The organism is Mesorhizobium sp. WSM4904 (assembly GCF_029674545.1).
In the GTDB taxonomy this organism is placed as follows: Bacteria; Pseudomonadota; Alphaproteobacteria; order Rhizobiales; family Rhizobiaceae; genus Mesorhizobium.
Window position 1 is genome coordinate 5,412,738 of sequence record NZ_CP121354.1, and the last position, 54,465, is coordinate 5,467,202.

General features: G+C 64.4%; 58 protein-coding genes and 1 pseudogene (2 of these 59 running past the window's edge). 31 read left to right on the forward strand and 28 right to left on the reverse strand.

Going from position 1 to position 54,465, the window contains the following annotated elements:
• On the forward strand, window positions 1-124 hold the 3' portion of the coding sequence (locus tag QAZ47_RS26295; RefSeq protein ID WP_278231291.1) for a 2TM domain-containing protein. 74 nt of this gene lie to the left of the window's left edge; 124 of the gene's 198 nt are visible here — the last part of the coding sequence; its start codon lies beyond the left edge, outside the window; it ends in the stop codon at window positions 122-124.
• Window positions 125-306: 182 nt separating this feature from the next.
• On the opposite strand, the gene QAZ47_RS26300 is transcribed toward QAZ47_RS26295, so the two are convergent.
• Entirely contained in the window at window positions 307-462 is a 156-nt protein-coding gene (locus tag QAZ47_RS26300) for a hypothetical protein (protein ID WP_278231292.1), read from the reverse strand.
• Between the two features lie 483 nt (window positions 463-945).
• On the opposite strand from QAZ47_RS26300, the gene rpsF reads away from it, so the two are divergent.
• The 14 genes from rpsF to QAZ47_RS26370 all read left to right on the forward strand — a co-directional run bounded on the left by rpsF (window position 946) and on the right by QAZ47_RS26370 (window position 14,038).
• The gene (gene rpsF, locus QAZ47_RS26305) at window positions 946-1,428 is read left to right on the forward strand and encodes a 30S ribosomal protein S6 (RefSeq protein ID WP_278203661.1); all 483 of its coding nucleotides are present in this window, start codon (window positions 946-948) and stop codon (window positions 1,426-1,428) included.
• Window positions 1,428-1,676, forward strand: coding sequence for a 30S ribosomal protein S18 (gene rpsR, locus QAZ47_RS26310; RefSeq protein ID WP_006203718.1), 249 nt, complete (start codon window positions 1,428-1,430; stop codon window positions 1,674-1,676). The genes rpsF and rpsR overlap by 1 nt, the downstream gene beginning before the upstream one ends.
• A 214-nt stretch (window positions 1,677-1,890) precedes the next feature.
• Window positions 1,891-2,475, forward strand: coding sequence for a 50S ribosomal protein L9 (rplI, locus tag QAZ47_RS26315; RefSeq protein WP_278076438.1), 585 nt, complete (start codon window positions 1,891-1,893; stop codon window positions 2,473-2,475).
• Between the two features lie 280 nt (window positions 2,476-2,755).
• On the forward strand, window positions 2,756-4,042 hold the full coding sequence (locus QAZ47_RS26320; RefSeq protein ID WP_278231293.1) for a cyclopropane-fatty-acyl-phospholipid synthase family protein: 1,287 nt from the start codon (window positions 2,756-2,758) through the stop codon (window positions 4,040-4,042).
• A 67-nt stretch (window positions 4,043-4,109) separates the two neighbouring features.
• Window positions 4,110-4,430 carry a YnfA family protein gene (locus tag QAZ47_RS26325; protein WP_278231294.1) on the forward strand — a complete coding sequence of 107 codons (321 nt, stop codon included), beginning with the start codon at window positions 4,110-4,112 and terminating at the stop codon, window positions 4,428-4,430.
• 69 nt (window positions 4,431-4,499) lie between these two features.
• Window positions 4,500-5,465: a small ribosomal subunit Rsm22 family protein gene (locus QAZ47_RS26330; protein ID WP_278231295.1), complete on the forward strand. Its 966-nt coding sequence runs from the start codon at window positions 4,500-4,502 to the stop codon at window positions 5,463-5,465.
• Between the two features lie 594 nt (window positions 5,466-6,059).
• Window positions 6,060-7,550, forward strand: coding sequence for a replicative DNA helicase (locus tag QAZ47_RS26335; protein ID WP_278231296.1), 1,491 nt, complete (start codon window positions 6,060-6,062; stop codon window positions 7,548-7,550).
• Between the two features lie 22 nt (window positions 7,551-7,572).
• Window positions 7,573-8,178 carry a hypothetical protein gene (locus QAZ47_RS26340; RefSeq protein WP_278231297.1) on the forward strand — a complete coding sequence of 202 codons (606 nt, stop codon included), beginning with the start codon at window positions 7,573-7,575 and terminating at the stop codon, window positions 8,176-8,178.
• The gene (gene radA, locus QAZ47_RS26345; RefSeq protein WP_278231298.1) at window positions 8,178-9,596 is read left to right on the forward strand and encodes a DNA repair protein RadA; all 1,419 of its coding nucleotides are present in this window, start codon (window positions 8,178-8,180) and stop codon (window positions 9,594-9,596) included. The genes QAZ47_RS26340 and radA overlap by 1 nt, the downstream gene beginning before the upstream one ends.
• A gap of 27 nt (window positions 9,597-9,623) precedes the next feature.
• Window positions 9,624-10,307: a CvpA family protein gene (locus QAZ47_RS26350; protein WP_278203671.1), complete on the forward strand. Its 684-nt coding sequence runs from the start codon at window positions 9,624-9,626 to the stop codon at window positions 10,305-10,307.
• A gap of 114 nt (window positions 10,308-10,421) precedes the next feature.
• Window positions 10,422-11,903, forward strand: a complete 1,482-nt coding sequence (gene purF / locus QAZ47_RS26355) for an amidophosphoribosyltransferase (protein WP_278231299.1) — start codon at window positions 10,422-10,424, stop codon at window positions 11,901-11,903.
• 220 nt (window positions 11,904-12,123) lie between these two features.
• A complete protein-coding gene (locus QAZ47_RS26360) occupies window positions 12,124-12,867 on the forward strand; it encodes an SDR family NAD(P)-dependent oxidoreductase (protein ID WP_278231300.1) in 744 nt (247 codons plus the stop codon).
• Between the two features lie 76 nt (window positions 12,868-12,943).
• On the forward strand, window positions 12,944-13,585 hold the full coding sequence (locus QAZ47_RS26365) for a hypothetical protein (protein WP_278231301.1): 642 nt from the start codon (window positions 12,944-12,946) through the stop codon (window positions 13,583-13,585).
• Window positions 13,586-13,810: 225 nt separating this feature from the next.
• Window positions 13,811-14,038: a hypothetical protein gene (locus QAZ47_RS26370; RefSeq protein ID WP_278231302.1), complete on the forward strand. Its 228-nt coding sequence runs from the start codon at window positions 13,811-13,813 to the stop codon at window positions 14,036-14,038.
• Window positions 14,039-14,187: 149 nt separating this feature from the next.
• Here the strand turns inward: QAZ47_RS26370 and QAZ47_RS26375 are convergent, their stop codons facing one another.
• The gene (locus tag QAZ47_RS26375; protein WP_278231303.1) at window positions 14,188-14,694 is read right to left on the reverse strand and encodes an OsmC family protein; all 507 of its coding nucleotides are present in this window, start codon (window positions 14,692-14,694) and stop codon (window positions 14,188-14,190) included.
• A gap of 187 nt (window positions 14,695-14,881) precedes the next feature.
• Here QAZ47_RS26375 and QAZ47_RS26380 point away from each other — a divergent pair, with 187 nt between their 5' ends.
• From QAZ47_RS26380 to QAZ47_RS26395, 4 genes are all read left to right on the forward strand, one after another.
• Window positions 14,882-15,379 carry a VOC family protein gene (locus QAZ47_RS26380; RefSeq protein WP_278207948.1) on the forward strand — a complete coding sequence of 166 codons (498 nt, stop codon included), beginning with the start codon at window positions 14,882-14,884 and terminating at the stop codon, window positions 15,377-15,379.
• Window positions 15,380-15,628: 249 nt separating this feature from the next.
• Window positions 15,629-17,131 carry a peptidase S10 gene (locus QAZ47_RS26385; protein ID WP_278231304.1) on the forward strand — a complete coding sequence of 501 codons (1,503 nt, stop codon included), beginning with the start codon at window positions 15,629-15,631 and terminating at the stop codon, window positions 17,129-17,131.
• 281 nt (window positions 17,132-17,412) lie between these two features.
• Entirely contained in the window at window positions 17,413-18,300 is an 888-nt protein-coding gene (locus QAZ47_RS26390; RefSeq protein WP_278231305.1) for a DMT family transporter, read from the forward strand.
• A gap of 64 nt (window positions 18,301-18,364) precedes the next feature.
• Window positions 18,365-19,267, forward strand: a complete 903-nt coding sequence (locus QAZ47_RS26395) for a DMT family transporter (RefSeq protein ID WP_278233878.1) — start codon at window positions 18,365-18,367, stop codon at window positions 19,265-19,267.
• Window positions 19,268-19,419: 152 nt separating this feature from the next.
• On the opposite strand, the gene QAZ47_RS26400 is transcribed toward QAZ47_RS26395, so the two are convergent.
• Complete coding sequence (locus tag QAZ47_RS26400; RefSeq protein WP_278231306.1) at window positions 19,420-20,274, reverse strand: LysR substrate-binding domain-containing protein; 855 nt, start codon at window positions 20,272-20,274, stop codon at window positions 19,420-19,422.
• Between the two features lie 111 nt (window positions 20,275-20,385).
• Here QAZ47_RS26400 and QAZ47_RS26405 point away from each other — a divergent pair, with 111 nt between their 5' ends.
• Both QAZ47_RS26405 and QAZ47_RS26410 read left to right on the forward strand, forming a co-directional pair.
• The gene (locus QAZ47_RS26405) at window positions 20,386-20,793 is read left to right on the forward strand and encodes a 4-oxalocrotonate tautomerase family protein (RefSeq protein ID WP_278231307.1); all 408 of its coding nucleotides are present in this window, start codon (window positions 20,386-20,388) and stop codon (window positions 20,791-20,793) included.
• 306 nt (window positions 20,794-21,099) lie between these two features.
• Window positions 21,100-23,322, forward strand: a complete 2,223-nt coding sequence (locus QAZ47_RS26410; RefSeq protein WP_278231308.1) for an AMP-binding protein — start codon at window positions 21,100-21,102, stop codon at window positions 23,320-23,322.
• 66 nt (window positions 23,323-23,388) lie between these two features.
• Here the strand turns inward: QAZ47_RS26410 and QAZ47_RS26415 are convergent, their stop codons facing one another.
• The 7 genes from QAZ47_RS26415 to QAZ47_RS26445 all read right to left on the reverse strand — a co-directional run bounded on the left by QAZ47_RS26415 (window position 23,389) and on the right by QAZ47_RS26445 (window position 30,928).
• Window positions 23,389-24,132 (reverse strand): phosphatidylcholine/phosphatidylserine synthase, encoded by a 744-nt coding sequence (locus QAZ47_RS26415; RefSeq protein ID WP_278207950.1) that lies wholly within the window; start codon window positions 24,130-24,132, stop codon window positions 23,389-23,391.
• Between the two features lie 75 nt (window positions 24,133-24,207).
• Entirely contained in the window at window positions 24,208-24,906 is a 699-nt protein-coding gene (locus tag QAZ47_RS26420) for a phosphatidylserine decarboxylase (protein WP_278231309.1), read from the reverse strand.
• A gap of 124 nt (window positions 24,907-25,030) precedes the next feature.
• Window positions 25,031-26,287 carry a DUF4375 domain-containing protein gene (locus QAZ47_RS26425; protein ID WP_278231310.1) on the reverse strand — a complete coding sequence of 419 codons (1,257 nt, stop codon included), beginning with the start codon at window positions 26,285-26,287 and terminating at the stop codon, window positions 25,031-25,033.
• A 149-nt stretch (window positions 26,288-26,436) separates the two neighbouring features.
• On the reverse strand, window positions 26,437-26,778 hold the full coding sequence (locus QAZ47_RS26430) for an antibiotic biosynthesis monooxygenase (RefSeq protein WP_278076417.1): 342 nt from the start codon (window positions 26,776-26,778) through the stop codon (window positions 26,437-26,439).
• A 248-nt stretch (window positions 26,779-27,026) separates the two neighbouring features.
• Window positions 27,027-28,910, reverse strand: coding sequence for an ABC transporter ATP-binding protein/permease (locus tag QAZ47_RS26435; RefSeq protein WP_278231311.1), 1,884 nt, complete (start codon window positions 28,908-28,910; stop codon window positions 27,027-27,029).
• A 25-nt stretch (window positions 28,911-28,935) separates the two neighbouring features.
• Entirely contained in the window at window positions 28,936-29,256 is a 321-nt protein-coding gene (locus QAZ47_RS26440; protein ID WP_278203693.1) for a metalloregulator ArsR/SmtB family transcription factor, read from the reverse strand.
• 220 nt (window positions 29,257-29,476) lie between these two features.
• Entirely contained in the window at window positions 29,477-30,928 is a 1,452-nt protein-coding gene (locus QAZ47_RS26445; protein ID WP_278231312.1) for a LysM peptidoglycan-binding domain-containing protein, read from the reverse strand.
• 119 nt (window positions 30,929-31,047) lie between these two features.
• Here QAZ47_RS26445 and QAZ47_RS26450 point away from each other — a divergent pair, with 119 nt between their 5' ends.
• Window positions 31,048-31,659, forward strand: a complete 612-nt coding sequence (locus QAZ47_RS26450; RefSeq protein WP_278203695.1) for a TIGR00730 family Rossman fold protein — start codon at window positions 31,048-31,050, stop codon at window positions 31,657-31,659.
• A 139-nt stretch (window positions 31,660-31,798) separates the two neighbouring features.
• On the opposite strand, the gene QAZ47_RS26455 is transcribed toward QAZ47_RS26450, so the two are convergent.
• Window positions 31,799-32,683: a LysR substrate-binding domain-containing protein gene (locus QAZ47_RS26455; protein WP_278231313.1), complete on the reverse strand. Its 885-nt coding sequence runs from the start codon at window positions 32,681-32,683 to the stop codon at window positions 31,799-31,801.
• Between the two features lie 118 nt (window positions 32,684-32,801).
• Here QAZ47_RS26455 and QAZ47_RS26460 point away from each other — a divergent pair, with 118 nt between their 5' ends.
• Window positions 32,802-33,092 (forward strand): muconolactone Delta-isomerase family protein, encoded by a 291-nt coding sequence (locus QAZ47_RS26460; RefSeq protein ID WP_278231314.1) that lies wholly within the window; start codon window positions 32,802-32,804, stop codon window positions 33,090-33,092.
• A 41-nt stretch (window positions 33,093-33,133) separates the two neighbouring features.
• On the opposite strand, the gene QAZ47_RS26465 is transcribed toward QAZ47_RS26460, so the two are convergent.
• Both QAZ47_RS26465 and QAZ47_RS26470 read right to left on the reverse strand, forming a co-directional pair.
• Complete coding sequence (locus QAZ47_RS26465) at window positions 33,134-33,988, reverse strand: hypothetical protein (protein ID WP_278231315.1); 855 nt, start codon at window positions 33,986-33,988, stop codon at window positions 33,134-33,136.
• A 225-nt stretch (window positions 33,989-34,213) separates the two neighbouring features.
• Window positions 34,214-34,396, reverse strand: coding sequence for a hypothetical protein (locus QAZ47_RS26470; RefSeq protein ID WP_278203701.1), 183 nt, complete (start codon window positions 34,394-34,396; stop codon window positions 34,214-34,216).
• Between the two features lie 9 nt (window positions 34,397-34,405).
• On the opposite strand from QAZ47_RS26470, the gene QAZ47_RS26475 reads away from it, so the two are divergent.
• Entirely contained in the window at window positions 34,406-34,612 is a 207-nt protein-coding gene (locus tag QAZ47_RS26475; protein WP_278233879.1) for an SDR family oxidoreductase, read from the forward strand.
• Here the strand turns inward: QAZ47_RS26475 and QAZ47_RS26480 are convergent.
• A complete protein-coding gene (locus QAZ47_RS26480) occupies window positions 34,596-35,051 on the reverse strand; it encodes a DoxX family protein (RefSeq protein ID WP_278231316.1) in 456 nt (151 codons plus the stop codon). The genes QAZ47_RS26475 and QAZ47_RS26480 overlap by 17 nt on opposite strands.
• A gap of 438 nt (window positions 35,052-35,489) precedes the next feature.
• Here QAZ47_RS26480 and QAZ47_RS26485 point away from each other — a divergent pair, with 438 nt between their 5' ends.
• A complete protein-coding gene (locus QAZ47_RS26485; RefSeq protein ID WP_278203704.1) occupies window positions 35,490-36,686 on the forward strand; it encodes an IS256 family transposase in 1,197 nt (398 codons plus the stop codon).
• 67 nt (window positions 36,687-36,753) lie between these two features.
• Here QAZ47_RS26485 and QAZ47_RS26490 read toward each other — a convergent pair whose 3' ends face one another.
• Both QAZ47_RS26490 and QAZ47_RS26495 read right to left on the reverse strand, forming a co-directional pair.
• Window positions 36,754-37,215, reverse strand: a complete 462-nt coding sequence (locus QAZ47_RS26490) for a tetratricopeptide repeat protein (RefSeq protein ID WP_278231317.1) — start codon at window positions 37,213-37,215, stop codon at window positions 36,754-36,756.
• 31 nt (window positions 37,216-37,246) lie between these two features.
• Window positions 37,247-38,218 carry an MBL fold metallo-hydrolase gene (locus tag QAZ47_RS26495; RefSeq protein WP_278231318.1) on the reverse strand — a complete coding sequence of 324 codons (972 nt, stop codon included), beginning with the start codon at window positions 38,216-38,218 and terminating at the stop codon, window positions 37,247-37,249.
• Window positions 38,219-38,511: 293 nt separating this feature from the next.
• Between QAZ47_RS26495 and QAZ47_RS26500 the strand changes: the two genes are divergently transcribed.
• A complete protein-coding gene (locus tag QAZ47_RS26500) occupies window positions 38,512-39,507 on the forward strand; it encodes a transporter (protein WP_278231319.1) in 996 nt (331 codons plus the stop codon).
• Window positions 39,508-39,518: 11 nt separating this feature from the next.
• Here the strand turns inward: QAZ47_RS26500 and rarD are convergent, their stop codons facing one another.
• The 8 genes from rarD to cysS all read right to left on the reverse strand — a co-directional run bounded on the left by rarD (window position 39,519) and on the right by cysS (window position 47,132).
• Window positions 39,519-40,448 (reverse strand): EamA family transporter RarD, encoded by a 930-nt coding sequence (rarD, locus tag QAZ47_RS26505; protein WP_278231320.1) that lies wholly within the window; start codon window positions 40,446-40,448, stop codon window positions 39,519-39,521.
• 460 nt (window positions 40,449-40,908) lie between these two features.
• A complete protein-coding gene (gene cimA / locus QAZ47_RS26510) occupies window positions 40,909-42,525 on the reverse strand; it encodes a citramalate synthase (RefSeq protein WP_278231322.1) in 1,617 nt (538 codons plus the stop codon).
• 211 nt (window positions 42,526-42,736) lie between these two features.
• Entirely contained in the window at window positions 42,737-43,702 is a 966-nt protein-coding gene (gene pip / locus QAZ47_RS26515; protein ID WP_278203713.1) for a prolyl aminopeptidase, read from the reverse strand.
• Window positions 43,699-44,175 carry a GFA family protein gene (locus tag QAZ47_RS26520; RefSeq protein WP_278077929.1) on the reverse strand — a complete coding sequence of 159 codons (477 nt, stop codon included), beginning with the start codon at window positions 44,173-44,175 and terminating at the stop codon, window positions 43,699-43,701. Before QAZ47_RS26520 ends, pip begins: the two co-directional genes overlap by 4 nt.
• Window positions 44,172-44,663: a GFA family protein gene (locus QAZ47_RS26525; RefSeq protein WP_278231323.1), complete on the reverse strand. Its 492-nt coding sequence runs from the start codon at window positions 44,661-44,663 to the stop codon at window positions 44,172-44,174. Before QAZ47_RS26525 ends, QAZ47_RS26520 begins: the two co-directional genes overlap by 4 nt.
• Before the next feature lie 21 nt (window positions 44,664-44,684).
• Window positions 44,685-45,071, reverse strand: coding sequence for a VOC family protein (locus tag QAZ47_RS26530; protein ID WP_278231324.1), 387 nt, complete (start codon window positions 45,069-45,071; stop codon window positions 44,685-44,687).
• On the reverse strand, window positions 45,068-45,472 hold the full coding sequence (locus QAZ47_RS26535; protein ID WP_278231326.1) for a DUF559 domain-containing protein: 405 nt from the start codon (window positions 45,470-45,472) through the stop codon (window positions 45,068-45,070). The genes QAZ47_RS26530 and QAZ47_RS26535 overlap by 4 nt, the downstream gene beginning before the upstream one ends.
• A gap of 208 nt (window positions 45,473-45,680) precedes the next feature.
• Window positions 45,681-47,132, reverse strand: a complete 1,452-nt coding sequence (gene cysS / locus QAZ47_RS26540) for a cysteine--tRNA ligase (protein WP_278231327.1) — start codon at window positions 47,130-47,132, stop codon at window positions 45,681-45,683.
• A 443-nt stretch (window positions 47,133-47,575) separates the two neighbouring features.
• On the opposite strand from cysS, the gene QAZ47_RS26545 reads away from it, so the two are divergent.
• Window positions 47,576-47,731 (forward strand): hypothetical protein, encoded by a 156-nt coding sequence (locus QAZ47_RS26545; RefSeq protein ID WP_278077924.1) that lies wholly within the window; start codon window positions 47,576-47,578, stop codon window positions 47,729-47,731.
• A gap of 179 nt (window positions 47,732-47,910) precedes the next feature.
• Here QAZ47_RS26545 and QAZ47_RS26550 read toward each other — a convergent pair whose 3' ends face one another.
• On the reverse strand, window positions 47,911-48,672 hold the full coding sequence (locus QAZ47_RS26550) for an SOS response-associated peptidase (RefSeq protein ID WP_278231328.1): 762 nt from the start codon (window positions 48,670-48,672) through the stop codon (window positions 47,911-47,913).
• 119 nt (window positions 48,673-48,791) lie between these two features.
• Here QAZ47_RS26550 and QAZ47_RS26555 point away from each other — a divergent pair, with 119 nt between their 5' ends.
• From QAZ47_RS26555 to QAZ47_RS26570, 4 genes are all read left to right on the forward strand, one after another.
• Window positions 48,792-49,217 carry an NUDIX domain-containing protein gene (locus QAZ47_RS26555; protein WP_278231329.1) on the forward strand — a complete coding sequence of 142 codons (426 nt, stop codon included), beginning with the start codon at window positions 48,792-48,794 and terminating at the stop codon, window positions 49,215-49,217.
• 71 nt (window positions 49,218-49,288) lie between these two features.
• Complete coding sequence (locus QAZ47_RS26560; protein ID WP_278233880.1) at window positions 49,289-49,666, forward strand: TIGR02301 family protein; 378 nt, start codon at window positions 49,289-49,291, stop codon at window positions 49,664-49,666.
• A gap of 357 nt (window positions 49,667-50,023) precedes the next feature.
• Entirely contained in the window at window positions 50,024-50,281 is a 258-nt protein-coding gene (locus QAZ47_RS26565; protein ID WP_278077934.1) for a hypothetical protein, read from the forward strand.
• A 468-nt stretch (window positions 50,282-50,749) separates the two neighbouring features.
• Window positions 50,750-51,502, forward strand: a complete 753-nt coding sequence (locus tag QAZ47_RS26570) for a hypothetical protein (protein ID WP_278233881.1) — start codon at window positions 50,750-50,752, stop codon at window positions 51,500-51,502.
• 165 nt (window positions 51,503-51,667) lie between these two features.
• On the opposite strand, the pseudogene QAZ47_RS26575 reads toward QAZ47_RS26570, so the two are convergent.
• From QAZ47_RS26575 to QAZ47_RS26585, 3 genes and pseudogenes are all read right to left on the reverse strand, one after another.
• Window positions 51,668-52,863: pseudogene (locus QAZ47_RS26575) on the reverse strand (IS256 family transposase).
• 223 nt (window positions 52,864-53,086) lie between these two features.
• On the reverse strand, window positions 53,087-53,311 hold the full coding sequence (locus tag QAZ47_RS26580) for a hypothetical protein (protein WP_278231330.1): 225 nt from the start codon (window positions 53,309-53,311) through the stop codon (window positions 53,087-53,089).
• A 47-nt stretch (window positions 53,312-53,358) separates the two neighbouring features.
• On the reverse strand, window positions 53,359-54,465 hold the 3' portion of the coding sequence (locus QAZ47_RS26585; RefSeq protein WP_278231332.1) for a dihydroorotase. 225 nt of this gene lie beyond the right edge of the window; the window shows 1,107 of its 1,332 coding nt (coding positions 226-1,332); the start codon falls outside the window, past its right edge; the stop codon is at window positions 53,359-53,361.

Below are 54,465 nucleotides of genomic sequence, written 5' to 3' on the forward strand. Positions count from 1 at the left end.
AACGGCGCTCAACCTCTATCTGGGGAAGCCCTACTGGTTCTACTGGTCACTGTTGGGATGGGGTATCGGCATCGTCGCGCACTGGTGGTTCGTGCTCGGCCCCGGCGCGAAGCCGGATAGCTGACGCGTCATTCAGCCGCCGTTCGGGTTAGCTCTGTCGCGATGTGGCAGCGTGGACGCGCAACGAGTCAAACCGGACCCGCCAGGCGATCCGTGCGTGGCTGCATGGAAGCGATCGAATTTTATGGCAACGGTCGTGGCGGAGCCACTCCGCCACGATTACGCTCATGGCGGGGACCACTCCCGTCAGTTCGTAAGCTGCAGCCTGGAGAACTTGTTGGCGATCGTCTGGAAGACGTTGGGCAGCTTGGCCGGGTCCTCGACAGGGTAATAGTCGCTCGGATCGGAAGCGCAGGCGCTGTGGAGCGAACGGTTGGCGGCCGTGTCGGCCTGCAGTACCACCGTGTAGATTTGAACCGGCGTTCCGACATCCCTAGCAGCTCACCAGCCCCTCCATCATCGAAAAATCCCACCATTCCAACGGCTTAAAACGTCCCGAAACTTCTGCATTCTCCGGTCCTGTAGCCATGCTGTCCGTCCCATCCCCAGCCTCCATTCGCTGGCGATAAAACCGGACAACTCATCTGCTACCTAATCCGGACAACTCATGAGCTTACGACAATCCTGTCTGCCGCGCTTGCCTTCCTGGCGAATTGCTGTATAGACGCCGGCAATCTGCCGGTCCTTGCTGGGGGCTGAACGGAGGGCCGTGGCTTTTCAAAGGCCACGTCATGAAGCCATAAGCGCTTTTGGCCTCCCGTGTCTCCGCTCTCGACCGTCTCGCGATGCTCCTTTCTTCCCCGCTCTTCGAAGACGGGTCAGACAAGTTGCAGAGGCTTAGCCGCGAGGGCCGGTGAGAGAAACGAAGAAAGGCAGTAAAACATAATGGCTCTTTACGAACATGTGTTTCTTGCCCGGCAGGACCTGTCGCAGCAGCAGGTCGATGCGCTTGTCGAACAGTACAAGGGCGTCATCACCGCCAATGGCGGATCGGTCGGCCGGATCGAGAACTGGGGGCTGAAGTCCCTCACCTACCGGGTCAAGAAGAACCGGAAGGCTTACTACACGCTGATGGACATCACCTGCCCGCCGGCCGCGCTCAACGAAATGGAGCGGCAGATGGGCCTGTCGGAAGACGTGCTGCGCTTCCTCACCATCAAGGTCGAGGCGCATGAGGAAGGTCCCTCGGCGATGATGCAGAAGCGCGAAGAGCGCTCCGAGCGCGGCGGCTTCGGCGACCGCGACCGTGGCGACCGTCCGTCGCGCGGCTTCGGCGACCGTGATCGCGGCGATCGCGGCCCGCGCAGCTTCGATGGCGAGCGCGGTCCGCGCCGTCCGCGCGAAGCCGTTGAAGGAGGTGCAGAATAATGGTCGACATCAACCAGATCCCGACCCGGCGCCCGTTCCATCGCCGCCGCAAGACCTGCCCGTTCTCCGGCGCCAACGCCCCGAAGATCGACTACAAGGACGTGCGCCTGCTGCAGCGCTACATTTCCGAGCGCGGCAAGATCGTGCCGTCGCGCATCACCGCCGTCAGCCAGAAGAAGCAGCGCGAGCTCGCCAAGGCGATCAAGCGCGCCCGCTTCCTCGGCCTGCTGCCCTACGTGGTTCGCTAAGCTGGAAGTATTGATGCGGGCGGCTTGCCGCCCGCATCGACCCCACGGCGACGGGCGCCGCAGAGGGTAGGTTCAAAATCCCGAGTTGAGGCCATAACCTCTAACTGCCTGACAGGCAGGACAGCGACACCGGCGACGACGCCCTTTGCTTCCTGACCTGTTCCACAAGAATCCGACGTCATCCCGGATGACGCCAAACCGAAGGAACGAAACCATGGAAGTCATTCTCCTCGAGCGCATTTCCCGCCTCGGCCAGATGGGCGACACCGTCAAGGTCAGAGACGGATTCGCCCGCAACTTCCTGCTGCCGCAGGGCAAGGCGCTGCGCGCCAACGAAGCCAACAAGAAGAAGTTCGAGGGCCAGCGCGCCCAGCTCGAAGCCCGCAACCTCGAGCGCAAGTCGGAGGCCAGCCAGGTCGCCGAGAAGCTCGACGGCAAGAGCTTCATCGTCGTGCGCTCGGCCGGCGAGACCGGCCAGCTCTACGGCTCGGTGTCGACCCGCGACATCGCCGAACTCTTGACCGCCGAGGGCTTCTCCGTCAGCCGCAACCAGATCGAGCTCAACCAGCCGATCAAGACCATCGGCCTCTCCAATGTGGCGATCGCGCTGCACCCGGAAGTCGAGGTCACCGTGACGCTCAACGTCGCCCGCTCGGCCGAAGAGGCGGAGCGCCAGGCCAAGGGCGAGACGCTGACGACGGCCGAAGCCATCTATGGCGAGGACATCAACGACAACGCCCGGCCGGAGAACTTCTTCGACCCGAACGCCGAGTTCGAAGGCGGTGAAGACAACGCCTGATCGATAGGACCCGACCTACGAGCCGACAGGGCCGGAGCGTCGCTCCGGCTCGCAGGCCTCCAGAATTCTGGACTAATGCCCGGGCATGCGACCCGGGCATTTTTATGCCAAATGGAACTTTTCGAACCCCCATATCTTGAGGCAGACTACAGCGTCGCGCGTCCTTTGGACGCAGCAATGACGCCGTAGTACCTGTGACCTTCGCTCAGGCCCTTCCCGAAACCGACGCCGTTTTCGGGCCATGCGCGGAAGTCGGCCTGACCCTGAGGGACATTTGGTCATGAATATTCTACTGAAGCGCATTCTCGACCGCCTGGTGCGCACGGGCAATCTCAAGGTCACCGGGCCGAAGGGCTCGACAGTCACTTTCGGCGATGGCAGCGGCGAACCCGTGCACATGCACATCAAGACCACGCATGCCGAGCGCGCCATCAGCTTCGATCCGATGCTGGCCGTACCCGAGGCCTATATGGACGGCGAGCTCGACATCCTCGAGGGTGGGGTGCTGGGCATGATGCGCATCGCTTTCCAGAACATGGGCAGCGGCGGCATCGACGCCACGTGGTCGAAGGCGATCGAGGGTCTGCGCCACGCGTTCCGTCGCCTGCAGCAGATCAACACCGCCTCGCGCTCGCGCCGCAACGTGCAGCGCCACTACGACCTTTCCGGCGAGCTCTACAAGCTCTTCCTCGACGAGGACATGCAATATTCCTGCGCCTATTTCGAACAGCCCGACATGACGCTGGACGAAGCGCAGGTCGCCAAGAAGCGCCACATCGCCGCCAAGCTGAGGCTTAAGCCCGGCCAGACGGTGCTCGACATCGGCTCGGGCTGGGGCGGTCTCGGACTTTATCTCGCCAAGACTTTCGACGTCGACGTACAGGGTGTGACGCTGTCCACCGAGCAGCATGGCGTCGCCACCGACCGCGCGCATGCGCTGGGCCTGCAGGACCGGGTGCATTTCGACCTCAAGGACTATCGCGCGCTCAACGAACGCTTCGACCGCATCGTCTCGGTCGGCATGTTCGAACATGTCGGCGTCAACCATTACCGCACCTTCTTCGACAAGTCGGCGACGCTCTTGAAGCCCGACGGCGTGATGCTGCTCCACACCATCGGCCGTTCCGGCGTGCCGTGGGCGACCAGCGCCTTCATCCGCAAATACATCTTCCCGGGCGGCTACATCCCGGCACTTTCCGAGGTGATGCCAGCAATCGAGAAGTCGGGTTTGGTGGTCACCGACATCGAGATGCTCAGGCTGCATTATGCCGAGACGCTGAAGCACTGGGGCATGCGCTTTGCCGCCAACCGCGACAAGGCCAAGGCGATCTACGACGAGCGTTTCTGCCGCATGTGGGAGTTCTATCTCGCCGCCTCGGAAGCCGCCTTCCGCTGGCAGGATCTGGTCATCTTCCAGATTCAACTCGCCAAGAAGAACGACACGCTGCCGATGACGCGCGACTACATGGCCAAATGCGAGAAGGCGCTGGAGCTGCGCGACATGGGCCACCAGGAGCCGGCGCCTGCCGCCGCCAGGAAGCCGACCCGCCGCAAGAAGGTCGAGTAGCTGCGCATTGCCGCTTGCCATCGCGGCCCGACGCCACGAAAAAGGTCTCGTTCGCGAGGCCTTTTTCATGACCTATCTGATCTACATCGCAGCGGCGCTTGCCGAGATCGGCGGCTGCTTTTCGTTCTGGGCCTGGTGGCGGCTGGAAAAATCGCCGCTCTGGCTGGCGCCGGGTCTGGTGTCGCTGGCGCTGTTCGGCTTCCTTTTGGCGCTGGTCGACACGAACGCCGCCGGGCGCGCCTATGCAGCCTATGGCGGCATCTACATCGCCGCCTCGCTTGCCTGGCTCTGGCTGGCCGAAGGCGTGCGGCCCGACCGCTGGGATCTTGGCGGCGCAGCACTCTGCGTCGTCGGCGCCTCGGTCATCCTGCTCGCGCCCAGAGCATGATGCCGAAAAGTGTGAAGCGGTTTTCGGACGACATCATGCTCTATCTCTTTGATTCTAAGGGAGCCTGAGATGGAACTGCCCGCTCCACTCCGGCAAGGCGTCGACAGCCTGCTCGAGAAGGTGCCGCTGCCGGCACTGAAACAGGCCGCAAGAACGCTTTCGGAACGCTATCGCGCCGAGCTGCGCGACGGCCGCCTGCACATGGGTGAAGACATGGCGGTGAAGGCCTATCTGGCGACCAGGCTGCCCGCCACCTACGCCGCCGTCCGCGCCAGCCTCGACGCGCTGACCGATGCCCGCCCCGATTTCCAGCCGAAAAGCCTGCTTGATGTCGGCGCCGGGCCTGGCACGATGCTTTGGGCCACCGCCGACGCCTGGCCTGAGCTCGAACGGGCGGTTCTGGTCGAGGCGAGCGCCGCGGTGCGCAAGATCGGGCAGTCGCTGGCGGCCGGCACGATTGCTGTCCGCGCGAGTTGGGTCGCCGGCGACGCCACCATCGATCTCGACGGTTTCGAGCCCGCCGACCTCGTCAGCGCGGCCTATCTCCTGGACGAGATCGCGCCGGCCTCGCTGCCGAAGCTCGTCGACCGGCTCTGGCGGTTGACCTCCGACACGCTGATGATCGTCGAGCCAGGCACGCCGGCCGGCTGGCAGCGCATCCTCGCCGTGCGGACGCGGCTCATCGCAGCCGGCGCGCATGTCTCGGCGCCTTGCCCGCACGAGGCGCCCTGCCCGCTCGTGCCGCCCGACTGGTGCCATTTTGCGCGCCGCGTCGCCCGCTCGCGCCTGCATCGGCTGACCAAGGAGGCCGACGTGCCGTGGGAGGACGAGAAGTTCATCTACCTCGCCGCCTCGCGGCAGCCGGCGCCGACGCGCGCGGCGCGGGTGATCGCGCCGCCGAAGATCGGGTCCGGCAAGGTCGTGCTCAAACTCTGCCAGGCCGACGGCAGCGCCGGCGAGCAGCTGTTCAGCAAACGCGACGGCGATGTGTTCAAAGCGGCGCGGCGGGCGGACTGGGGCGATAGGCTGGGCTGAGGGCACGTAAGGCCGGCGACATCGTGAGAGGTAACGGCGTCGATGCCTTGATAGAATCGCTACTTTGGCCATTAGCGCGAAGCGCCCGAACTTCGTCATCCACGGGCGGAGCGGGAGCGAAGCGGACGCGCAGACCCGAGGATCCATTCCGTGACGTAGCGCAAAGAATGAAGGCGGCGCAGAACAGGGCCGTTCTGGACCGCTGCAACGCTCATAGGTAACGGAATGGATCCTCGGGTCTGCGCGCGTCGCTTCGCTCCTTGCTCCGCCCGTGGATGACGAAGCTCCGACGTTTCGGCTCATCCCCAACGCCCGTGCCGCTCTGCCCAAGCGGGAATGAACGGGTCGGCCCTGAGCGTCCCCATCGGCAATCAGCCGTCGAAATTGTTCTTGCTTCGTTCCATGCCTGCCCGTAAGAATCGTCCCTTGCCGAGTCAAATGGAATCGGGCCACCGGAATACTGTCCTGTGGATGGTTTGCCGATCCTGTGAACATTGGGCATCAAGCTGGTTGAGCCGAAGAGTGTTGCAGAATGGTCAGCACCGAATCTTCCAGTTCTGATATCGAGGAAGCGGGATCGGAATCGGGGACATCATGGCAGAAGCAGCGCGCAAAATAGGCGTCGCGGAGCAACCGCTCTATCGCGAGGCACCGAACAATATCGAGGCCGAGCAGGCGCTGCTCGGTGCCATCCTCGTCAACAACGATGCTTTTTACCGGGTTTCGGATTTCCTCAAGCCGGCGCATTTCTACGAGCCGCTGCACCGCCGCATCTTCGAGGTCGCGGCCGAGCTGATCCGCATGGGCAAGATCGCGACGCCGATCACGCTGAAGACCTTCCTGCCGGCGGAAGAGAAGGTCGGTGACATGACGGTGGCGCAATATGTCGTGCGGCTGGCCGTCGAGGCGGTCACCGTCGTCAACGCCACTGATTACGGCCGCGCCATCTACGATCTCGCCACGCGCCGCGCGCTGATCACCGTCGGCGAGGACATGGTCAACATCGCCTATGACGCGCCGGTCGACATGTCGCCCTCCGACCAGATCGAGGACGCCGAGCGGCGCCTGTTCGAGCTGGCAGAGACCGGCCGCTACGACGGCGGCTTCGAAAGCTTCAACGATGCGGTCAAGACCGCCGTCGACATGGCCAACGCCGCCTATATGCGCGACGGCCACTTGTCGGGCATCGCCACGGGCCTGCGCGACCTCGACCGCCGCATGGGCGGCCTGCAGCCTTCCGACCTGATCGTGCTTGCCGGACGCCCGGGCATGGGCAAGACCTCCTTGGCCACCAACATCGCCTTCAACATCGCCGAGGCTTATCAACCGGCGCAGCAGGCCGACGGCTCGTTCAAGGCCGCCAACGGCGGCGTCGTCGGCTTCTTCTCGCTGGAAATGTCGTCGGAGCAGCTCGCCACCCGCATCATCTCCGAGCAGACCGAGATTTCGTCGTCGAAGATCCGCCGCGGCGAGATCACCGAGATGGACTTCGAAAAGCTGGTCGCCTGCTCGCAAACGATGCAGAAGATCCCGCTGTTCATCGACCAGACCGGCGGCATCTCGATCGCGCAGCTCTCCGCCCGCGCGCGGCGGCTGAAGCGCCAGCGCGGCCTCGACCTCATCGTCATCGACTATATCCAGCTGATGCAGGGATCGAGCGCCAGGGCTTCGCAGAACCGCGTGCAGGAAATCACCGAGATCACCACGGGCTTGAAGGCTTTGGCCAAGGAGCTTGGCGTGCCGATCATCGCGCTGTCGCAGCTGTCGCGTCAGGTCGAAAGCCGCGACGACAAGCGCCCGCAGCTCTCGGACCTGCGCGAATCCGGCTCGATCGAGCAGGACGCCGACGTGGTGCTGTTCGTCTACCGCGAGGAATACTACCTCAAGAACCGCGAGCCGAAGCTCGGCACCGACGAATACATCAAATGGGAAAACGAGATGAACGAGGCGCGCGGCAAGGCCGAGGTGATCGTGGCCAAGCAGCGCCACGGACCGACGGGCACGGTGAGCCTTGCCTTCCACGGCGAGTTCACGCGCTTCTCCGACCTTGCGGAAGAGCACCATCTGCCGGAAAGATTTGAGTAGCTCTTGATTTGGGAGTAGCTGATTGGATTTCAGCGATATCTATCAGCGGATGAAGTTTGAGGCGTACGAAATCTCCGAGAGCGAACGCATCCAACTTACTGACTATCTGAAATCCACTGTGTCAACTTCTCGGCCGGAGTCGCACGCTGCCTTGTTGGTGTTTTGCTACTCCAGCAATCCGGAACCTCAGAACGTTGCATTAGTAAGGAAATTCCTTGCCAAGCAAACTAATGACTACACCCGTAGCGCAGCAGTGACTGGCCTGTATCGAATTTGGCGTTTGGCTACCCCTTCCGACATAGATGATCTGCTGGGCCTGTTGACGCTCTGGTCTGTGGACTCCCGGCATGACACGTCGATAGCCGCGATCGAATGCGCATTCTTGCTTATGCATCAGCTTCAAGATCGACACCTCTCCTCAATACTCCGGCAATTGTTGGAAACACTGCACGAACAAGTCAGGCGTGACAGCGATTTGGCTGTCGGTTTGTTCACCTATGCATGCTGGTCGGCATACGACAATTGGGCTCGCGCCAACGGAGAGCGTCGCACCCATTTCGACTCGATCGAAGAAGCGTTGCCGGTTTATTGGGATCGCCATAAATATCTTTTGGAATCAATAAATTAATGGCCAAATCCCGCGTCCAGTTCATCTGCCAGAATTGCGGTTCGGTGCATCAGCGCTGGGCGGGCAAATGCGATGCCTGCGGCGAGTGGAACACGTTGGTCGAGGAAGGCACGGCCGGCGGCATCGGCTCGGGACCGGCGAACACACGCAACGCCCGCAAAGGCCGCGCCGTCGTGCTCACCAGCCTGGCCGGCGACATCGAGGACGCGCCGCGCATCGTCTCGGGCATCGGCGAGCTCGACCGCGCCACCGGCGGCGGCTTCGTGCGCGGCTCGGCACTTCTGGTCGGCGGCGACCCCGGCATCGGCAAGTCGACGCTGCTGACGCAGGCGGCCGCGGCGCTCGCCTCCAAAGGCCACCGCATCGTCTATGTCTCGGGCGAGGAAGCGGTCGCGCAGATCAGGCTGAGAGCCCAGCGCCTCGGCGTCGCCTCGACGCCGGTCGAGCTCGCCGCCGAGACCAATGTCGAGGACATCCTCGCGACGATAGCCGACGGCAAGCGGCCGGACCTCGTCATCCTCGATTCCATCCAGACGCTGTGGACAGACCTTGCCGATTCGGCGCCGGGCACCGTCACCCAGGTGCGGGCGGCCGCTCAAGCCATGATCCGCTATGCGAAATCCACGGGGGCAGCGATTGTGCTCGTCGGCCATGTCACCAAGGAAGGCCAGATCGCCGGACCGCGCGTCGTCGAGCACATGGTCGACGGCGTGCTCTATTTCGAGGGCGAAGGCAATCACCACTTCCGCATCCTGCGCACGGTGAAGAACCGCTTCGGGCCGACCGACGAGATTGGCGTCTTCGAGATGTCGGACAAGGGCCTGCGCGAAGTCTCCAATCCATCCGAGCTGTTCCTCGGCGAGCGTCACGCGAAATCGCCGGGCGCGGCGGTTTTCGCGGGAATGGAGGGCACGCGGCCCGTTCTGGTCGAGATCCAGGCACTGGTGGCGCCCTCCTCACTCGGCACGCCGCGCCGCGCCGTCGTCGGCTGGGACGGCGCGCGGCTCTCGATGGTGCTGGCGGTGCTGGAAGCGCATTGTGGCGTTCGTTTCGGCCAGCATGATGTCTATCTCAACGTCGCCGGCGGCTATCGCATCTCGGAGCCGGCGGCCGATCTCGCGGTCGCCGCGGCACTCGTTTCCTCGCTCACCGGTCTTGCCCTTCCCGCCGATTGCGTCTATTTCGGCGAAATCAGCCTGTCGGGCGCGGTAAGGCCGGTTGCGCATGCGCAGCAGCGCCTTAAAGAGGCCGAAAAGCTGGGTTTCGGAAGCGCGGTGCTGCCTCTCGGCAGCGAGGAAGTCGTTGGCGGTAATGGGGCCGGGGGAATCGCGGCCGGCGCTTTCCAGCCCACCGAGCTTTCCGACCTCGTGGCGCGCATAGCCGGCTCACGACGCAGCCGCGCCGACGAAGGGGAGTGATGCGGCTCATGATGTGGGGCGAAAGACATGCCGATTACGCTGCTTGACGGAATTCTCGTCGGCTTCACGCTGGTCTCGGCAATGCTTGCCATGGTGCGCGGCTTTTCCCGCGAGGTGCTGTCGGTGGTGTCCTGGGCAGCGGCGGCGGCGGCGGCCTTCTTCTTCTACAAGCCGGTCCTGCCCTACGTTCAGCCCTATGTCGACAACGACAAGATTGCGATGGCCGCATCCGCCGGCATCGTCTTCGTCATCGCGCTGATCGTCGTTTCGGTGATCACGATGAAGATCGCCGACTGGATCATCGATTCGCGCATCGGCGCGCTCGACCGCACGCTCGGCTTTCTCTACGGCGCCGCGCGCGGCATCCTGGTCGTCGCGGTGGCGCTTTTGTTCTTCAACTGGCTGGCCGGCGCCAAGGCGCCCGCCTGGGTCGCCAACGCCAAGTCGCGGCCACTGCTCGAGACGATCGGCGCCAAGCTCGAAAGCGTGCTGCCCGAGAACACCGAGGAACTCGTCAACAAATACACGCATAAGGGCACGCCTCAGGCGGGGGCGCCGGCGACCAACGACCAGCCGGCAGCAGAACCGCCGGCCGCCGGCGACGACAACGCGCCGGCACCCGACGACAGCGAAGGCGAGGCGCCGGCCGACAACGAGCCGGCTCCAGCGCCTGCCCCGGCTCCCGCTCCGGCCCCGGCGCCGGCAAACTGAAATTCGGGCCAGCGCCGGCGCTGGCCCGAGGCATTTTATGAATGCGGCATCGCGTGCGTTGCGTTCGACGGGCGATCGCCTTATATGGCGGTTTTAGCGGAGCTTGAGCCCCCAATGGCAGACTCAACGGCAGATGCAGGCAAAGTCCTTTCCGCCGAGGCCGACGATCATTTCCACGACGAGTGCGGCGTGTTCGGCATTTTCGGCCGGCAGGATGCCGCGGCCATCGTCACCCTCGGGCTCCATGCCCTGCAGCATCGCGGCCAGGAAGCGGCCGGCATCGTCTCCTACGACGGCAGCCAGTTCCACGTCGAGCGCCATGTCGGCCTGATCGGCGACACTTTCACCAAGCAGCGCGTCATCGACAGCCTGCAGGGCAACCGCGCCATCGGCCACACGCGCTACGCCACCACCGGCGGCGCCGGCATACGCAACATCCAGCCCTTCTTCGCCGAACTCGCCGAAGGCGGCCTTGCCGTTGCCCATAACGGCAACCTCACCAATGCGCTGACCGTGCAGCGCGCGCTGCAAAAGCAGGGCTCGATCTTCTCCTCGACCTCCGACACCGAAACACTTTTGCACCTGGTCGCGACCAGCAAGGAGCGCGATTTGAATTCGCGCTTCATCGATGCGGTGCGCCAGGTCGAGGGCGCGTTCTCGCTGGTGGCGATGACGGCCAAGAAGATGATCGGCTGCCGCGACCCGCTGGGCATCCGGCCGCTGGTGCTCGGCGACCTCGACGGCGCCTGGATCCTCGCTTCCGAGACCTGCGCGCTCGATATCATCGGCGCCCGCTTCGTGCGCGACATCAAGCCCGGCGAAATGGTGGTCGTCACCTCCAAGGGCATCGAGAGCCTGTTTCCGTTCGAGCCGCAGAAGACCCGCTTCTGCATTTTCGAATATGTCTATTTCGCGCGGCCGGATTCCACCGTCGAAGGCCGCAACGTCTACGAGGTGCGCAAGCGCATCGGCGCGGAGCTCGCGCAGGAAAACCCGGTCGAGGCCGACATCGTGGTTCCGGTGCCGGATTCCGGCACGCCGGCCGCGATCGGCTTCAGCCAGGCCGCGGGCATTCCCTTCGAGCTCGGCATCATCCGCAACCACTATGTCGGCCGCACCTTCATCCAGCCAGGCGATTCCATCCGCCATATGGGCGTCAAGCTCAAGCACAACGCCAACCGCCGCATGATCGAGGGCAAGCGCGTGGTGCTTGTCGACGATTCCATCGTGCGCGGCACCACCAGCCAGAAGATCGTGCAGATGGTGCGCGACGCCGGCGCCAGGGAAGTGCATATGCGCATCGCCTCGCCGCCGACCAGCGCTTCCTGCTTCTATGGCGTCGACACGCCGGAGAAATCGAAGCTCTTGGCGTCGCGCATGTCGGTCGAGGAAATGGCCGAGTTCATCCGCGTCGATTCCCTCGGCTTCCTGTCGATCGACGGGCTCTACCGCGCCGTCGGCGAAGCGCGCCGCGACAGCGACCAGCCGCAATTCTGCGACGCCTGCTTCACCGGCCAATATCCGACCCGCCTGCTCGACTTCGAAGGCCACGACAATGTGCGCACGCTGTCGCTGCTGGCGTCGAGCGGGGCTTAAGGTTGCCGGACTGACATTTGTCCTCGCCAAGTTACCCCCCTCTGTCCTGCCGGACATCTCCCCCTCAAGGGGGGAGATCGGCTGTCGCCGCCCCTTTCGCCAATCGCGACGGGTGTAGGACGAGCGCCGAGCCCGATGCTGGTCAATCTCCCCCCTTGAGGGGGAGATGCCCGGCAGGGCAGAGGGGGGTGTTTCGCGCCTGCCTTACGGAAACTTTCGCATGACCCTCGACCTTTCCGGCCGCGTGGCGGTCGTCACCGGCGCCTCGCGCGGCATCGGCTATTTCATCGCCAGGGAACTGGCAGCCGCCGGCGCGCATGTGATCGCGGCTGCCCGCACCGTGGGCGGGCTGGAAGAGCTCGACGATCAGATCAAGGCCGATGGCCGCGGACAGGCGACGCTGGTGCCGCTCGACCTTACCGACATGGCCGGCATCGACCGGCTGGGCGGCGCGATCCATGAGCGCTGGGGCAAGCTCGACATTTTGGTGGCCAACGCCGCCATCCTCGGCGTCATTTCGCCGATCGGCCATGTCGAGGCAAAGACCTTCGAGAAGGTGATGACCATCAACGTCACCGCGACCTGGCGCCTGATCCGTTCGGTCGACCCGCTGCTCAGGCTTTCCGACGCCGGCCGCGCCATCATCATGTCCGCCTCCTCCGCCCATTCGGCGCGCGCGTTCTGGGCCCCCTACGCGGCTTCGAAGGCCGCGGTCGAGACGATGATGCGCTCCTGGGCGCACGAGACCGAAAGCCTGCCGCTCCGCATCAATGCCGCCGATCCGGGCGCCACCCGCACGGCGATGCGCGCGCAGGCCATGCCCGGCGAAGATCCCGAGACGCTGCCGCATCCCTCCGAGATCGCCAAGCGCATCGTGCCGCTGGCAAGCCCGACGCTGAAGGAAACCGGGCTGATCTTCCAGGCCAGGCACAATCGGTTCGTCGCCTACCGGCAGCCGGAATAAACCCGCCTCAAGACGGATTAAACAAGCCTCTGGCAACGTTCTTCGAATGCGGAACATTCGAAACCGGAGGACCGATATGCGCAGACTTCTTCTCATTGCCGCCACCGTCACCGCCGTGGGGCTTGCCGCCACGGTAGGTTCGGCGCTGTCGCAAGACGCCAAGATGAGTTTCTTCGTCACCAGCGTCGGCTCCGGCAAAGGCGCCGATCTCGGCGGCTTGAAGGGTGCCGACGCGCATTGCGCCTCGCTCGCGGAAGCGGCCGGCGTCACCGGCAAGACCTGGCACGCCTATCTGTCCTCCAGCGCCGAGGATGCGCGCGACCGCATCGGCAAGGGTCCATGGTTCAACGCAAAGGGCGAGAAGATCGCCGACGACGTCGCCTCGCTGCATAGCGACGCCAACGGCATCACCAAACAGACGGCGCTCGACGAGAAAGGCGAAGTGGTCAACGGCCGCGGCGACAAGCCAAACCGGCACGACATGCTGACCGGCTCGAAACCGGACGGCACGAAGATCGCCGACCAGACCTGCGGCGACTGGACGATGAGCGGCGCGGAAGGGGTTGCCATGATGGGCCATCACGACCGCACCGGCCTCGACGATTCGGCGGCGGCGAAGTCGTGGAATTCCTCGCATGCCTCGCGCGGCGGCTGCAGCCAGGAAGCGCTGAAAGGCACCGGCGGCGACGGCCTGTTCTACTGCTTTGCCGCCAATTGAGCGCTCCAGATCAGTTCATCGTTTCACGGCAACGACGAACCGATCTATCTTCTTGTTTTGACGCAATTCCTGGCCGGAAACCGCTTCACGCTTTTCCGGGAATTGCTTTTGGTTCACGGGTCTGTGAACGCGGCGGCGGAAGCGTGTTCCGCCGCCCTGCTTTCGCCATCCGAGGGGAGTTGCTAGGATCGACGCGACTCCCACATCCAGCAAAGAGGAATTTCCATGGCTGCCACTCCCAGCGTAGCGTTGGTCTGGTATCTGGTGATCGCCGGCCCGCAGGGCGGCATGGTGGTGCTCCCCAGCACCTTCGACACCCGCGAACAGTGCACCAACGCGATTGCCGAATATCAGAAGCAGCCGACACCGCAGGGCTGGGCCGTGCAATGCGTGCCGAGCGCTTCGCCCTTCACCGACGAGGGGGATGCCGAAGAGCCCTCCGCGCCGCAGTAGCGCGAGCTGATCTCCCCCCTCGTGGGGGAGATGGCCGCGAAGCGCCGGCGTAACCTCTTGTTGCGGAAGACGTTTGCGTCTTACGCGAAACGACTCCCTCTGTCGCCTTCGGCGACATCTCCCCCTCAAAGGCCCTCAAAGGGGGGAGATCAACGCCCCGCGCTCACCGACAGCACAGGCTTGCTGTTGATCGTCTGGAGCACCACGCAGTAGCGCTCGGTGAGCTTCAAGAGCGAATCGATGCGCTCCTGCGGCTCGTCGGTATCGAGGTCGAATTTCAGCCGGATCTCGCGAAAGCCGACCGGCGCGTCGCGGGCGACGCCCAGCGTGCCGCGAAAATCGAGGTCGCCCTCGGCCTCGACAGCGGCGTTGCCGAGCTTGAACTCCAGCGCCGTCGCCACCGCCTTCAGCGTCACGCCGGCGCAGGCGATCAGCGCTTCGAGCAGCATGTCGCCGGAGCAGAGCTCCAGGCCCGACCCACCGGTGGCCGGATGAAGACCGGCAACCGCAAGCGCCCTGCCCGTCTCCACCTTGCAGGCGATCGACTGGTCGTCGAGGCTGCCTCGCGCCCTGAGCGTGATCAGCGCCCTAGCGGCATCTTCGCGATAGGCCTCCTTCAGCGGCGCCTGCATGGCCTTGAGTGCGGTCGCGTCCATCTTCCTGTCCTTTCAATGGTCTTTTGTTGGTTGATAGCACTGTCCGAGGGTGCATGGGCAAATCTTGGTATGCTGGCGGCAAAGGAACGAGGCGCTGGCGATCCGAGTCACCATTCGGCACGCCGCCGTCGGATCGGACGAAACTCGAACGTCCTTCGGCCGTTGTCAGACAGGAAGGAGATCCATGATGGCCAAGGTGACCTCGCATCTGTGGTTCGAAAAGGACGCGCGGCAAGCGGTGGAGTTCTATGTCTCCACCATTCCAAATTCGGCGATCGGCCGCATGACGGACGTGGCGGCCGACAATCCGAGCGGCCCCGCCGGCAGCGTCAAGATCATCGAATTCGTGCTCGACGACCAGAATTTCATCGCGCTCGAAGCCGGTCCGCTCGATCCGTTCAACCATTCCTTCTCGATCCTCGTCGAACTGGAAAGCCAGGCCGAGATCGACCGGATCTGGGACGCCTTTCTCGATGATGGCGGCAAGCCCGAGCAATGCGGCTGGCTGAAAGACCGCTGGGGCCTGTCGTGGCAGATCGTGCCGAAAATCCTCGGCGACATGGCCGCGCATCCCGACCGCGAGCGCGCCAAACGCGCCACCGAGGCGATGCTCGGGATGGTGAAGATCGATGTCGCGGCGCTGGAGAGGGCGTTTGGGGAGCCGGACTTCGCCGGCCAAAGTTAACGTCGTCAAATAGCCAAAAGGCTGGCGGGACAGCACCCTCTGTCCTGCCCGTCCTCCGCAGCAGCTGCGCTGCAGCTGCGGAGGGTGGACCGGACATCTCCCCCACTTGGGGGGAGATCAGCTGTCATGCCCGCTTTCGCCAATCTCTAGCGCCTCAGGAGCGAACGTGGCGCGAAAGCTGCCAGCAATCCCCTTTGACTTCGCCCGCTCCGGCCATACCTTTGCGGAGGTCGTTCGCGCGGAGGTCTCATGCGGTCCAAGTTGAAGCTCGTCTCCCTCGTGCTCCTCGCGCTCACAGCCTTCGCGCAGCCGGTCGCCGCCCAAACACCTGAACGGCCGGCGCCGGCCGGCGGCGTGCTGTCGCTTCTGCCGCCGCCGCAGGTGACCGAACATTCGCTCACCCTTGGCGGGCGCAAACTAGACTACCAGGCCAAGGCCGGCACGCTGTCGCTGCTGTCCGGCAAGGGCGAGGTCACGGCCGAGATTTTCTATGTCGCCTACACGCAGCAATCGCCCGCCCCGGCGAAGGAGCGGCCGATCACATTCGTCTTCAACGGCGGGCCTGGCGCGGCTTCGGCCTATCTGCATCTCGGCGCGCTCGGCCCGCGCGTCCTCGCGACCGCCCCCGACGGCGAATTCCTGCCGCCGCCGCAAAAGCTGATCGACAATCCGGACAGCTGGCTCGACATGAGCGATCTCGTCTTCGTCGATCCGGTCGGCACCGGCTACAGCCGCGAGGCGCCGGGTCAGGACACCAAAGCGTTCTGGGGCGTCGACCAGGACGCCAGCTCGGTCGGCGCCTTCATCCGGCTCTATCTCGCGCAAAACGGCCGCACCGCTTCGCCGCTCTTCCTCGCCGGCGAGAGCTATGGCGGCTTTCGCGCGGCGCTGCTTGCCAGGACGCTGCAGGAGGATGTCGGCTTGAGCCCGAGCGGCATCGTGCTGATCTCTCCGGCCCTGGAGTTCATGCTGGTGCGGCCGGACCAGTTCGACCAGCTGCATTGGGCGCTGGAACTGCCTTCGCTTGCGGCGACCCGGCTGCGCGCCGACGGCGTCAGCGGCGAAGCGTTGCACGACAGGCTGGCGGAGGTCGAGCACTACGCGCTTGGCGACTATCTGACGGCGCTCACCAGTGGGCTGGAGCAAGGCGGAAAGCTCGCCAGCGGGCGCGTGGCGGAGATCACCGGCCTGCCGCTCGACCTTGTGCAGCGCAATTTCGCCCGCGTCCCGACCGGCCTCTTCGCCCGCGAGTTCCAACGCGCCAAGGGCAAGGTGCTCAGCCCTTACGATGCCATGGTCGCGACCAGCGACATCGCGCCGGAAAGCGCCCACATCGCCGGCCCCGATCCGGTGCTCGACCGCAGCGTGCCGGTGCTGACCTCGGCCTTCGTCGCCTATGCGCGCGACGAACTGAACTACCGCACCGACGTCAGCTACCGGCTGCTCAACGGCGAAGTCAGCCGCAACTGGGACTACGGCAATTCGGGGCAAGGCTATGCCGGGGTGATGAACGACCTGCAGCGGGCGCGCTCGCTCAACCCTTCGCTCGGGGTCGTCATCGTCAACGGCTATACCGACCTCGTCACGCCCTATCTCGCCACGCGCTACCTGGTGAACCAGATCCCTTCGCTCACCGACGCAAAGCCGATCCGCCTCGACGTCGTCGAGGGCGGCCACATGATGTATTTCAGGCCGGATGGAAGGCGCGCGCTGAAGGAGGCCGCCTCGGAGCTCTACCAGGCGACGCAGTGAGAGACTGTTTGGAAATTCTACTCCGGCGGCCATCTGATGGCGTTTGCGCTTCCGTTGCTCACGGACCAAATGTCCGCTGCGCTACGGTTCTCGAAAACACCACCATATGACTCGCGCGAGCGAATTTCGAAACAGTCTCTGAGCGCCTGACCAGTCTACCCTGCGGACCCCTGCCCCAACGCTAGCGCTCTGCTGGAGCAGCGCGGCATTTGCTTTCGCCCGTATAGCTGGCGCAGCGGTCCGTTGGGGCGGAGCCGCCTTCGTGCAAGCAACCGATACACATGGTCGATGTCGTCGTCCTCGAAAGCCGCGAAAGGGTGCTGGCCGGCATCCTGATCACTGCCGGCGCCTATTTCCTGTTTTCGGCGCAGGACGCCTCGATCAAGCTGCTCGTCGCCGGCATGACGGTGTGGCAGATCATGTTCTTCCGCTCGATCACCATCCTTGCCGCCTGCGGCGCGATCGGCGGGCGGAAGCTGTTCGCCGACACCGCAAGCTCGCCCATCGTGCGGCCGATGCTGGTGCGCAGCGCTTTCACGCTCGCCGCCTGGCTTTGCTACTACAACGCCGCGCGCTCGCTGCAGCTCGCCGAGCTCACCACCATCTATTACGCCGCGCCGATCATCGTCACCGTTTTGTCGGTGGTGATCCTGGGCGAGACCGTGCCGCTGCTGCGCTGGGTCGCGGTGTTCATCGGCTTCGCCGGCGTCTTCGTCGCCTGCGACCCGACGCGTCTCGGCCTGTCGATGCCGGTGATGCTGGTGCTGGCGGCGGCCGTCTTGTGGGGCATTGCCGTGGTGCTCCTGCGCAAGACGGCGATGCAGGAGCGCACCATGATCCAACTGGTGCTCAACAATTTCTACTTCCTGTTGTTTTCGGCGGTGCCGGCGCTGATCTGGTGGCGCATGCCCGACGGGCTGCAGCTCGTGCTTCTCGCCAGCGTCGGCGCGCTCGGCGGCGTCGCGCAATACTTGCTCTTCGAGGGCATGAAGCGGGCACCGGTGTCGATCGTGGCGCCTTTCGAGTACACCTCGCTGGTCTGGGCCTTCGCGCTGGGCTTCGCCATCTGGGGCGACGTGCCGCGCGCGCAAGTGTTCATGGGCGCGGCCTTGATCATCGGCGCCGGGCTGGTGATCGTCGTCAACGAGCATTTCCGCAAACGCATTTAGGGCTCATGACAGAAAGCTGTCAGCAGCAACGAGATAGTCTGGTGCCATGACGGATACGCTCGACATGCCGGAAAAGCTCGCCGAGGGCGGCATCGCCGATACTGCGGCCGAGCGTACGCTCGGCATCGCGCTGGTCTCGGCGTCGGCCGTCGCCTTCGCGCTCACCGGCGTGCTGACCAAGTCGATCCACGCCGATCCGCTGACCATCACCTGCTGGCGCGGTTTCTTCGGCTCGATCCTGATCACCCTTTATGTGATTTGGCGGCGGCGCCGCTCGGGCGGGCGCGAGAGTCTGCGGCTCGGCTGGCGCGGCTGGCTGCTGGCGGTCGAAGGCGCCGCGGCAAGCATCGCCTTCATCTCGGCCTTCAAGTTCACCTATGTCGCCAACGTGGCGGTCATCTATGCGACCTCGCCCTTCATCGCGGCACTGCTTTCTTTCCTGCTGGTGCGGGAAAAATTCCGGCTGCAGACGATGCTGGCGGCGGCCGTGTCGCTCTGCGGCGTCGCCATCATGGTGGGCGGCGGCCTCGGCAGCGGCCATCTGTTCGGCGACGGGCTGGCGCTTTTGATGACCACCGGCAGCGCGCTTTACATGATCATGGTGCGCGCCTTCCGCGATACGCCCGTCGTCTGGGCCGGCGCGGTGTCCGCCTTCCTGCTCTTCGTGCTCGGCTGGTTCGTCACCGATCCGCTTGCCGTGTCGACCCGCGACGTGGTGCTGCTCGCCACCTTCGGCTGCTCCTTCGCGTTGGCCTCGATCCTGTGGACGGAAGGCTCGCGGCTCATCCCCGCCGCCGAAGCCGGCCTGCTCGGCTCGGCGGAGGTACCCTTCGCCATCCTCTTCGCCTTGCTGTTCCTCGGCGAAATCCCGCCGATCGCCAGCATCATCGGCGGCGCCATCGTGCTTTGCGCTGTCTTCGCGCATGCCGGGCGCGACTGGATGAAGGCGAAATCGGCGCGTTCCTAAAAATTATTTTCGCGGTCACGGAACCATCATCAGACTCAGGCATTGTTAGATCGACGGGTCACCCCCCAAGTCCCCCCAAACCCCTCGACCCGTCCGACTAGAAGCCGACCCGCAAAAAGGTCGGCTTTTTCTTTGGAAAGCGCAAAGCGCCTTCAGGCCGGCAGTGCCAGGCCGCCGGCGAGAAGCTCGGCCAGATCGCGCGCCGGCCGGTCGGCCTCCCGGCCGAGCCGGATGGCGAAGCTGGCGACCGGCACCGGCGGCAGGCCAAGCTCGCGCGGCGCCTCGACGATGCCTGAATGGGCAAAGCGCTGTGTGCGCAGGGTCAGCGCGATGCCGGCATTGACCGCGGTGCGCAGGCCGGCAAGGCTAGCGCTGCCGGCGGCGATGCGATAGCGCCGGTGGGCGGCGTCGAGCGTATTGAGCGCGGCCTCCCTGAAGCCGCAATAGGGGTCGAGCAGCGCCAGCGGCACCGCCTCCTGCCGGGTCGCCAAGCCTTTTTCCGAGCAGAGCCACAGCATCGACTCGCTGATCAACGCCACTTCATCCGGCGATGGGGCATGGCGCATGGTGATCCCGAGGTCGAGCTGGCCTGCCTGCAACGCCGACCCGAGCTCCAGGGAGCGGCCGACGCGCAGCTCGATCCTGACTCGCGGGTGGCTGGCGGCAAAGGCCCTGAGCAGCTCCGGCAAGCCGTGATCGGCAAAGTCCTGCGTCGTGCCGATGGCGATGCGGCCGCCGGCTCGCGCCCCTTTCAGCGCCAGCCAGGCCTCGGTGTGGACGGCAAGGATACGCCGCGCATGGCCGACAAGGTCTTCGCCGGCCGGCGTCAGGCCGCGCCCCCTGCCCTGCACGACGAGCAGCGGCTCGCCGACGATTTCTTCCAGTCGCTGCATCTGCGCCGTCACCGCGGACGGCGAACGGCCGACAGCGGACGCCGCCCTGGCCAGCGAGCCGCCATCGACGAAGGCGAGGAAGGTTTTGAGCAGATCGGGATCGAGCGTTTCCATACTTCGATATTACCGAAGTATATATCCAAAACAATTCGATTTTGTTGATACGTAGATAGTGGCATGGTCCTTCCATCGAATGCGCGACGCCAAAATCCGAAGGAGAGAAAAATGCCGATCATCAATGTCAGCGTCACCGGCAAGCCGGACGCAAAGCTTTCCGCCGCAATCGCGAAGGACATCACCGGGATTACGGCCACGCATCTGCGCAAGGACCCGACCATCACCGCGGTCGCGGTCAACTACATCGACCCGCAGCACTGGTTCGCCGGCGGCAAGTCACTCGCCGAGCATGGGACCAGCACTTTCTGGCTCGACATCAAGGTGGTCGACGGCACCAACACCAAGCTGGAGCTCGAAGCCTATCTCAAGGCGATCTTCGACGCCTTCGGCCGCCTGCTCGGCGGCGTGCATGAGGAAAGCTACGCGCTGGTGCACGAGGTGCCGGCGGCGGCCTACGGCTATGGCGGCAAGAGCCAAGAGTTCCGGTTCATCAGCGCGAGGCTGAAGGCGGCGTGAAGGGCACGCCTCCCCCTTCTCCCCCTGTGGGAGAAGGTGGCCGAGCGAAGCTCGGTCGGATGAGGGGTGTTGGACGGAGTGAGACGTCGCAAGTTTAAGTACCTAAAAGCATTTGACTTTCCGGTGCCTCATTTCTTCCAGCACCCCTCATCCGTCTCGGCGCTGCGCGCCGATCCACCTTCTCCCACAAGGGGAGAAGGGGACGCCGCGCCACCTCCACATTGACCTTCCCCCCACTTCCGCTACCCTCTGTCGTCGAAGCGGTCGCCAAGAGCCGCGCCCTGGAGGACGTTGGGAGAGAGCGGCATGATCCTGACATTGGCGCTGCTTGCCGGCCTTGTCTTCGCCTGGCTTTTGATCGGCGTGATCGAGACGTTCCGGCTCGACCTGCGCTTCACCCAGGCGCTGCTCTACGTGCCGTTCAAGCTTGCTTACCGCATTGCCGACGATCGCATCCGCATCGCCCGCAATGCGCGGACGCCGGTCATCTATGTCGTCTCGCACCAGTCGCGGATCGAGCCGGCGCTGATGCTATCGCTGCTTCCGGACGACACGCTGCACATTCTGGACGACGCCTCGGCGCGCTCGCCATGGCTGGAGCCGTGGCGCGAGCTTGGCCGCACCATCGCCTTCAACGCCGAGCATGTCTTCGTCAGCCGCCGGCTGGTGCGCGTGCTCAAAGGCAAGGGCCGGCTTGCCGTCTATCTGCCAGACACGGTCGAGCCCGACACCAAGTCGTTCCGGCTGTTCCGCGCCATCACCCGCATCGCCATGCAGGCGGACGCCCGCATCGTGCCGATCTTCGTCGCCGGTTCGCGCGATCTGCCTGTGTCGCTGACGCCGAAGGACAAGGCGCCGCGCCACTGGTTCCCGCGCCTGTCGCTCAGCGCGCTGGAACCGATGACCATCGCCGAGCTGGTGGCCCGCAATCCCGACATGGCCTCCAACACCAACGCGCTGTTCGACCGTTTCGCCGAAGCGCGGCTCTACGGCACCAATCTCGACCGCGGCTTGTTCCTCGGCATGCGCGATGCGGCGGATCGCGTCGGCGCCTCGCATCCGATCATCGAGGACGTCATCTCGGGCGCGCTCAGCTATCGCAAGATGTTCATCGGCGCGCGTGTGCTAGGCCGCCGCTTCGAGGCGGTGACGGCGCCCGGCGAGGCGGTCGGCCTGCTCTTGCCCAACGCCAATGGCGTTGTGCTGTCCTTCGTCGGATTGGTGTCGGCAGCCAGAGTCGCCGCGATGATCAACTACACCGCCGGCCCGGCGAGCGTGACGGCGGCGATCCGCACCGCGGTGATCCGTACCGTGGTCTCGTCCCGCGCGTTCATCGAAAAGGCCGGCATCGACGACATCATCGCCGCCGTAGAGGCAGGCGGCGCGAAGATGCTCTGGCTTGAGGACGTGCGCGAAAGCGTGACGACATTGGACAAGGTCGCGGCGGCGCTGTTCTGGCGCGTTCCGCTGCAGCGGCAGCAGGCGTCGAAACCGGCCGTGATCCTGTTCACCTCGGGCTCGGAAGGCACGCCGAAGGCGGTGGTGCTGTCGCACCGCAATCTTTACGCCAACGCCATGCAGGCCGAGGCGCGCGTCACGATCTCGCCGTCCGACATCCTGCTCAACGTGCTGCCGGTGTTCCACTCCTTCGGGCTGACCGGCGGCACGATCCTGCCGCTGGTGACCGGGGTGAAACTGTTCCTCTATCCCTCGCCGCTGCACTACAAGATCATTCCGGAGATCGCGCGCAAGGTGAAGCCGACCGTCATGTTCGGCACCGACACTTTCCTTGCCAACTATGCCCGCACCGCCAAGGACGGCGACTTCTCCAGCCTGCGCTTCGTGGTGGCCGGCGCAGAGGCGGTGAAGCCGGAGACGCGCCGCACCTACCGCGACCGCTTCCAGGCTTCGATCATCGAGGGCTTCGGGCTGACCGAGGCGGCGCCTGTGGTGGCGGTGAACACCGCTATACACAATCGCGACGGCACGGTCGGGCGGCTGCTGCCGGCGATCCGCATGAAGCTCGAGCCGGTCGAGGGCATCAGCGACGCCGGCCGGCTGTGGCTCGACGGGCCGAACATGATGATGGGTTACATGACCGCCGACCGCCCCGGCGAATTACAACCACTCGAAGGCTGGCACGACAGCGGCGACATCGTCTCGGTCGACCGCGACGGCTTCATCACCATTCGCGGGCGGGCAAAGCGCTTCGCCAAGATCGCCGGCGAGATGGTGTCGCTCGGCGCCGTCGAGATGCTGGTGCAGTCGCTGTGGCCTGAGGAGCGCCACGCGGCGGTGGCGGTGCCCGACAAGCGGCGCGGCGAACGCATCGTGCTGGTCACCACGGCCGACCACGCCAGCGCGGAGGAGCTGCGTCAGTTCGGCAAGAAGGCGGGCGCGGCGGAGCTGATGGTGCCGAACGACATCATCAAGGTGGAAGAAATCCCGGTGCTGGGTTCCGGCAAGACGGATTATGTTTCGGCGCGCAAGCTGGCGATCGACCGGCTGGGGTTGGGTGTGGCGGCGTAGGTTGGTTCGTCATCCTAGGGTCTGCGCTCCGCTTCGCGTCGCTCCGCCCTAGGATTGACGAGGATGCTACCCGATGTCCGAAGGCGGAACCTTCTCCCCTTCGCGCATGGCCCGCTTCGAATAGGCGCGGACCGAGAACGGCAGGAACAGGAGATAGCCGGCGACCGACGCTGTCAGCGTGTACCAGGGATAGGCCATCAGCAGCAGGATGTAGAGCACGACGCCGAGGATCACCGGCAGCACCCTGTCGCCCGGCACCTTGACGCTCTTGCCCGAATAGACCGGCAGCCGGCTGACCAAGAGGAAAGCGACGAGCACGGTGAAGCCGGTGGCGACAAAGGCCGCGGGCCGGCTGGGCTCCAGGCCGAGCCGCAGGAAATAGAGATAGAGAGGCAACATGACGAGAACCGCGCCGGCCGGCGCCGGGACGCCGACGAAATATTCAGTCTGCCACGCCGGCTGGTCGGTGTCGTCGGCAAGCACGTTGAAGCGGGCGAGCCGCATGCCGCAGGCGATGGTGAAGAGGAGCGCCGCGATCCAGCCCGGCGAGCCGGCGCGATCGAGCAGGAAGGCATAGAGCACCAGCGCCGGCGCCACGCCGAAATTGACGATATCGGCCAGCGAATCCATCTGCGCGCCGAATTTCGAGGTCGCCTTCAACATGCGGGCGAGACGCCCGTCGATGCCGTCGAGGAAGGCGGCGAGCAGCACCATGACCACGGCCGGCTCGAAGCGGTCCTCGAAGGCGAAGCGGATGCCGGACAAGCCTGCGCAGATGGCAAGCACGGTCACCAGATTGGGCAGCACCATGCGCATCGGAATCTCGCGGATGCGCGGGCCGCCGCTGGCGTGGGCTTCGAATTTCTTGAAGGGCGCGCCCACCGTTCAGGAAACCCTGACCAACGGCGTCACGGCGATGCCGCCGAATTCGGCAAGCACGGTCTCGCCACCCACCGCCGTCTGGCCGACGGCGACGCGCGGCACGGCGTTCACCGGCAGGAAGACGTCGACGCGCGAGCCGAAGCGGATCAGCCCGAAACGCTCGCCAGTGCCGATAGAGCCGCCCTGCTCGGCCCAGCAGACGATGCGGCGCGCCACCAGTCCGGCGATCTGCACGGCGGCGATCGTGCCGTTGGGGCTGTCGATGACCAGACCGTTGCGTTCGTTTTCCGAGCTTGCCTTGTCGAGCTCGGCATTGAGGAATTTGCCGGGACGATGCTCGATGCGCGTGATCCTGCCGCGGACCGGCGCGCGGTTGATGTGGCAGGAAAAGACATTCATGAACACCGAGATGCGGGTCATCTCGCTGGAACCCAGGCCAAGCTCGCTCGGCGGCACGGCCGGGCCGACCGCCGAGATCACGCCGTCGGCCGGGCTCACCACCAGCCGGTCGTCGACCGGCGTGACGCGCTCGGGATCACGGTAGAAATAGATGCACCAACCGGTGAGGATCAGCCCGACCCAGAACAGGATCGAGGAGAAATAGCCGAGGAACAACGTGGCCGCGCCGAAGGCGGCGATGAAGGGATAGCCCTCGCGATGGATCGGAACGAACGTATTCTTGATCGTATCGAGAAGCGTCATAAGGCTGGGGCGGTCCCTGTTTCAGGTCCGGCCTCAATAGCCGAAAGCCCCCCTCCCCGCAACGCAACAATGGGGAGATGGGATGGTCGGCTTGAGGCAGATACTGCGAAACGTGAGCAGGAACCTACGCTGCGGCGGCGGAGCGATGAAAGTGCTCGTTGAGTTCAAGCATAGCAGCCTCGGCGAGCCTTTCATCATCCTTGCCACGCAAGAGCACACCGCCATTCGGCGAAGACAGGAAAAGGAAGGCCCGGCCAGACGCCAGCACCACCCAATTCACGACTGGCCCTTCCGCCGTTTGCACCACCGAGTTCGCTGAAACAATGGCATCCGCAGGGTCGAACCCGGCTTTGCGCAACAGCAAGTCGACGGCGACTGGAGCATGGTACTGCTCGGCCAATTCAATGACCGTGTTGACCTCCGTCGCTTCGGCACGTCCAAGCTGGACACCGACTCGCGGCGCGTTGGCCGCGAATGGGTTCTCACCCGGGCGTATGGTGGGAGGGTCTTCAGGGGCGATATGTTCATGAACGGCGACGCGTGTCTTTGTTGCGGCGCATAGCCGAAGCTCTTTGGCACTGGTGCGCAGTTGGAAGACCATCTGCTTTTCGCCTTCGACATCCAGCATCCTTGCCATACCAAACGCCAGTTTGATTTCCGATGGAGATATCTTTGCGCAGGCGAGACCGGCGCCGACCTCGCGCTCGCTCAACATCTGGCGCACCAGTTTGCCGACAGACTCGTGAAGAAGCCTGCCTTCCCGCTGGGGGTTGGACAGCACTAGTCGATCGATTGCGTCGTCGTAGTCGTCATCATCGACAATTTGCAGATCGGGCCAAGAAGTGATCCAGCGCGCGAGCAAACTGTCCAGCGGCGCGGCTTCGTCTGCTTCGTAGAACGCATCATCGAGCGTATCAAGGAAATCGTCGCGACCACCTTCGAAGCCTGTTTGCGTCGCCGCTTTGTCGGGATGTTTGGCAACCCAAGCTGACATTTTTTCCAAAGTCGCCAACTGCCCCTTTGCCCCGCAAGCGTTGAGTCCAGCTCTGGCGTTGGCAATCATGGTGTCGATTTCCCTGGCGGCATTGTGAATGAACTGACTATGGCCGCCGTTCTTTACTTCAGAGGAATACCAATCCGTGTGAAAGACCTGCATCGCCTTAGGGTTGATCTCCGGATAACGATAGAGCCCTTTGGAAATCATCGTCACGGCGAATTGCATGACTGCTAAGACTAGGTCAAAAGGCCTCTCACTGGCCTTCTCGACCTTCGAACGAGACACTGTAATCAGAGGTACGGGCAGGTCGACTCCTTTGTTTTGGGAAACGGGCGGTGTCTTCTCGGACGCCCCCTTGGACTTGCGCGAGAAAAAGCCAAACATCGAATGTTTCCGTAGTTCAAAGACCGGTTTTTATTCTGCCCAGACAATATCAGTTGTCGTTGAGGATAAAACCCCCAGCTCATCTGCCGGGATAGAGTGGGCGACGCCCGCGCCAGACAGGCGCTGGGCGTCGTAGCGCTAAATGAGCCTTACACCTCCGGCACGCGCTGATAGTTGGCGATGTCGGCCTTGACACCGAGGCGGGCGATCGTTTCCTGCGGGCTGAAGGCGATGCGCTCGTGGGCGGCCTTGACGATCGGCACCACCTTGTCGACCGCGGCCTGGCTTTCCCATTCGACCATGGTGACGATGTTGAATTCGCCCGGGCCGGAAAACTGCTCGAGCAGGAAGTCCTGCACGAAGCCCTCCTGCTGGCGCAGCAATTCATGCGTCATGAAGACCTTGCTCAGGATTTCGTCGCGCGCCGACGCCGGGACGACGAACTTGTCGACCCGAAAGACGCTGCCATCGCGTTGATTCTTATTGCTCATTTCGATCTGTCTCCGTTCTTGGAAGGCTTGCTTCGCAGGGGCTCGGAGACGGTTTGCAAGCTCAAGCTAGGTTGAGGTCAAGGGGAATTTGTCCTTCCCTTCTCCCCTTGTGGGAGAAGGTGGATCGGCGCGAAGCGCCGAGACGGATGAGGGGTGTTCCAGGGAACGCCAGCGTCTCACTCCGCTGGAACACCCCTCATCCGGCCGCTTCGCGGCCACCTTCTCACACAGGGGGAGAAGGAGAAGCCTCAGCTCACCTCCGACGTCCTCCGCCGCACAATAACCCCCAGCTCGTCGCTTTCGCGGGCGATGCGCAGGCGCTCCTCGGCTTCGGTGGCCTCGCGCTGGCGGTCCCACATCGAGGCGTAGAGGCCGTGCCTGGCGAGCAGCGCCGCATGGGTGCCGCGCTCGGCGATCTGGCCATCCTTGAGCACGATGATCTCGTCGGCCGAGATCACCGTCGACAGGCGGTGGGCGATGACGATGGTGGTGCGGCCCTTGCTGACGAGGTCGAGCGCCGCCTGGATCTCCTGCTCGGTCTGGGTGTCGAGCGCCGAGGTCGCCTCGTCGAGCATCAGGATCGGCGGGGCTTTCAGGATGGTGCGGGCGATCGCGACGCGCTGCTTCTCGCCGCCCGACAGCTTCAGGCCGCGCTCGCCGACCATCGAGCGATAACCTTCGGGCAGCTTGGCGATGAACGGCCCGATCTGGGCGAGCTCGGCGGCCTTGCGCACCTCCTCCTCGCTGGCGCCGACCCGGCCGTAGCGGATATTGTAGGCGATGGTGTCGTTGAAGAGCACCGTGTCCTGCGGCACCATGCCGAGCACGGCGCGCAGGCTTTCCTGCGTGACATCGCGGATGTCCTGGCCGTCGATCAGCACCTGGCCGCCCTGGACGTCGTAGAAACGGAAGAGCAGTCTGGAGATGGTCGACTTGCCGGCGCCCGAAGGACCGACGATCGCCACCGTCTTGCCCGCCGGCACCTCGAAGGAGACGCCTTTCAGGATCTTGCGGTTCGGATCGTAGGAGAAGTGCACATCGCGGAATTCGACCTTGCCGGGGCCGACCTTAAGCGGCCTGGCGTCCGGCTTGTCGACGATCTCCTGCGGCACGTCGAGCAGGTCGAACATGTGTTCGATATCGGTCAAGCCTTGCCGGATCTCGCGGTAGATGAAACCGATGAAGTTGAGCGGGACCGAAAGCTGCATCAGCATGGCGTTGATGAAGACGAAATCGCCGACCGACTGCGTGCCCGCCTGCACCTCCAGCGCCGACATGCACATGACGATGACGGTGCCGAGACCGAAGATGAAGCCCTGGCCGAAGTTCAGCCAGCCGAGCGACGTCCAGGTCTTCGTGGCCGCAATCTCGTAGCGCGCCATCGAGCGGTCGAAGCGCTCGGCCTCCATGCGCTCGTTGGTGAAATATTTGACCGTCTCGAAATTCAGAAGCGAGTCGATCGCCTTGGTGTTGGCGTCGGTGTCGCTGTCGTTCATGTCGCGGCGGATCGAGATGCGCCAATCGCTGGCCTTGACCGTGAACCAGACATAGATCCAAACGGTGACCGCCACCACGGCCACATATTTCCAGCCATAGGTGTAGGCGAAGATGCCGGCCGTCAGCGCAAATTCGAGGATGGTCGGCGCCGTGTTCAGCATGACGAAGCGCACGATCGTCTCGATGCCCTTGGTGCCGCGCTCGATGATGCGCGACAGACCGCCGGTGCGGCGCTCGAGATGGAAGCGCAGCGACAGCTGATGCATGTGGACGAAGGTGCGGAAGGCGAGCTGGCGCACCGCATATTGGCCGACGCGGGCAAACAGCGCGTCGCGCAGCTGGTTGAAGCCAAGCTGCACCAGCCTGAGCACATTGTAGGCGACGACCAGCATCACCGGCGCCAGCATGAAGGCAGGCAGAGGCGGCGGCGTCTTCGAGCCGTGGGCGAGCGCATCGGTCGCCCATTTGAAGAAATAGGGACCGGCGACCAGCGTGAGCTTGGCGACGACCAGCAGCAGCGTCGCCCAGGTGACGCGGGCTCTCAGATCGGCGCGGTCGGCCGGCCACATATAGGGCCACAGGTTGCGCAGTGTGGTGAGGGTGCCGGATTCGGCGGAGACGGTCTTGTCGGCCACTAGTCTTGCCTTTTGGGTGAGAGGGTCAGCGGCTGAAGCAGCAGGAGTTGACGAGTTGATCGAGCAAGCCGGAAACGCCGGCGAGCGCGGCGTGGTCGACCGCATAGCGCGAGCGCTGGCGGTCGGGCTCGAAGCGGACCAGCCCCGCCTCGACCAGGATCTTCAGATGTTGCGAAACGGTCGACTGTGCGAGGTCGAGATGGTCGACCACCTCGCGGCAGGAGCAGCAGCGGCTGGCCGATAGATGCCTCAGGATCTCGATGCGCGCGGGATGCGAGAGTGCGGCAAACCGCGCGGCGATGGCGCGGCTGTCGAGCGCGCGGTTTTCAGACAGGGATTCGATCATCGTTCATCGGCGATAGACGATGAGCGATGGGAGGGCAAGCTAGGCGGACGGGTAGCACCGGTAATCTCCCCCCTTGAGGGGAGATGTCGCCGAAGGCGACAGAGGGGTCGTCTCACATAGATCGCCGAGATCGCCTGTCGCAGAGGATGCCGGCGCTCCATGCGCGAGGACCCCCTCTGGCCTGCCGGCCATCTCCCCCTCGAGAGGGGAGATTGGCGCCCTACTCCGTCTTCGGCATGGTCATCTGGTCGCCCATGGCCTTCATGTCGGCAGGCTCGCCTTCCTTCGACTTGCCGGGGACCTTGAAGACCTGGCCGGGCCAGATGCGATCGGGATCGCGGATCTGGTCCTGATTGGCGAGGTAGATGGTCGAGAAGCGCGTGCCGTGGCCATAGACCCGCCGCGAGATGCGCCAGAGCGTATCGTTGCGGCGGATGATGACGGAGCCGTCGGCATGCTCGAGTTTGGGCGCGACCGTCTCGGCCGCACCGGCCGAAGGTGTCGCTTCCGCGACCTTGGCCGGCGCCTCGGCGGCAGGCTTGGCCCCGGCGGGCTTGGCCTCATTGGGCGCGACGGCGGCGATCGACTCGCCTGGCTCGCGCTCGAACGGCACGGCGGCGCGGGCGACGACCTTCACGCCGTCATCGGCAAGGCCGTCGACATGGATGGTGTAGTTGCCGACGGGTATGTCGCGCTTCGCCTCGATCAGGAAATGGCCATCGGGCGAGGTCTTGGCCTCGCCGAGCAGCATGTCGTCGGCATAGGCTCGGACCTTGCGGCCGGGATCGGCCGTGCCGGCAACGTAGATCTTGCTGCCGTCGATCTCGACTGCCTCGACGGCAATCTTGGGTTCGCCCGCGGCGGCCGCGGGCGCCGGCGTTGCCGGGGCGGAAGCCTGGCCGGTGGCGGCCGGGGCCTGAGTGGCTGGCGCCGCGGTGGACGCCGCCGGCGCTGTTGCGCCACCAGCCGGCGCCTGAGCGGCAGCCTGGCCGGCGGCCGGCGCGGCCGGTTTGGCCTCCGGCTGCGGAACGGTGATCAGTTCGGACGGCTTGCCCGGCTCCTCGACCATCGCCAGCACCTGGCCGGTCGGGCTCTGCGGCACCGAGACGACGGCGGTCTGCGCCGAGGCGACGGTGACGCCGCCGGCGGTGGCGCGCAGCGTGATCGTGTAGTCGCCCGGCTTCAGCGGATCGTCGAGCACGATGGCGAAGGCGCCGTCGGGGCCGGCATCGGTCGAGCCGAGCACCGTCCCGCCGTTCAGGATCTCGACCTTGGCGTTGGGCGCGGCATTGCCGGCCACCACGATCGAGCCGTCGCCTTCGACACGCACGACGTCGAAAGTCGGCAATATCGGACCGGCGGCGGGCGCCTGGGCGGCCGGCGCGGATGCCGCCGGGGCCGTCGCGTCGTTGGCCGGGGCCATTGCATTGTTGGCGGGCGCCATCTTGTTGGCCGGGGCCATCGTGTTGGCCGGCGCCTGCGGCAGGCGCGCCTCGGTGGACGTGCTGTTGGATTCAGCCGGCCTGGTGTCCGCTTGCGGAAGTGCCGCGACCTGTGCCGGCTTCTCTTTGCTGATGTAGGGGTCGAGCGCGCCCGACCCGTAGGCGACCGCCGCGACGACGGCAACGCCGCCCGCCGCGAACAAAAACGCCTTGGAAGGATTGATAGCCATAATCTTTTACTGCCCCCTTAGCCACCTAACGCCGGTCTAGCGTGTTTTCGGCAAGCTCACAAGAAAAAGCCCGTCCTTGGGCTTGACCGCGCCAACCGTCCCCATCACCAATCATTGCCATGAACACGATTCGATCCGTCTGCGTCTATTGCGGTTCGTCTCCGGGCCGCGACGAGGCCTATGTCAAGGCTGGCCATCTGCTCGGCCGCTCGCTGGCGAAATCCGGTCTGCGCCTGATCTATGGCGGCGGCACCAAGGGGATCATGGGCGCTGTCGCCGAAGGCGCGCTCAAGGCCGGCGGCAAGGTGACCGGCATCATCCCGCGCTTCCTGATCAACCGCGAGGCGACCGAGACCGCCCTCGACAAGCTCGACGAGCTTCTGATCACCGACAACATGCACGAGCGCAAGCACAGGATGTTCGAGAAATCCGATGCCTTCGTGGCGCTGCCGGGCGGCATCGGCACGGTCGAGGAGATCGTCGAGATCATGACCTGGGCGCAGCTCGGGCATCACCGCAAGCCAATCGTGTTCGCCAACATCAAGGGTTTCTGGGACCCAATGCTCTCGCTCATCGAGCACATGTCGGGCGAAGGCTTCATCCATACCGCACATAGGGTCAAGCCGCTGGTGGTCAACGACCCCGAGGCCATCGTCGCCGCCATCATGGTGGCGGGTTCGTCGGTGGATGCGCCGACGGAAGGCGTGCAGGCGGTGATAGACAAGATGTAGGTCTAGGGGAGTAAGGCAATAGGGGAGTAAGGGAGTATGTGGGTGACCGCCGGCTGATGAGGTACCCCTACTCCCCTACTCCCCTACTCCCCTACTCCCCTACTCCCCTACTCCCCTACTCCCCTACTCCCCTACTCCCCTACTCCCCTACTGCCTTCCTCAAATCCCCAATCACCGCCCTCCGATCATTGCGGCGCCAGGCGAGATGGATTTCAACGCTGCGCTTGAACCAGGGCATATCGCGAAAGACGATGCCGGCCGGCACCGCGTCGCGCAGGCTTTCCTGCACGGTGGCCAGGCCGAGGCCGGCACTGACAAGGCCGAGCGAAGTCAACGGATCGGCCGTCTCATAGGCGATGTCGGGCACGAAGCCGGCCTCGACGCAGGCCGCGAGAAACTGCGCGCGGTTGGTGTCGTCGGGCTGGCGCACGACGGTGATCCAGACACGGCCGTCGAGATGGCTGGGCTGGATGTCGGCGACACCTGCAAGCGGATCGCCCTCGGGGATCGCGAGCACCAGCGGTTCGCGCCGCACCAGCATGCTGTCCAGGTCCGGATCGCTCTTCGGGGCCGGCGCATAGACGAAGCCGAGGTCGAGCGCCCGGCTTCGCAGATCTTCGAATTGCGCGGCCGTGCGGCGGCTGCGCAATTGCAGATGGAAATCCGGCCGCTCGCGGCGGAATTCCCTGAGCATGACGGCGATCAGCCCGGCATGCACCGCGCCCTCGACATAACCGATGGCAAGGCTGCCGGCGGCGCCGCTGGCAAGGTTGCGGCCGAGCTCCTCCAGCCTCGCGGCATTGGCGAGCAGCGTGCGGGCCTCCGCCAGGAAAGCCCTGCCTTCGGCGTTGAGATGGACGCGCTGCTTCGCCCGCTCGAAGAGCGTGACGCCGATCTGTTCTTCGAGCTGCATGATCTGCCGGCTCAAGGGCGATTGAGAGATGTGCAGCTGCTGGGCCGCGCGGCCGACATTGCCGGCCTCGGCGACGGCGACGAAATATCTTACCTGGCGCAGGTCGAGCATTTTTTTGCCCCTTTGGCTTCAAGTCCTAACAGGTCTGAACTTTAGCCTAATCAGTCTTGGACAGTCTGACCAGCCGGCGCGATATCTCCTCGCATCAACCGGCCACAAGGAGACCGCCATGCAGTTCTTTGCCCTTCTCGCCCGCAACACCCAGAAGTTCAGCGACGCCGATTTCGCGCCGCTGCTTCCCAATGAGTCCGAGCAACGCAAGACCCTTTATGCGCAGGGCGCCGTGCGCCAGATCTGGAACCGCGGCGATATTCCCGGCAGCGGCATGATGTTCGAGGCGGCCGACGACAAGGAGGTGCGCGGCCATCTCGCCACTCTGCCGCTGGTCGAGGCCGGCATGATGGAGATCGCGGCAATCGTGCCGCTCAACCCCTACCCCGGCTTCGGGCCGAAGCGCTGAGACCGGCATGGAGATCGGTGCTGCCGCTCGTCCGGCAGCACCTATGAGCCACCGAAGAGGCACCGAAAAAAGCCGCCTCGCCCCGCGCCGCCATAACGTTCAGGCAGAGGACGCGTGAGCAGGAACTGTTCGTGGCCCTCGACGGTCTCGGTGCCGCAATAGCTGCATTGCAGCGACCGCGCCAACGGAACGATCTCCCTCAACACCGCTCCGAAGCTCTCACCATCGATCGGCACGTTCTTCGCCATGCGCAGCTCACGCGAAAACGTCTCCAGCCCAAGGAACCGATAGCCGCGCTTTTCGAGCTCGGCGCGCAACTTTGCGAGGGACGGTTCCGCGCCCCAGAACTCGAAGCGCGTCGGCCGGACGCGGGCGTCGGCGGCGACTTCAAGGCCGAGGTCACCGATCGCCTCGGCAGGAAGAATGAGCGGCGCAACCGCTGCCAGTGAATGCTGTTCGATGGCGAGCGGGAAGGCCGAGGCCTCGGCCGCCGCGCGGGCTATCCGCTCGAAGCCAGCGACATCCTCCGTTGTGAAATAGAAATCCCGGCGCCCCTCGCCATGCCGCTCTGCCAGGTAGCAGGCAGGGCAGCCGGTGGTTGCCAGATCCCCGCAAAGCCTTTCGAGGAAGGCGTAGTTCCGAACCGACCCTTTGGGGGTCAGCAGGGCGTCGCGCGGCGTCAATTCGTTTGCGCGCGGAGTGATCTTCAGGAGCAGGACCGGCAGCGAGGCGGCCGCCCGCAGGAGCGCCATGTTCAGCCGCGCATGAACGAACAGCTCACCGCCGTCGGGGCGATAGCGCACCAGGCCGCGATGCGGCTCCGCCTCGCGAATGACCTCCTCGGTTTCGTCGTTTGAGATTTGTTCGCCGGTGACATGGAACTGAAGCAACGTCATCGCCCAATCCTCGTCCGCATCAGTAGGTCAGGCCATCTTGCCAGTTCAAGGAGCCGCCGCCCAGATCTCACGGCCAGGCGTTCCGCATTGCGTTGACCGAGAGCCAGGCAATCGACGGCAACGCCAGCCGCAGCCCTGCTAAACGCGCCTCGCCATGCTCGTTCTGCTGGAATCGCCGCCAGGTCTGGAAGGCTGCCCCGAGGACAAGCAGCGCATTGCGGAGACCTAGCGGCGGCCAGGCAGCAACCGCAGGACGAAGCCCACGACGAGGCCGAGGACGAAACCGAGCGGGCCGGTGATGAAGATGCCGAGCAGCGGTCCCTGGTTTGCTTCCGGCGTTAAGATGACCGGTCCGACGAAACCGCCGAGGAAGCCGACGATGCCGAGTATAGCGCCCCACTTGAGCATTGATCCCCCATTGGCTGCCGAGCCACTGCAGCAGATTCCCGAATGCGAACCAAGCCCGAGACATTCTCGAACTGGCTCACCGGCCGCACGCCGGTGCGGCGCTGGGGCGACGTGGAAGAACTCGCAGGTGCAGCGGTCTTCCTGGCGTCCGACGCGGCGAGCTTCGTGACGGGACAGACGCTCTTGGTAGATGGCCGGATTACGAGTGTGTTGTGATGGCCCCTCGAACCGGCAGGCTTTTCCCGTATCTGGCCAGCGCCCCATCCACCGACAGCCTGCCGGAACCGGCGAGCGCCAGGATGAACATGCCGCCTGCGATCGCCAAATCCTTTTCGAAATGCAGGAGCTCGTTCTGGCTGGCGAAGTTGGTGTGGAAGAGGCTTGCCGTCACCAGGCAGAACAGGCCGAGCGCTACCGCGCCGAGCCGCGCCAGGATGCCAAGCGCGACCGACAGGCCGGCGCCGAGCTGCAGAGCGATGGTGGCAAGAAGCAGCGGCGTGCCGACGCCGAGGGCTGCCATCGCCTTCTGAGCGCCCTCGAAATGGGTCGCGAGTTCAAGCCCTTCATGCACGAAGATCAGGGACAGGAGCAGGCGGCCGGCAAGCAGGACCGCGTCCTTTGCACGAAGCTTTTCGGCAAGTTCGGTCGGTGTCATGGTCGGCTCCAATAGGATTGTTCGTCAGGAGAAATTTCGAGACGTTGCCCGAGACCGTACCTTTACGGGAACAAGGCGACCGCATTGACGATTCCCCCAAGCGCAGCGCCGCCCCTCACCTGCCTGCCGGCATCCTCTCCCCGTATAGTGACGGGGAGAGGGGCGCTCTCATCGACGGTTTCGCCAATCGCCAACGTGGCAAGAAGGCGCCAAGGGCGCGCGACTGGCTCCCTTCTCCCCGTCACTATACGGGGAGAAGGTGCCGGCAGGCGGATGAGGGGCGGCGCAGGCGTTCGCCGATAGCTGCCTCACCACTTGTCCCACTTGGAGGAGCGAGGATGGTAGTGTGCTGAGAGTTCTGCAAATTCGCTGAGAGAGGGCGGTCATGGCAGGCTGGTGATTGTTCACGTCACCTGATTCCCGCGAAGGAACGCCACCATGACCAAGATCGAAGATAAATCCGCCATAGCTGCCGTCAAAGACATTCTGCTTTCGAACCCGGATGGGCTGCACGAAGTGATCCGCGCAGTGATGCAGGAGGTCCTCGAGGCCGAGATGGACGAGGCGCTGGGCGCTTCGAAGAGCGAACGGACACCGGAGCGGCTCGGCTATCGCTCTGGGTATTACGGCCGCACGCTTGTCACCCGTGTCGGCAAGCTGGAGCTGCGGGTTCCGCAGGACCGGCAGGGGCGCTTCTCCACCGAGCTGTTCGAGCGCTACCAGCGCTCCGAGCGGGCCTTGGTGGCGACGCTTGCCGAGATGTACGTGCAAGGCGTGTCGACCCGCAAGGTCAAGGCGATCACCGAGGAGCTGTGCGGGCATGCCTTCTCGGCCTCGTCGATCTCGGCCATCAACAAACGGCTGGACGAAAGCCTGAAGGCCTTTGCCGAGCGCCCGCTTCAAGAGCCCTTTGCTTACCTCGTGCTCGATGCCCGCTACGAGAAGGTGCGCGAGGCCGGCATCGTCATGAGCCAGGCGGTGCTGATCGCGGTCGGCATCGACTGGGACGGGCGGCGCCAGATCCTGGCCGTGGAGATGGCCAATCGCGAGAGCCGCTCGGCCTGGAAGGACTTCCTCGTGGCGCTCAAGGCGCGCGGTCTTAGGGGCGTCGAACTGGTCGTGTCCGACGACCATGCCGGTCTGGTCGCGGCGATCGGCGAGGTGATTCCGGAAGCGGCCTGGCAACGCTGCTACGTGCACTTCCTCAGGAACGCGCTCGATCACCTGCCGCGCAAGCACGGCGACGACTGCCTGCAGGAGCTCAGATGGCTCTACGACCGGCGCGATCTCGCCGAGGCCAAGGCCGATCTCGCCGCGTGGCTGGCCAAATGGTCGGGCCGCTATCCGCGGCTGACGACGTGGGTGGAGGAGAGCATCGAGCGCACGCTGACCTTCTTTCGCCTGCCGCGCCAGCACCACAAGCACCTGAAGTCGACCAACATGCTGGAACGCCTCAACGAAGAGATCAGGCGCCGCACCTATGTCGTGCGCATCTTTCCCAACGCCGAAAGCTGCCTGCGCCTGGTCAGGGCGCTGGCCGTCGAAACCAACGAAAACTGGATGGAGGCCAACCGCTACATCAACATGGACGACCTGCGCGAGCACAAGAAGCTCGCTCTGCGCCAAGCCGCATGACCAGCCTCATGGCCGCCCCTTTTTGCAGAACTTGACGCACACAACCGCGAGGATCAGGGCATACAGCCTACTTCGTCACCTTGGTGTCGATGGCCTGCTCAAGATCGGAAAGCTCCTCGCAGCCGGCCGGGCAGAGCTTTTGCAGCGAGGCGAGCTGCTCCTTGGCCTTGGCCATGTCGCCGGTCTCGACATAGAGCTCGCCGAGATATTCATGCGCCGCCTTATGGTCCGGCTTAAGCTCCAGCGCCTTGGCGTAGTAGGTCAGCGAGGTCTGGTAGTCGCCGGTCTTGCGCAGCGTGAAGCCGAGCAAGTTGTAGACGTCGGCCTGCTGGTTGTCCTGGGCAAGGTCGCGCAGCTCGGCCAGCGCGCCCTTATAGTCCTTGGCGTCGATCTTGGCCTTCACTGCCGTCAGGTCCGGCGCGTCGGCACCTTCGATGTCGTCCACGGCATAGGCCGGCACGGCGATGGCGATCGGGGCCGCGGTCAGCACCGCAATGGCGCCGAGCACCGCGAAAAGTGCATGTTTCATGGGAGTTGGCTCTTTCTGTTAAGGATCCGATTCAGATCTGGGTTGGGGTGAAGGCGTAGGCATTGCCGTCCTTGACGAAGCTGCCGGTGCCGGGGAACGGGAAGTGCGAGCCGCAGATGCGGACATTGTCGGCGATCACCTGGTCGATGACCTTGTGGCGCGTGGCGATAGCCATCGGCCCGTCCTGGTCGTAGGCGCCCTGCCATTCGGGATGCGGCGCCAGCAGCGCCGGCACGTACATGGTGTCGGCCGAGACGAGAAACTGCTCGGAGCCGGCATCGACATGATAGACGGCATGGCCGGGCGTGTGGCCCGGCGCCGCCATGATGCGGATGCCGGGCACCACTTCGGTGCCGTCCTCGACCAGCTTCCAGTTCTTCCACTTCGGGAAGTTTTCGGCGATGCGCTTGCCCGCCGGCTTGCGGCCTTCGGGCAGCTTGGCGAGCCGGCTGGGGTCGGTCCACCAATCGTATTCGGCGGCGTTGACGATCAGCTCGGCATTCGGGAATACCGGCGCGTTGGTGCCCTTCTCCATCAGGCCCCAGACATGGTCCGGGTGGAAATGCGAGATCATGATGGTGTCGATCGCCTTGTAGTCGATGCCGGCGGCCTTCATGTTGGCCGGCAGATGCGTGGCGTTGGCCTGCCACTGGCCGACGCCGGAACCGGCATCCATCATGATGGTGCGGCCGTTCATCTTGAGCACGACGACGGTGAGCGGAATCGGCATGAAATCGGTGGTGAGCCCGGCCTTGGCGAGAGCGGCCTTGGTGTCGTCGACCGAAACGTCCTTGATGAAGGCCGGGTCATGGGGCTTGCGCCAGATGCCGTCATAGACGGCGGTGACCTCGAGCGAGCCCACCTTGTATTTGTAGAAGCCGACCAGCGGCTCGACCGGGGTTTCGGCGTGAGCGGCCGGCGCGAATTCCAGTCTGCCGGCAATGCCGAAGGCGGCCGCGGCGGCGGCGGATCCGAGCACCATACGGCGTGTCATGTTGAACATCAGAAGTCTCCTCTAGTGACTGCGTGTAGCGGTGGTTCCCCGGGCGTGGGCATTCCTCCGAGCTGACGGCGCGAGGCCCGAGAAAGGTTCGCCTCGCTACACGGCAAGACCCGGAAGGCCCGGGCTTTATTCCCGGGGCGCGGGAGAATTTTTTGAAAAGCACGCAATCGGAAACGAGACCGCCGGAGCGCCGGCCGTCATCGAACTGTCACACGCGAGCGGGGTTGCGCATGCTAGAAACGCTGCCTGGCCGCCCCCGCGACCCGACCGCATCAAGAACCGGCGAAGCCGCCATGAACATCGCTGTCCCCAACGAAGGCACCGACCTCTCGCCCTATCTGCCCGACGAGCACGGGCTGTTCTTCATCTATCATTTCACCGCCGAGGGCTTGCGCACCAAGGACCCCGCCGAGGCGCTCTGGACGTGGCGCAGCTACCAGATCACCGACATGCGCGCCCGCCACGAGATCGCCGCCGAGCAGGCCCTGCCGGCTGCTGTGCGCGAGGCCTTCCTGTCGCCCAGCCACGGCTGTCACATCGATTTCGAGGACGACTTCCTCTACGGCGATCTGCCCGACCTCAGGCACGACTTCGCCGAGGCGCGCGGGCTCACGCATTTCCGCTTCGCCTTCAACGAGACGATGCTGATCGGCGCCCGCAAGCAGCCGCTGGAGTCGGTCGACAAGATCCGCAAGCTGGTCGAGAGCGGCACGCGCAGATTCCGCTCGCCGGCCGAGCTGATCGAGGCGGTGATGGGCCAGTCGCTCGACGGCATGTCGGGCGAGCTCGACAAGATGGGCGACACGCTGGACGGCATCGAGGACCGCATCGTCTGCGACGCCTGGCACAGCGAACGGCAAGCCCTGGTCGACGCGCGCCGACACCTGGTGATCATCCATCGGCAGATGGCGACGCTCACCAACCTCTTCCGCCATCTCGACCATTCGCACCGCGACGACCTGCCGGACCCGATCAACGACATGGCAACACGCCTGTCGCACCGGGCGCACACGCTGCATCACGACGGCGAGCAATTGCAGGCGCGAACCAGGCTCCTGCAGGACGAGCTGATGGCGAAGCTGACCGAGCAGTCGAACCAGCTGCTCTACATCCTTTCCGTGATGACGGCGGTGCTCTTGCCGATGACCATCGTCTCCGGCCTGTTCGGCATGAATGTCGGCGGGCTGCCGCTGGTCGACACGCCGATGGGTTTTTGGGTGGTGACGGCGATGTCGGTCGTGATCGCCGGCATCGTCTATATGATCGTGCGGCGACTGGGGCGGGTTTGAGGGCGAATGCCCTACCTCGTCGCGGGAGCCGGCTGTCGGACCTCGCGGCCCCTGAACATCGACCAGCTATACATGGCCAGCGCCGTCCAGATCAGGGCGAAGGCTATGGCCTGGATGGTGCCGAACGGTTCGTCGAAGATCAGCACGGCGATCAGGAACACCATGGTCGGCGCGATGTATTGCATGATGCCGATGGTGGAGAGGCGCAGCAGCCTGGCGCCGAAGGCAAAGAGCAGAAGCGGCACCGCCGTGATCGGGCCGCAGCCGATCAGCAGCGCGGTGTCTTTTGCGCTGCTGGAGACGAAATGGTCCTGCCCGGTGGCGATCAGATAGGCGATGTAGCAGAGCGCCGGCACCGAGAGCAGCAGCACTTCGAGCAGAAAGCCTTGGCTCGGGCCGATCGGCAGCGTCTTCCTGAAGAAGCCGTAAGCGGCGAAGGAGAAGGCGAGCGCCAGCGACACCCAGGGCAGCTTGCCGGCCTCCACGGTGAGCACCGCCACCGCGATCGCGGCCAGCGCCACCGCCGCGATCTGCAGGCGGTCGAGCCGCTCGCCGAGCAGCACGGCGCCGACGACGACGCTGACCAGCGGGTTGATGTAATAGCCGAGCGCGGTCTCGACGGTGCGGTCGACCGCGATCGCCCAGACATAGATGCCCCAGTTGATCGAGATCAGCACCGCCGTCAGCGCCGCCATGGCGATGCTCTTCGGCGTGCGGATCGCGGCCTTGAAATCGGCCGTGCGGCCGGCCCAGACCAGCACGCAGGCGGCGATCGGCACCGACCAGACGACGCGGTTGGCGATCACCTCGGCGAGCGGCAGATGCGCTACCGCCTTCATGTAGAAGGGTAAGAGTCCCCACAGGAAATAGGCGTCGAGCGCCAGTAGGAAGCCGCGGCGGGCCTTGGCATCTTGATCGAGCTGAGCTGTTTCGGTGACCATGGCCCAACGCTATGGCCCAGCGGATCGCCCAAGACCATCACAAAGTTATGATGGATCAATGGACTTTTTGTGATGGTTCAAGGGTTCGCGCGCTCCTCGCCCCACATAGTGGGCTACGGCATGCACACATTTCCAAGCGGCTGGCCTTTGGCGATAGCGTGCATGGCTTGGCGCATGACTGTCCAACGCAGCGCTGGTCGACCCCCACTCCGTCTCGGCTTCGCCGAGCCACCTCTCCCCCGATCGACGGGGTAGAGGAAAGGCGCCAAGCCTTTTGCCGCCAGCGCTCGTCCAGCAACGCTCCCTTCCTTTCCCTCCGGAGGGGGGAAAGGTGGCGCTGCGAAGCAGCGACGGATTGGGGGAACCACGTGGCAATCAAGCCTCCAGCCCGATCAGTCACGCCGGTCACAGAAGATGTGTGCATAGCGTAGCCACCTTCGCGGAGGCGAAGAAAGGAGCTCTACTCCGCCGCCACCAGCCCGGCCATCTCGCGGTTCTTCATCAGCTTGTAGACGATCGAATCCATCAGCGCCTGGAAGGAGGCGTCGATGATGTTTTCCGACACGCCGACCGTCCACCAGCGGGCTCCGGTGGAATCGTGCGATTCGACCAGAACGCGGGTGATGGCCTCGGTGCCGCCGTTGAGGATACGCACCTTGAAGTCGGCGAGCTCGAGATCGACGATCTCGCTCTGATATTTGCCGAGATCCTTGCGCAGCGCGATGTCGAGCGCGTTGACCGGGCCGTGGCCTTCGGCCACCGACATCTTCTCCTCGCCGTCGACCATCACCTTCACGATCGCCTCGGACACTGTCTTCAGATTGCCGTTGGCGTCGAAGCGGCGCTCGACCATGCAGCGGAAGGAGGTGACGTTGAAGAACTCCGGCAGGCCGTGCAGCATCTTGCGGGCGAGCAATTCGAAGGAGGCGTCGGCGCCTTCATAGGCATAGCCCTCGGCCTCGCGCTCCTTGACCACCGCGATCAGCGCGTCGAGCCGGTGATCATCCTTCGGCACGTCGATGCCGCGCCGCTTCAGCTCGGCCAGGAAATTGGCCTTGCCGCCCTGGTCGGAAACCATGACGCGGCGGCGGTTGCCGACGGCTTCCGGCGGTACATGCTCATAGGTCGCCGGCTCCTTGGCGAGCGCAGAGGCATGGATGCCGGCCTTGGTGGCAAACGCCGACGCTCCGACATAGGGCGCCTGCGCTTCCGGCGCGCGGTTCAGCAACTCGTCGAAGGCCCTGGAGAGCCGCGAGATGCCGGTCAGCGCCGCGGCTGAGATGCCGGTCTCGAAGCGGTCGGCGAAGGCCGGCTTCAGCGAAAGCGTCGGCACGATGGAGATGAGATTCGCGTTGCCGCAGCGCTCGCCGATGCCGTTCAGCGTGCCCTGGATCTGGCGCACGCCGGCCTCGACGGCGGCAAGGGAATTCGCCACAGCCTGGCCGGTGTCGTCATGGGCATGGATGCCGAGGTGGTCGCCCGGGATGCCGCCGGCGATCACCTTCTCGACGATTGCCCGCACTTCCGAAGGCTGCGTGCCGCCATTGGTGTCGCACAGCACCACCCAGCGCGCGCCGGCTTCATAGGCGATCTTGGCGCAGGCCAGCGCGTAATCGGGGTTGGCCTTGAAGCCGTCGAAGAAATGCTCGCAGTCGACCATCGCTTCCTTGGCCGAAGCGACCGCCGTCTCGACCGAGACTTTTATCGACTCCAGGTTCTCCTCGTTGGTGCAGCCGAGCGCGACGCGCACGTGGTAGTCCCAGCTCTTGGCGACGAAGCAGATGGCGTCCGACTTCGATTGCAACAGCGCAGCCAGCCCTGGATCGTTTGAGGCCGAGACCCCTGCCCGCTTGGTCATGCCGAAGGCAACGAATTTCGCACTTTCCGTCCGCTTCTGCTGGAAGAATGCGGTGTCGGTCGGGTTGGCGCCGGGATAGCCGCCCTCGACATAGTCGATGCCGAACTCGTCGAGCAGCTTGGCGATCGCGATCTTGTCCTCGACGGAAAAGTCGATGCCCGGCGTCTGCTGGCCGTCGCGGAGGGTTGTGTCGAAGAGATAGAGGCGTTGCTTTGTCATGGAAGTAACTCAAACGGCAGCGATCCTTCGCGCCTCCCTCTGTCCTGCCGGACATCTCCCCCACTTGGGGGGAGATTGGCAGCTTTGGCCTTGCCGCTCGTCCTGCGGCGCCGGCGATTGGCGAAAGCCGAAGCGCGGTCTGATCTCCCCCCTTGTGGGGGAGATGTCCGGCAGGACAGAGGGGGGCGCCGTGGAGCATGAACCTGCATGGTTATTTCCCCGCAAACCCATCCGTCGCCCGGATCAGCCGATCCAGGATCCCCGGCTCGGAATAGGCGTGCCCTGCCCCTTCGATGAGGTGAAAATCCGCCTTCGGCCAGGCCTTGTGCAGCGCCCAGGCGTATTTCGCCGGGCACGGCATGTCGTAGCGGCCGTGGACGATGGTGCCGGGGATATCCTTGAGCTTCCAGGCGTCGCGGAGCAGCTGCCCTTCCTCCAGCCAGCCGGCATGGACGAAATAATGGTTCTCGATGCGGGCGAAGGCGATGGCGTAGTCGTCCTGGCCGAACGGCGTGCTGGTCTCAGGCTCCGGCAGCAGCGTGATCGTCTCGCCTTCCCAGATGCTCCAGGCAAGGGCCGCCTCGACCTGGGCCTTGCGATCAGAGCCGACCAGCCGCTTGCGGTAGGCCGCCATCATGTCGCCGCGCTCGGCCTCGGGGATCGGCGCGAGAAAGCGTTCCCATTTGTCGGGAAACATCTCGGAGACGCCGAACTGATAATACCATTCGAGCTCGGCGCGGGTCAGCGTATAGATGCCGCGCACGACCAGCTCGCTGACGCGCTCGGGATGCGTCTCTGAGTAGGCGAGCGCCAGCGTCGAGCCCCAGGAGCCGCCGAACACCAGCCATTTGTCGAAGCCCGCCATCTCGCGCAGGCGCTCGATGTCGGCGACGAGATGCCAGGTGGTGTTGGCTTCGAGCGAAGCGTTGGGCGTCGATTTCCCGCAGCCGCGCTGGTCGAACAGGATGACGTCGTAGAGTTTCGGGTCGAACAGCCGCCGGTGTTTCGGCGAGATGGTGCCGCCCGGACCGCCATGCAGGAACACGGCAGGCTTGGCGCCCCTTGTGCCGCAGCGCTCCCAATAGATGGTGTGGCCGTCGCCGACATCGAGCATGCCCGACTCGAACGGCTCGATTTCGGGGTAGAGCGTGCGCAAGGAACTGCTGTGGATCGTCATAGTTTCAAGCCCTGCTGCGGCCAGTTGGCCGTCTCGTGGTCGGGATGCTGGAAGGAGATGATCTGCTCCTGCCGTCGATAGAAATCTGGATCGTCGAGGATCGGCGCCTCGAAGATCTTTTCCACCCAAGGCAAGCGAACCGCGTAGTTGACCTGGATCTGCGGCGCCAGATCCGAGCGGTCGTCGAAGGCGCCGATGGCGATCTCCAGTCCACCCGGCTGGCGGTAAGTCAGCGGCGTGCCGCAGCGGGCGCAGAAGCCGCGGTCGATGTTGACCGAGGACTGGAAGTAGCTCGGCTCCTCATGGGTCCATTCGACGCCGTCCCTCGGCACCGTCACCAGCGCGCCGAAGAAATTGCCGAACTGCTTTTGGCACATGCGGCAGTGGCAGATGGACGGGCGCCCGAGCTTGCCCTTGATGCGGAAGCGCACCGCGCCGCACTGGCAACCGCCTGTTCGAACTTCATCGGTCATGGTTTTTCCTCCGGCGGCCATTGGTCGGTGTCGTGGTCTGGATGCTGATAAGAGACGAGCTCGGCCAGATAAGGCGCTGACGAGACATCGCCCATCGTCTCCTCGGACGGCAGTTTCGAGATGCCGTCGACATAGGGAAGCTTCGCCTCGACGCCCCACTGGATGGTGGGCGCGATGCCCGCGGGATCGTCGAAGGCGGCGATCGCCAGTGCTATGCCATCCGGCGCCTCGAAGGTCAGCGGCGTGCCGCATTCGGCGCAGAAGCCGCGCCACGCGGCGCTGGACGAGCGGAAGCGCTTCGGCTCGCCGCGCGTCCAGTCGAGCCTGGCGCCGCGCACCGAGACCAGCGGCAGGTAGAAATTGCCGCTCGCCTTCTGGCACATGCGGCAGTGGCAGACGGATGCGTCGCCGAGCGCGCCCTCAACGCGGAAGCGCACGGCGCCGCACTGGCAGCCGCCCGCATAGACCGGCCGGTTGTCGAGGCTCATCGCTCGCTCCGATTCATGGGCTCACTCCGGGTCATGGCAGACCGCCTCGACATTGTTGCCGTCGGGATCGAAGACAAAGGCGCCGTAGTAGTTCGGGTGATAGTGAGGACGCAGTCCCGGCCCGCCATTGTCCCTGCCGCCGGCGGCAAGCGCCGCGGCATGGAAAGCGTCGACCTCGGCGCGGCTGCGCGCGGTGAAAGCGACATGCTGGTGGTCCTTCGGCTTCTCCTTGCCACCACTCAGCCAGAGCACCGGCCGGTCGCGGCCATAACCGCCGACCTTGGCGCCGCCGGTATATTCCTGCGGCACCATATAGAGCAGCGAAGCGCCCAGCGGCGCCATCGCCTTGTCGTAGAAGGCCTTGGACTTTTCGAAATCGGAAACGCTGATGCCGAGATGGTCGATCATGGAACGAGCTCCTCCGTTGGTGGCGCGGGCACCTCGGCCACGGCCAGGCCGGCCGCGATGACGATGTGCTGGCAGACATTGTCGATATCGCGGATCACGTCGTGGTTCCAGAAGCGCAGGATGGTCCAGCCGAGCGCTTCGACCTGCGCAGTTCGCGCGGTATCAAACGCCGAGACCTCAGGCGAAGCATGCTGGGAGCCATCCACCTCAACGATCAGCTTCTTGGCGGGACAAGCAAAGTCGACGATGCAGCCAGCTATTGGCATTTGACGTCGAAATGCCAACCCCATGAGGCGGTGTGCGCGTAGCTCGTTCCAAAGCTTCAGTTCGGCGTCTGTCATTTGCTTGCGCATCTTGCGCGCATTGCCGCGATTGACGGGAGATACAGGAAAATGGGTCATCGCGAGGCGCCCCCCTCTGTCCTACCGGACATCTCCCCCTCTAGGGGGGAGATCGGCGGCTTCGCCGACGGCGCCCAATGTTCAACGTCGGCGATTGGCGAAAGCCGAAGTGACGTCCAATCTCCCCCCTTGAGGGGGAGATGTCCGGCAGGACAGAGGGGGGTGCCTCGCGCCGTCCTCTCCAGTTTTACGTGGGGAACATCCACCCTCACCGCTTGATCTCCCACGTCGTCACGCGCTGGCCGGTAACCGGATCCTTGCCGTCTTTCAGTTGCACGCCCTGCGCCAGAAGTTCGTCGCGGATGCGGTCGGCTTCGGCCCAGTTCTTGGCGGCGATGAACTCAAGGCGTTCGGCGATCGCCTTGGCGATCGCCGCCTCGTCCACCTTGGCGGCGCCGACATCGAAACCCAGGAAGGCAAGCGCGGCCTTCAGTGAAGCGGCGGCTCCGTACTCGCCGCTGCCGCTGAAATCGACCGCCTCGCCGGCAAGCTGCGTCAGCCGCTGGAATGCAGCGTAGGTGGCGAGATCGTCCGACAGCGCTTCCACGACGTCGGCCGGCAGATCCTTTGCCGCCGCCGGCGCTAGGTCCGCGGCGCGCTTCCATTTGCGCAGCGTGTTTTCGGCTTCCTCCAGCTTGCGCACGGAAAAGTCGATCGGCTCGCGGTAATGCGTCATCAGCATCGCCAGCCGCAGCACCTCGCCAGGCCATTTCCTGCCGCCGAAGGTCTCTGTCTCCAGCAGTTCGTGGATGGAGTAGAAATTGCCGAGGCTCTTCGACATCTTCTGGCCCTCGACCTGCAGGAAGCCATTGTGCATCCACACATTGGCCATGACCTTGGTGCCATGCGCGCAGCGCGATTGGGCGATCTCGTTCTCGTGATGCGGGAAGATCAGGTCGAGGCCGCCGCCATGGATATCGAAGACCTCGCCGAGATAGGCGGCCGACATGGCCGAGCATTCGATGTGCCAGCCGGGCCGGCCCCTGCCCCAAGGGCTCTCCCAGCCGGGCTCTTCCGGGCTCGACAGCTTCCACAGCACGAAATCGCCAGGATTCTTCTTGTGCTCGTCGACGGCGACGCGCGCGCCTGCCTGCTGCTCGTCGAGATTGCGCTTCGACAGTTCGCCGTAGTCGGGCATCGAGGCGGTGTCGAACAGCACCTCGCCGCCGGCGACATAGGCATGGCCGCGCTCGATCAGCTGCGCGATCAGCGACAGCATGTCAGCCTTGCCGTCGGCGCGGGGCGCGACGAACTCGGTGGCCCGCGGCTCGTAGGTCGGCTCAAGGCAGCCGAGCGCAGCCACGTCCTTATGGTATTGATCGGCGGTCTTTTCGGTGACCTTGCGGATGGCATCGTTGAGCGACAGCTTTCCGGCCGCGATCTCGGTGCCGAAATCGCGCAGCGCCCTGGCGTTGATCTTGTCGTCGACATCCGTGATGTTGCGCACATACGTGACGTGGCTTTCGCCGTAGAGTTGGCGCAGCAAACGGAACAGCACGTCGAAGACGATCGCCGGCCGCGCGTTGCCGATATGGGCAAAGTCGTAGACGGTCGGGCCGCAGACATACATGCGCACATTTTTCGGATCGATCGGAACGAATTGTCCCTTCGTCCGCGTTAGCGTGTTGTAGAGGCTGAGGCCCTTCGATGCGTCAGACATGCGGTCCCGGTCCTTAGGTTCTTTGTTTGAGCATGACCTTATCCGAAAACCGGCTTCCACTTTTCGGGGTCATGCTCGGGCTGAAACCGGTCTTGCGCCAAGGCGCAAATCGGGCTCCAGCCTGCTGGCCGGGGCGTTTGTCCAATCTAGGGGAAGATAAGGCGAAAACGTCCGGACCAGCGCGAGGCTAGCCAATAATGCAAATGCCACAAATGGCGAAAGACGTTTTCATGGGCGGCTTTATCGCGCCCGCCGGTGTTGCCGTCAAGTCGCTGCAGCCAGGAAAGATGCCGTAGGATCACAGGTAAAAACGGGCCGAAACATTTTATTAAACATGTCGGCACAGTGATGAAACATTCTCAGGCTAGACCGCCAAAACGTCACGATTTGGTCCGAATCGACCATCAAACGCAGACACGAAAACGTTACCAGGGAAGAGAAAAATGCCTCGAAGCAAGCAGGAACAGGACCGACCGGCGCAACAGCCGCTCACCAAGCATTACCGCGCGATCGGCCCGGCAGCCATCGTCGCAGCCCTTCTTCACACCGCCAAGAAGAAGAAGCCGGCGCAGAAGATCGTTTCGCCGCGCGCCGCTTGAAAACGGCACGACCGGCGCGGTCTTCGACCATAAGGGCGCCGGTGATGAGGGCGACGCCAATGCGCGCCTCTCTTGGTCAGCATGATCTTGCCCGAAAACCGGTTCCCACTTTTCGGGATCATGCTTTAGAGCTGAGCATGATCTTGCCCAAAACCGGTTCCCACTTTTCGGGATCATGCTTAGAACAGGGTCATCTGGTTTTCGTCCGCGCCGGGCTTCTGGCGTCTGACCTTCTCGGGCTGAGGCCCGACGATGCCCCGCTCCTGAATCTCCGGCCCGGTGTTGGCGACCTTGTTGACGAGGTCGGAAACCGGAATTGCCTCGAAGAAATCGGGTTCGGCGGGCTTCAAGAGGTCGAGCACGTCGCGCGGCTCCTGCGTGCGGCAATCCAGCCAGCGAGCGAAGTCGCGCTCCTCGATCACCACCGGCATGCGGTCGTGGATATGGGCGATCCCGGCATTGGCGCGCGTCGTCAGGATCGCGCCCGTATCCATCTCGGAGCCGCCCGGCTCGGCATAGGTCTCGACCAGGCCGGCGAAGGCGACCATGCCGCCACGCTTCGGCCGGATCCAGTAGGGCTGGCCCTTGGCGGCGCCCGACTGCTGCCATTCATAGAAGCCGGAGGCCGGCACGAGAGCGCGGCGATGGCGCATGGCGGTCTTGAACGAGGCCTTCTCCAGCACGCCTTCCGAGCGGGCGTTGAAGAGCAGCGGAAATTCCCTCGTGTCCTTGACCCAGGCCGGGATCAGGCCCCAGCGCACCAGCATCGCCTGGCGGTCCGGCAGGTTGGAGCCCGGCGCACGCGGCGGACCGGCCAGCGCCATCAGCACGGGCTGCGTCGGCGCGATGTTGTAGCGGGCCGGAAACTCCTCCAGTTCCGCCAGGCCGAGAAAGGCGGCGGTCTGGTCCGGCGTGGCGGTCAAGGCAAAGCGTCCGCACATGAACTCGGCTCGTCGATCGGGATTTTCCCAAGGTGGCGATGGAACCTTGCTCATGCAACCGCTAAAAGCCGAGATCGGCCCGTCGATCCACAACAGGCTGTAGGAACGTTCGGCATTCCATGGAATCACGCCAGATAATCCCCGCCGTCTCCGTCGCCGTCGTGCGCGGCAAGACCGTGCTGCTGGTCAAGCGGGCGCGGCCGCCCTCGCAGGGGCTCTATGCCTATCCGGGCGGCAAGGTGGAAGCTGGCGAGACGCTGGTGCAAGCAGCGGGGCGCGAACTCGCGGAGGAAACCGGGCTCGAGGCGAAGGACTACCGCCGGCTGCGCGACACCCATATCGACGGCCGAGCCGAGAATCATGCCGTCGACTATCGCCTGACCGTGTTCGGCGCGGCCTATGTCGACGGCGAGCCCGAGGCCAGCGACGATGCCGCGACGGCCGCCTTCTACACGCTGGCGGAAATGGCGGAGATGCCGCTGGCGGACGAGGTGTTTGAAGTAGCCGAGGAGCTGCTTAGACCTGAGCAAGGCGCCGAACGGTAACCACCCAGAATGGCCTTGCGGGCGACAAAATGTTTCGCCACAAAGACTTGCTCTTCCATCGCAAGGCCCTGATGACCCGCGCCTCCCCCCTCCTCGCCGCATGCCTTGCCATCAGCATGGCCGTCACGCCGCGGCCGGCGCTCAGCGCCGAGGCGCCGTTCGAACATGGGCTGATGCGGCTCGCCGAGGTGCTGGGATCGCTGCATTTCCTGCGCAATCTATGCGGCGAGAAGGGCGACCGGTGGCGGGTCGAGATGGAAAAGCTGCTCGAATCGGAAAACCCCGATCCCGACCGGCGCGCCCGCTTCATCGCTTCCTTCAATCGCGGTTACCGCTCCTTCAGCGGCACCTACACACAGTGCACGCCCTCGGCGACCGAGGCCATTGCCCGCTATATGAAAGAAGGCGAGACGCTGTCGCGCGATATCGCTTCCCGCTACGGGAACTGAGGATCAGCCTAAAGGCTGCGATTATCCGACTCGCACATATTTTGGGGGAATCGACTCCAATGTGACATGCCTTATTGTGTCCGACTGCGCCTTGGTGCAATCATCTGTTGCGCTTGTGCAACAATGTTAATGAAACGTTAGTGCGCAAATGCGGAATTAACTCAAACTGAAGGTTTTGATGCCGCAAGCCGGCCTAATCGGCTAAGCTCGGCACGCATTGAACGCAGCCTTGCTCGAAATGTAGATTGCGACCGTAAAAATGTCGTATTTACAATGACTTATCCAAGGCTGCCGACGAACTGACAGGTCAAGCCCGATCCACCGTCGGATCGCCGCTTGAAGAAGGTGGACATCGCAATGGAACATGGCGTCAGCGACATCGACGCGTTGGTCAGGGAAGAAAAGCGACTGACCGCCGTGGAAAGCCACAGCGAAGCCTGGGCTGAAGGCTTGTCGGCCGGCATCGAGCCTGAAATCATCGCCGAAGCCGCCCTCGAAACCGCCTTCGGCGAAATGCTGCGCGCCAATGGCGAGGTCTCCGCGCTGGCCCTGCTCGACCGCATGCGCGAAAAGGTGATCTCCGGCGCCTTCGAGCCGGAGCGGCTCAAGCACTAGAGCGTTTCACCGTTTCACGGAAACGGCGAACCGCTCTATCTCTTTGTTTTGACACAATTCCGGACGGAAAACCGTTACACACTTTTCCTGGAATTGCTCTAGCCCCGCTTTTCGATAGCAGCTTTTGACGGCGACGCGCCACTTGGGCATCATGTGTCAGTGCTTAACAGCGCAAGGCGCTGTCCGGCACCAAAGCGCGTCGCGCTGGGACGGATCCAGGCTACGCGCTTTAGATCTTTGTTTTTATGCATGCCGTTTTCGCAAAACCGCTGCACACTTTTGCGCGACATGCATGAGGGCAATTCAGCGGGTTGGTAGAATCGCCGAATTGCTCTAGCCATTGGTTCACGCAATTCCGACGGAAAGCGTTGCACACTTCCTGGAATTGCTCCTGCGAGCCTGGGAACCATGGAGAGGCAAGGGGTGAGATTTTCGTTGGCAGGCCGGTCGCGCGCCTGGACGGTGGGCATGTGGGTCGCTGCGTCCGGCCTGGCGCTGCCGCTGGGCTTATGCCTCGCCAGCACGCCTTCCTACGCGCTGAGCGAGATCCAGCGCCAGGATCTGCCCTCGCCGGTCATGCCACCCGCCAATGACGACACGGTCGCGCCGGGGACAACCGTGCCGATGCCGGACCCACTCGGCAGCAAACCCTCCGACAACAATCAGCCGGCCGACGACACGAACAAGAGCGAACCTGAGACGCCATCCGGCAGCGGCGGCGTCACCAGCCCACGCACGGATCCGGACGCGCCGCCGCCACCGGTCGTCTACGACCTCGACAAGCTTCCCGAACCGGTCAAGCGCATGCACGGTCTGCTCATAGAGGCCTGCAAGACCGGTGACATCGAGAAACTCCGGCCGCTGATCGGCTCAGGCGATTCCATGACGCAGCTGTCGCTGGGCGACATCGAGGGCGACCCGATCACCTTCCTCAAGGGCCTGTCCGGCGACAGCGACGGTCAGGAGATCCTCGCCATTTTGGAAGAGGTACTCAGCGCCGGCTATGTCCATGTCGACACCGGCACCCCGCAGGAGCTATATGTCTGGCCGTATTTCTTCGCGCTGCCGCTCGACAAGCTCGACCCCAGGCAGCGCGTCGAGCTGTTCAAGCTCGTCACCGCAAGCGACTATGACGACATGAAGCAGTTCGGAGCCTATATCTTCTACCGCGTCGGCATCACACCCACCGGCCAGTGGCTGTTCTTCGTGGCCGGGGATTGAGCGAGCCGTTGTCTCGTTGAAGTGCGCGCAAGGTCGGCGGGACAGCGCCCCCCTCTGTCCTGCCGGACATCTCCCCCACTTGGGGGGAGATCAGATGTCACACCGGCTTTCGCCAGTCTGGTTGTGTGCGTCAAGTTCTGCAAAAAGGGGCGGCCATGAGGCTGGTCATGCGGCTTGGCGCAGAGCGAGCTTCTTGTGCTCGCGCAGGTCGTCCATGTTGATGTAGCGGTTGGCCTCCATCCAGTTTTCGTTGGTTTCGACGGCCAGCGCCCTGACCAGGCGCAGGCAGCTTTCGGCGTTGGGAAAGATGCGCACGACATAGGTGCGGCGCCTGATCTCTTCGTTGAGGCGTTCCAGCATGTTGGTCGACTTCAGGTGCTTGTGGTGCTGGCGCGGCAGGCGAAAGAAGGTCAGCGTGCGCTCGATGGTCTCCTCCACCCACGTCGTCAGCCGCGGATAGCGGCCCGACCATTTGGCAAGCCACGCGGCGAGATCGGCCTTGGCCTCGGCGAGGTCGCGCCGGTCGTAGAGCCATCTGAGCTCCTGCAGGCAGTCGTCGCCGTGCTTGCGCGGCAGGTGATCGAGCGCGTTCCTGAGGAAGTGCACGTAGCAGCGTTGCCAGGCCGCTTCCGGAATCACCTCGCCGATCGCCGCGACCAGGCCGGCATGGTCGTCGGACACGACCAGTTCGACGCCCCTGAGACCGCGCGCCTTGAGCGCCACGAGGAAGTCCTTCCAGGCCGAGCGGCTCTCGCGATTGGCCATCTCCACGGCCAGGATCTGGCGCCGCCCGTCCCAGTCGATGCCGACCGCGATCAGCACCGCCTGGCTCATGACGATGCCGGCCTCGCGCACCTTCTCGTAGCGGGCATCGAGCACGAGGTAAGCAAAGGGCTCTTGAAGCGGGCGCTCGGCAAAGGCCTTCAGGCTTTCGTCCAGCCGTTTGTTGATGGCCGAGATCGACGAGGCCGAGAAGGCATGCCCGCACAGCTCCCGGTGATCGCCTTGACCTTGCGGGTCGACACGCCTTGCACGTACATCTCGGCAAGCGTCGCCACCAAGGCCCGCTCGGAGCGCTGGTAGCGCTCGAACAGCTCGGTGGAGAAGCGCCCCTGCCGGTCCTGCGGAACCCGCAGCTCCAGCTTGCCGACACGGGTGACAAGCGTGCGGCCGTAATACCCAGAGCGATAGCCGAGCCGCTCCGGTGTCCGTTCGCTCTTCGAAGCGCCCAGCGCCTCGTCCATCTCGGCCTCGAGGACCTCCTGCATCACTGCGCGGATCACTTCGTGCAGCCCATCCGGGTTCGAAAGCAGAATGTCTTTGACGGCAGCTATGGCGGATTTATCTTCGATCTTGGTCATGGTGGCGTTCCTTCGCGGGAATCAGGTGACGTGAACAATCACCAGCCTGCCATGACCGCCCTCTCTCAGCGAATTTGCAGAACTCTCAGCACACTACCGCCAGTCTTCAGCCTTCGTTGCAGAAATGCGCGAGGCGCTGACGCTGCCAATCTCCCCCCTTGTGGGCCTTGTGGGGGAGATGTCCGGCAGGACAGAGGGGGCGCGAAGAAACGCCACGAATGATCTATGCTTTCATCAGAAGAGTGCCGTGGCCGAATTCGTCAGCCAGTTTCCTTATAAGCAGCTTCTCACGCGCCGTAAGGCGCTTTTGGTCGACAAAACGCCAATTGCGCTCGTACAGCGCAAATGCTTCTTCCGCCGGGATCGGGCGCGCGCTATCGCGATTCCAGACGAGTGCCTGGAGCTGCGGGAACTCTGCGGGAACGATCGGCGCGATATGTGCGGTCATGACGCGCTCAACATAGTGCAGAGCGCTTAAGAAATCCAACGCAGGCCCTAGGCTGCCAATGCCTCGGAAAACTCCACCGCCCTGCCCTGGCCGGGCATGGCGATCTCGCCTTCCCACATCACCCGGTTGCCGCGCAGGATGGTGCCGACCGGCCAGCCGATGACCTCCCTGCCGTCATAGGGCGTCCAGCCGGCCCTGGAGCCTGCCTGGGCGTTGGTGATGGTCTCGCGCCGCTTGAGATCGACGACGGTGAAATCGGCATCGTAGCCGGCGGCGATGCGGCCCTTTCTCGCCATGCCGAAGATGCGCTGCGGGCCGTGGCTGGAGACGTCGACGAAGCGCTGCAGAGTGAGCCGGCCGGCGTTCACATGGTCGAGCATGATCGGCACCAGCGTCTGCACACCGGTCATGCCCGACGGCGAGGCCGGATAGGGCTTTGCCTTCTCGGCCAGGGTGTGCGGCGCATGGTCGGAGCCGAGCACATCGACAATGCCTTGCGAAATGCCGTGCCAGACGCCGTCGCGGTGACGCGCGGCCCGCACCGGCGGGTTCATCTGGATCAGCGTGCCGAGCCGCGCATAATCGTCCGCCGAGAGCGTCAGATGATGCGGCGTCGCCTCGCAAGTGGCGACATCCTTATGCTGCTCGAGGAAGAGGATCTCCTCGGCCGTCGAAATGTGGAGCACGTGGATGCGTGCGCGTGCCTGTCTCGCAATGCGCACCAGGCGCTCAGTACAACGCAACGCCGCGATCTCGTCGCGCCACACGGGATGGGACGAGGGATCGCCCTCGACACGGAGCCCAAGCCGCTCGCGCAGGCGGAACTCGTCCTCCGAGTGGAAAGCAGCTCGCCGCCGCGTGTTGCGCAGGATGGAAGCCACGCCTTCGTCGTCCTCGACCAGCAGGTCGCCGGTGGACGAGCCCATGAACACCTTGATGCCTGCCGCGCCCGGCAGCCGCTCCAGTTCGCCGACATCGCCGGCATTGTCGCGCGTGCCGCCGACCCAGAAAGCGAAGTCGCAATGCATGCGGCCGGTGGCGCGCCGCACCTTGTCGGCGAGGGCCGCTTCGCTGGTGGTGAGCGGATTGGTGTTGGGCATCTCGAAAACGGCGGTCACCCCTCCGAGCACCGCCGCGCGCGAGCCCGTCTCCAG

Coding starts and splice junctions, on each gene's coding strand:
- QAZ47_RS26425 (WP_278231310.1), bottom strand. CDS start 26,287: ATGTTTGGCTTTTTCTCGCGCAAGTCCAAGGGGGCGTCCGAGAAGACA.
- QAZ47_RS26395 (WP_278233878.1), top strand. CDS start 18,365: ATGCCGGAAAAGCTCGCCGAGGGCGGCATCGCCGATACTGCGGCCGAG.
- QAZ47_RS26365 (WP_278231301.1), top strand. CDS start 12,944: ATGCGCAGACTTCTTCTCATTGCCGCCACCGTCACCGCCGTGGGGCTT.
- QAZ47_RS26535 (WP_278231326.1), bottom strand. CDS start 45,472: ATGACCCATTTTCCTGTATCTCCCGTCAATCGCGGCAATGCGCGCAAG.
- QAZ47_RS26530 (WP_278231324.1), bottom strand. CDS start 45,071: ATGATCGACCATCTCGGCATCAGCGTTTCCGATTTCGAAAAGTCCAAG.
- QAZ47_RS26415 (WP_278207950.1), bottom strand. CDS start 24,132: ATGGTGCTGCCCAATCTGGTGACCGTGCTTGCCATCTGCGCAGGCTTG.
- QAZ47_RS26330 (WP_278231295.1), top strand. CDS start 4,500: ATGGAACTGCCCGCTCCACTCCGGCAAGGCGTCGACAGCCTGCTCGAG.
- QAZ47_RS26380 (WP_278207948.1), top strand. CDS start 14,882: ATGGCCAAGGTGACCTCGCATCTGTGGTTCGAAAAGGACGCGCGGCAA.
- QAZ47_RS26460 (WP_278231314.1), top strand. CDS start 32,802: ATGCAGTTCTTTGCCCTTCTCGCCCGCAACACCCAGAAGTTCAGCGAC.
- QAZ47_RS26480 (WP_278231316.1), bottom strand. CDS start 35,051: ATGACACCGACCGAACTTGCCGAAAAGCTTCGTGCAAAGGACGCGGTC.
- QAZ47_RS26580 (WP_278231330.1), bottom strand. CDS start 53,311: ATGACCGCACATATCGCGCCGATCGTTCCCGCAGAGTTCCCGCAGCTC.
- QAZ47_RS26320 (WP_278231293.1), top strand. CDS start 2,756: ATGAATATTCTACTGAAGCGCATTCTCGACCGCCTGGTGCGCACGGGC.
- QAZ47_RS26440 (WP_278203693.1), bottom strand. CDS start 29,256: ATGATCGAATCCCTGTCTGAAAACCGCGCGCTCGACAGCCGCGCCATC.
- QAZ47_RS26350 (WP_278203671.1), top strand. CDS start 9,624: ATGCCGATTACGCTGCTTGACGGAATTCTCGTCGGCTTCACGCTGGTC.
- rarD (WP_278231320.1), bottom strand. CDS start 40,448: ATGGTCACCGAAACAGCTCAGCTCGATCAAGATGCCAAGGCCCGCCGC.
- radA (WP_278231298.1), top strand. CDS start 8,178: ATGGCCAAATCCCGCGTCCAGTTCATCTGCCAGAATTGCGGTTCGGTG.
- QAZ47_RS26485 (WP_278203704.1), top strand. CDS start 35,490: ATGACCAAGATCGAAGATAAATCCGCCATAGCTGCCGTCAAAGACATT.
- pip (WP_278203713.1), bottom strand. CDS start 43,702: ATGACGATCCACAGCAGTTCCTTGCGCACGCTCTACCCCGAAATCGAG.
- QAZ47_RS26500 (WP_278231319.1), top strand. CDS start 38,512: ATGAACATCGCTGTCCCCAACGAAGGCACCGACCTCTCGCCCTATCTG.
- purF (WP_278231299.1), top strand. CDS start 10,422: ATGGCAGACTCAACGGCAGATGCAGGCAAAGTCCTTTCCGCCGAGGCC.
- QAZ47_RS26465 (WP_278231315.1), bottom strand. CDS start 33,988: ATGACGTTGCTTCAGTTCCATGTCACCGGCGAACAAATCTCAAACGAC.
- rplI (WP_278076438.1), top strand. CDS start 1,891: ATGGAAGTCATTCTCCTCGAGCGCATTTCCCGCCTCGGCCAGATGGGC.
- QAZ47_RS26360 (WP_278231300.1), top strand. CDS start 12,124: ATGACCCTCGACCTTTCCGGCCGCGTGGCGGTCGTCACCGGCGCCTCG.
- QAZ47_RS26410 (WP_278231308.1), top strand. CDS start 21,100: ATGATCCTGACATTGGCGCTGCTTGCCGGCCTTGTCTTCGCCTGGCTT.
- cysS (WP_278231327.1), bottom strand. CDS start 47,132: ATGTCTGACGCATCGAAGGGCCTCAGCCTCTACAACACGCTAACGCGG.
- rpsR (WP_006203718.1), top strand. CDS start 1,428: ATGGTCGACATCAACCAGATCCCGACCCGGCGCCCGTTCCATCGCCGC.
- cimA (WP_278231322.1), bottom strand. CDS start 42,525: ATGACAAAGCAACGCCTCTATCTCTTCGACACAACCCTCCGCGACGGC.
- QAZ47_RS26430 (WP_278076417.1), bottom strand. CDS start 26,778: ATGAGCAATAAGAATCAACGCGATGGCAGCGTCTTTCGGGTCGACAAG.
- QAZ47_RS26495 (WP_278231318.1), bottom strand. CDS start 38,218: ATGTTCAACATGACACGCCGTATGGTGCTCGGATCCGCCGCCGCCGCG.
- QAZ47_RS26545 (WP_278077924.1), top strand. CDS start 47,576: ATGCCTCGAAGCAAGCAGGAACAGGACCGACCGGCGCAACAGCCGCTC.
- QAZ47_RS26325 (WP_278231294.1), top strand. CDS start 4,110: ATGACCTATCTGATCTACATCGCAGCGGCGCTTGCCGAGATCGGCGGC.
- QAZ47_RS26420 (WP_278231309.1), bottom strand. CDS start 24,906: ATGACGCTTCTCGATACGATCAAGAATACGTTCGTTCCGATCCATCGC.
- QAZ47_RS26565 (WP_278077934.1), top strand. CDS start 50,024: ATGGAACATGGCGTCAGCGACATCGACGCGTTGGTCAGGGAAGAAAAG.
- QAZ47_RS26405 (WP_278231307.1), top strand. CDS start 20,386: ATGCCGATCATCAATGTCAGCGTCACCGGCAAGCCGGACGCAAAGCTT.
- QAZ47_RS26555 (WP_278231329.1), top strand. CDS start 48,792: ATGGAATCACGCCAGATAATCCCCGCCGTCTCCGTCGCCGTCGTGCGC.
- QAZ47_RS26390 (WP_278231305.1), top strand. CDS start 17,413: ATGGTCGATGTCGTCGTCCTCGAAAGCCGCGAAAGGGTGCTGGCCGGC.
- QAZ47_RS26370 (WP_278231302.1), top strand. CDS start 13,811: ATGGCTGCCACTCCCAGCGTAGCGTTGGTCTGGTATCTGGTGATCGCC.
- QAZ47_RS26550 (WP_278231328.1), bottom strand. CDS start 48,672: ATGTGCGGACGCTTTGCCTTGACCGCCACGCCGGACCAGACCGCCGCC.
- QAZ47_RS26455 (WP_278231313.1), bottom strand. CDS start 32,683: ATGCTCGACCTGCGCCAGGTAAGATATTTCGTCGCCGTCGCCGAGGCC.
- QAZ47_RS26375 (WP_278231303.1), bottom strand. CDS start 14,694: ATGGACGCGACCGCACTCAAGGCCATGCAGGCGCCGCTGAAGGAGGCC.
- QAZ47_RS26570 (WP_278233881.1), top strand. CDS start 50,750: ATGTGGGTCGCTGCGTCCGGCCTGGCGCTGCCGCTGGGCTTATGCCTC.
- QAZ47_RS26450 (WP_278203695.1), top strand. CDS start 31,048: ATGAACACGATTCGATCCGTCTGCGTCTATTGCGGTTCGTCTCCGGGC.
- QAZ47_RS26385 (WP_278231304.1), top strand. CDS start 15,629: ATGCGGTCCAAGTTGAAGCTCGTCTCCCTCGTGCTCCTCGCGCTCACA.
- QAZ47_RS26470 (WP_278203701.1), bottom strand. CDS start 34,396: ATGCTCAAGTGGGGCGCTATACTCGGCATCGTCGGCTTCCTCGGCGGT.
- QAZ47_RS26400 (WP_278231306.1), bottom strand. CDS start 20,274: ATGGAAACGCTCGATCCCGATCTGCTCAAAACCTTCCTCGCCTTCGTC.
- QAZ47_RS26560 (WP_278233880.1), top strand. CDS start 49,289: ATGACCCGCGCCTCCCCCCTCCTCGCCGCATGCCTTGCCATCAGCATG.
- QAZ47_RS26525 (WP_278231323.1), bottom strand. CDS start 44,663: ATGAGCCTCGACAACCGGCCGGTCTATGCGGGCGGCTGCCAGTGCGGC.
- rpsF (WP_278203661.1), top strand. CDS start 946: ATGGCTCTTTACGAACATGTGTTTCTTGCCCGGCAGGACCTGTCGCAG.
- QAZ47_RS26490 (WP_278231317.1), bottom strand. CDS start 37,215: ATGAAACATGCACTTTTCGCGGTGCTCGGCGCCATTGCGGTGCTGACC.
- QAZ47_RS26445 (WP_278231312.1), bottom strand. CDS start 30,928: ATGGCTATCAATCCTTCCAAGGCGTTTTTGTTCGCGGCGGGCGGCGTT.
- QAZ47_RS26520 (WP_278077929.1), bottom strand. CDS start 44,175: ATGACCGATGAAGTTCGAACAGGCGGTTGCCAGTGCGGCGCGGTGCGC.
- QAZ47_RS26335 (WP_278231296.1), top strand. CDS start 6,060: ATGGCAGAAGCAGCGCGCAAAATAGGCGTCGCGGAGCAACCGCTCTAT.